Origin of the sequence: Aeromicrobium sp. MLTX1 (assembly GCF_046452335.1) — a bacterium.
GTDB lineage: Bacteria > Actinomycetota > Actinomycetes > Propionibacteriales > Nocardioidaceae > Aeromicrobium.
On record NZ_JBKFDN010000001.1, the window covers coordinates 1,238,062 to 1,292,131 of the forward strand.

At 72.4% G+C, this 54,070-nt stretch carries 57 protein-coding genes, 2 tRNA genes and 1 pseudogene (2 of these 60 running past the window's edge); 35 read left to right on the forward strand and 25 right to left on the reverse strand.

Annotated elements, in window-relative coordinates; genetic code table 11:
* The 7 genes in view from ACK99Q_RS05820 to ACK99Q_RS05850 are tightly spaced (at most 47 nt apart) and all read left to right on the forward strand, a layout consistent with a single transcriptional unit that may run on beyond the window.
* A protein-coding gene (locus ACK99Q_RS05820; protein WP_179422426.1) for an SDR family NAD(P)-dependent oxidoreductase crosses the window boundary here: on the forward strand, position 1 shows a 1-nt sliver of it. It extends 722 nt beyond the left edge of the window; only 1 of the gene's 723 nt is visible here; its start codon lies beyond the left edge, outside the window; only part of the stop codon is in view: it crosses the left edge, with 1 base visible at position 1.
* Between the two features lie 47 nt (positions 2-48).
* On the forward strand, positions 49-1,203 hold the full coding sequence (locus ACK99Q_RS05825) for an NAD(P)/FAD-dependent oxidoreductase (RefSeq protein WP_179422428.1): 1,155 nt from the start codon (positions 49-51) through the stop codon (positions 1,201-1,203).
* Complete coding sequence (locus ACK99Q_RS05830) at positions 1,200-1,898, forward strand: SDR family oxidoreductase (protein ID WP_410185258.1); 699 nt, start codon at positions 1,200-1,202, stop codon at positions 1,896-1,898. The genes ACK99Q_RS05825 and ACK99Q_RS05830 overlap by 4 nt, the downstream gene beginning before the upstream one ends.
* Positions 1,899-1,913: 15 nt before the next feature.
* Entirely contained in the window at positions 1,914-2,264 is a 351-nt protein-coding gene (locus ACK99Q_RS05835) for a cupin domain-containing protein (RefSeq protein ID WP_179422432.1), read from the forward strand.
* A complete protein-coding gene (locus tag ACK99Q_RS05840) occupies positions 2,261-3,076 on the forward strand; it encodes a hypothetical protein (RefSeq protein ID WP_410185259.1) in 816 nt (271 codons plus the stop codon). Before ACK99Q_RS05835 ends, ACK99Q_RS05840 begins: the two co-directional genes overlap by 4 nt.
* 10 nt (positions 3,077-3,086) lie before the next feature.
* Complete coding sequence (locus ACK99Q_RS05845; RefSeq protein ID WP_410185260.1) at positions 3,087-3,821, forward strand: aspartate/glutamate racemase family protein; 735 nt, start codon at positions 3,087-3,089, stop codon at positions 3,819-3,821.
* A 35-nt stretch (positions 3,822-3,856) separates the two neighbouring features.
* Complete coding sequence (locus ACK99Q_RS05850) at positions 3,857-4,846, forward strand: MDR family oxidoreductase (RefSeq protein WP_410185261.1); 990 nt, start codon at positions 3,857-3,859, stop codon at positions 4,844-4,846.
* 6 nt (positions 4,847-4,852) lie between these two features.
* Here the strand turns inward: ACK99Q_RS05850 and ACK99Q_RS05855 are convergent, their stop codons facing one another.
* From ACK99Q_RS05855 to ACK99Q_RS05865, 3 genes are all read right to left on the reverse strand, one after another.
* Entirely contained in the window at positions 4,853-5,323 is a 471-nt protein-coding gene (locus tag ACK99Q_RS05855; RefSeq protein WP_410185262.1) for a nitroreductase/quinone reductase family protein, read from the reverse strand.
* Positions 5,324-5,355: 32 nt separating this feature from the next.
* Complete coding sequence (locus ACK99Q_RS05860) at positions 5,356-5,964, reverse strand: hypothetical protein (protein ID WP_410185263.1); 609 nt, start codon at positions 5,962-5,964, stop codon at positions 5,356-5,358.
* A gap of 35 nt (positions 5,965-5,999) precedes the next feature.
* A tRNA-Glu gene (locus ACK99Q_RS05865) sits at positions 6,000-6,072 on the reverse strand.
* Between the two features lie 136 nt (positions 6,073-6,208).
* Between ACK99Q_RS05865 and ACK99Q_RS05870 the strand changes: the two genes are divergently transcribed.
* Genes ACK99Q_RS05870 through ACK99Q_RS05890 form a run of 5 tightly spaced genes read left to right on the forward strand, consistent with a single transcriptional unit; the run spans position 6,209 to position 10,657 of the window.
* On the forward strand, positions 6,209-6,559 hold the full coding sequence (locus tag ACK99Q_RS05870; protein ID WP_410185264.1) for a metallopeptidase family protein: 351 nt from the start codon (positions 6,209-6,211) through the stop codon (positions 6,557-6,559).
* Entirely contained in the window at positions 6,552-7,217 is a 666-nt protein-coding gene (locus tag ACK99Q_RS05875; protein ID WP_410185265.1) for a pirin family protein, read from the forward strand. The genes ACK99Q_RS05870 and ACK99Q_RS05875 overlap by 8 nt, the downstream gene beginning before the upstream one ends.
* Positions 7,218-7,227: 10 nt before the next feature.
* Positions 7,228-8,586: an FAD-dependent oxidoreductase gene (locus ACK99Q_RS05880; protein ID WP_410185266.1), complete on the forward strand. Its 1,359-nt coding sequence runs from the start codon at positions 7,228-7,230 to the stop codon at positions 8,584-8,586.
* Positions 8,583-9,869: a class I SAM-dependent methyltransferase gene (locus tag ACK99Q_RS05885; RefSeq protein WP_410185267.1), complete on the forward strand. Its 1,287-nt coding sequence runs from the start codon at positions 8,583-8,585 to the stop codon at positions 9,867-9,869. Before ACK99Q_RS05880 ends, ACK99Q_RS05885 begins: the two co-directional genes overlap by 4 nt.
* Entirely contained in the window at positions 9,869-10,657 is a 789-nt protein-coding gene (locus tag ACK99Q_RS05890) for an exodeoxyribonuclease III (protein ID WP_410185268.1), read from the forward strand. Before ACK99Q_RS05885 ends, ACK99Q_RS05890 begins: the two co-directional genes overlap by 1 nt.
* A 1-nt stretch (position 10,658) precedes the next feature.
* Here the strand turns inward: ACK99Q_RS05890 and ACK99Q_RS05895 are convergent, their stop codons facing one another.
* Genes ACK99Q_RS05895 through ACK99Q_RS05925 form a run of 7 tightly spaced genes read right to left on the reverse strand, consistent with a single transcriptional unit; the run spans position 10,659 to position 17,164 of the window.
* Positions 10,659-11,057, reverse strand: a complete 399-nt coding sequence (locus ACK99Q_RS05895; RefSeq protein WP_410185269.1) for a hypothetical protein — start codon at positions 11,055-11,057, stop codon at positions 10,659-10,661.
* Between the two features lie 41 nt (positions 11,058-11,098).
* Positions 11,099-11,428 carry a monovalent cation/H(+) antiporter subunit G gene (mnhG, locus tag ACK99Q_RS05900; protein ID WP_410185270.1) on the reverse strand — a complete coding sequence of 110 codons (330 nt, stop codon included), beginning with the start codon at positions 11,426-11,428 and terminating at the stop codon, positions 11,099-11,101.
* A complete protein-coding gene (locus tag ACK99Q_RS05905; protein ID WP_179422462.1) occupies positions 11,425-11,694 on the reverse strand; it encodes a monovalent cation/H+ antiporter complex subunit F in 270 nt (89 codons plus the stop codon). The genes mnhG and ACK99Q_RS05905 overlap by 4 nt, the downstream gene beginning before the upstream one ends.
* Positions 11,691-12,248, reverse strand: a complete 558-nt coding sequence (locus ACK99Q_RS05910) for a Na+/H+ antiporter subunit E (protein ID WP_410185271.1) — start codon at positions 12,246-12,248, stop codon at positions 11,691-11,693. Before ACK99Q_RS05910 ends, ACK99Q_RS05905 begins: the two co-directional genes overlap by 4 nt.
* Positions 12,241-13,854, reverse strand: a complete 1,614-nt coding sequence (locus ACK99Q_RS05915; RefSeq protein WP_410185272.1) for a Na+/H+ antiporter subunit D — start codon at positions 13,852-13,854, stop codon at positions 12,241-12,243. The genes ACK99Q_RS05910 and ACK99Q_RS05915 overlap by 8 nt, the downstream gene beginning before the upstream one ends.
* Complete coding sequence (locus ACK99Q_RS05920) at positions 13,851-14,309, reverse strand: Na(+)/H(+) antiporter subunit C (protein WP_410185273.1); 459 nt, start codon at positions 14,307-14,309, stop codon at positions 13,851-13,853. The genes ACK99Q_RS05915 and ACK99Q_RS05920 overlap by 4 nt, the downstream gene beginning before the upstream one ends.
* Entirely contained in the window at positions 14,306-17,164 is a 2,859-nt protein-coding gene (locus ACK99Q_RS05925; protein ID WP_410185274.1) for a Na+/H+ antiporter subunit A, read from the reverse strand. The genes ACK99Q_RS05920 and ACK99Q_RS05925 overlap by 4 nt, the downstream gene beginning before the upstream one ends.
* A 67-nt stretch (positions 17,165-17,231) precedes the next feature.
* On the opposite strand from ACK99Q_RS05925, the gene ACK99Q_RS05930 reads away from it, so the two are divergent.
* A complete protein-coding gene (locus ACK99Q_RS05930) occupies positions 17,232-17,858 on the forward strand; it encodes a hypothetical protein (RefSeq protein WP_410185275.1) in 627 nt (208 codons plus the stop codon).
* Entirely contained in the window at positions 17,851-18,615 is a 765-nt protein-coding gene (locus ACK99Q_RS05935) for an exonuclease domain-containing protein (protein ID WP_410185276.1), read from the forward strand. The genes ACK99Q_RS05930 and ACK99Q_RS05935 overlap by 8 nt, the downstream gene beginning before the upstream one ends.
* Before the next feature lies 1 nt (position 18,616).
* Here the strand turns inward: ACK99Q_RS05935 and pgm are convergent, their stop codons facing one another.
* The 3 genes from pgm to ACK99Q_RS05950 form a co-directional block, all read right to left on the reverse strand.
* Positions 18,617-20,254, reverse strand: coding sequence for a phosphoglucomutase (alpha-D-glucose-1,6-bisphosphate-dependent) (gene pgm / locus ACK99Q_RS05940; protein ID WP_410185277.1), 1,638 nt, complete (start codon positions 20,252-20,254; stop codon positions 18,617-18,619).
* Between the two features lie 102 nt (positions 20,255-20,356).
* Positions 20,357-21,187: an alpha/beta fold hydrolase gene (locus ACK99Q_RS05945; protein ID WP_410185278.1), complete on the reverse strand. Its 831-nt coding sequence runs from the start codon at positions 21,185-21,187 to the stop codon at positions 20,357-20,359.
* Positions 21,184-21,891 carry a lysoplasmalogenase gene (locus ACK99Q_RS05950; RefSeq protein WP_410185279.1) on the reverse strand — a complete coding sequence of 236 codons (708 nt, stop codon included), beginning with the start codon at positions 21,889-21,891 and terminating at the stop codon, positions 21,184-21,186. The genes ACK99Q_RS05945 and ACK99Q_RS05950 overlap by 4 nt, the downstream gene beginning before the upstream one ends.
* A 40-nt stretch (positions 21,892-21,931) precedes the next feature.
* On the opposite strand from ACK99Q_RS05950, the gene ACK99Q_RS05955 reads away from it, so the two are divergent.
* Positions 21,932-22,339, forward strand: a complete 408-nt coding sequence (locus tag ACK99Q_RS05955) for a pyridoxamine 5'-phosphate oxidase family protein (RefSeq protein WP_410185280.1) — start codon at positions 21,932-21,934, stop codon at positions 22,337-22,339.
* A gap of 1 nt (position 22,340) precedes the next feature.
* Here the strand turns inward: ACK99Q_RS05955 and ACK99Q_RS05960 are convergent, their stop codons facing one another.
* The 6 genes from ACK99Q_RS05960 to ACK99Q_RS05985 form a co-directional block, all read right to left on the reverse strand.
* Positions 22,341-23,597, reverse strand: coding sequence for a DUF1501 domain-containing protein (locus tag ACK99Q_RS05960; RefSeq protein WP_410185281.1), 1,257 nt, complete (start codon positions 23,595-23,597; stop codon positions 22,341-22,343).
* Positions 23,594-25,054, reverse strand: coding sequence for a DUF1800 domain-containing protein (locus ACK99Q_RS05965; RefSeq protein ID WP_410185282.1), 1,461 nt, complete (start codon positions 25,052-25,054; stop codon positions 23,594-23,596). The genes ACK99Q_RS05960 and ACK99Q_RS05965 overlap by 4 nt, the downstream gene beginning before the upstream one ends.
* A complete protein-coding gene (locus ACK99Q_RS05970) occupies positions 25,054-25,998 on the reverse strand; it encodes a hypothetical protein (protein WP_410185283.1) in 945 nt (314 codons plus the stop codon). Before ACK99Q_RS05970 ends, ACK99Q_RS05965 begins: the two co-directional genes overlap by 1 nt.
* 100 nt (positions 25,999-26,098) lie before the next feature.
* On the reverse strand, positions 26,099-26,917 hold the full coding sequence (locus ACK99Q_RS05975; RefSeq protein WP_410185284.1) for a DivIVA domain-containing protein: 819 nt from the start codon (positions 26,915-26,917) through the stop codon (positions 26,099-26,101).
* Positions 26,918-26,986: 69 nt separating this feature from the next.
* Positions 26,987-27,844, reverse strand: a complete 858-nt coding sequence (locus ACK99Q_RS05980) for a hypothetical protein (protein WP_410185285.1) — start codon at positions 27,842-27,844, stop codon at positions 26,987-26,989.
* Positions 27,841-29,262 carry a hypothetical protein gene (locus ACK99Q_RS05985; protein ID WP_410185286.1) on the reverse strand — a complete coding sequence of 474 codons (1,422 nt, stop codon included), beginning with the start codon at positions 29,260-29,262 and terminating at the stop codon, positions 27,841-27,843. Before ACK99Q_RS05985 ends, ACK99Q_RS05980 begins: the two co-directional genes overlap by 4 nt.
* Positions 29,263-29,433: 171 nt before the next feature.
* On the opposite strand from ACK99Q_RS05985, the gene ACK99Q_RS05990 reads away from it, so the two are divergent.
* The 6 genes from ACK99Q_RS05990 (at position 29,434) to ACK99Q_RS06015 (ending at position 36,163) form a co-directional block, all read left to right on the forward strand.
* Complete coding sequence (locus ACK99Q_RS05990) at positions 29,434-30,606, forward strand: efflux RND transporter periplasmic adaptor subunit (RefSeq protein WP_410185287.1); 1,173 nt, start codon at positions 29,434-29,436, stop codon at positions 30,604-30,606.
* On the forward strand, positions 30,603-31,295 hold the full coding sequence (locus ACK99Q_RS05995) for an ABC transporter ATP-binding protein (protein ID WP_410185288.1): 693 nt from the start codon (positions 30,603-30,605) through the stop codon (positions 31,293-31,295). The genes ACK99Q_RS05990 and ACK99Q_RS05995 overlap by 4 nt, the downstream gene beginning before the upstream one ends.
* Entirely contained in the window at positions 31,292-32,515 is a 1,224-nt protein-coding gene (locus tag ACK99Q_RS06000; RefSeq protein ID WP_410185289.1) for an ABC transporter permease, read from the forward strand. The genes ACK99Q_RS05995 and ACK99Q_RS06000 overlap by 4 nt, the downstream gene beginning before the upstream one ends.
* 23 nt (positions 32,516-32,538) lie before the next feature.
* Positions 32,539-33,363, forward strand: coding sequence for a DUF5666 domain-containing protein (locus tag ACK99Q_RS06005; protein WP_410185290.1), 825 nt, complete (start codon positions 32,539-32,541; stop codon positions 33,361-33,363).
* Entirely contained in the window at positions 33,360-35,045 is a 1,686-nt protein-coding gene (locus ACK99Q_RS06010) for an efflux RND transporter periplasmic adaptor subunit (protein ID WP_410185291.1), read from the forward strand. The genes ACK99Q_RS06005 and ACK99Q_RS06010 overlap by 4 nt, the downstream gene beginning before the upstream one ends.
* A gap of 86 nt (positions 35,046-35,131) precedes the next feature.
* Complete coding sequence (locus tag ACK99Q_RS06015; protein WP_410185292.1) at positions 35,132-36,163, forward strand: NADP-dependent oxidoreductase; 1,032 nt, start codon at positions 35,132-35,134, stop codon at positions 36,161-36,163.
* Positions 36,164-36,297: 134 nt separating this feature from the next.
* On the opposite strand, the gene ACK99Q_RS06020 is transcribed toward ACK99Q_RS06015, so the two are convergent.
* Both ACK99Q_RS06020 and ACK99Q_RS06025 read right to left on the reverse strand, forming a co-directional pair.
* Positions 36,298-36,370 (reverse strand) — tRNA-Lys (locus ACK99Q_RS06020).
* A gap of 49 nt (positions 36,371-36,419) precedes the next feature.
* Positions 36,420-37,892 carry a polysaccharide pyruvyl transferase family protein gene (locus tag ACK99Q_RS06025; RefSeq protein ID WP_410185293.1) on the reverse strand — a complete coding sequence of 491 codons (1,473 nt, stop codon included), beginning with the start codon at positions 37,890-37,892 and terminating at the stop codon, positions 36,420-36,422.
* 74 nt (positions 37,893-37,966) lie between these two features.
* Here ACK99Q_RS06025 and ACK99Q_RS06030 point away from each other — a divergent pair, with 74 nt between their 5' ends.
* The 4 genes from ACK99Q_RS06030 to ACK99Q_RS06045 are packed head-to-tail and all read left to right on the forward strand — an operon-like array spanning position 37,967 to position 40,986.
* Complete coding sequence (locus ACK99Q_RS06030) at positions 37,967-38,950, forward strand: Rossmann-like and DUF2520 domain-containing protein (RefSeq protein ID WP_410185294.1); 984 nt, start codon at positions 37,967-37,969, stop codon at positions 38,948-38,950.
* Positions 38,950-39,792, forward strand: a complete 843-nt coding sequence (gene panC / locus ACK99Q_RS06035) for a pantoate--beta-alanine ligase (RefSeq protein ID WP_410185295.1) — start codon at positions 38,950-38,952, stop codon at positions 39,790-39,792. The genes ACK99Q_RS06030 and panC overlap by 1 nt, the downstream gene beginning before the upstream one ends.
* Before the next feature lie 4 nt (positions 39,793-39,796).
* A complete protein-coding gene (gene panD / locus ACK99Q_RS06040; protein WP_179422512.1) occupies positions 39,797-40,213 on the forward strand; it encodes an aspartate 1-decarboxylase in 417 nt (138 codons plus the stop codon).
* Entirely contained in the window at positions 40,210-40,986 is a 777-nt protein-coding gene (locus ACK99Q_RS06045) for a type III pantothenate kinase (RefSeq protein WP_410185296.1), read from the forward strand. Before panD ends, ACK99Q_RS06045 begins: the two co-directional genes overlap by 4 nt.
* A gap of 89 nt (positions 40,987-41,075) precedes the next feature.
* Here the strand turns inward: ACK99Q_RS06045 and ACK99Q_RS06050 are convergent, their stop codons facing one another.
* Complete coding sequence (locus ACK99Q_RS06050; RefSeq protein ID WP_410185297.1) at positions 41,076-41,798, reverse strand: glycerophosphodiester phosphodiesterase; 723 nt, start codon at positions 41,796-41,798, stop codon at positions 41,076-41,078.
* Between the two features lie 118 nt (positions 41,799-41,916).
* On the opposite strand from ACK99Q_RS06050, the gene ACK99Q_RS06055 reads away from it, so the two are divergent.
* Complete coding sequence (locus tag ACK99Q_RS06055) at positions 41,917-42,498, forward strand: 1-acyl-sn-glycerol-3-phosphate acyltransferase (RefSeq protein ID WP_269303881.1); 582 nt, start codon at positions 41,917-41,919, stop codon at positions 42,496-42,498.
* A gap of 87 nt (positions 42,499-42,585) precedes the next feature.
* A complete protein-coding gene (gene lysS, locus ACK99Q_RS06060; protein ID WP_410186066.1) occupies positions 42,586-44,043 on the forward strand; it encodes a lysine--tRNA ligase in 1,458 nt (485 codons plus the stop codon).
* On the opposite strand, the gene ACK99Q_RS06065 is transcribed toward lysS, so the two are convergent.
* Entirely contained in the window at positions 44,044-45,390 is a 1,347-nt protein-coding gene (locus ACK99Q_RS06065) for a dipeptidase (protein ID WP_410185298.1), read from the reverse strand.
* A gap of 123 nt (positions 45,391-45,513) precedes the next feature.
* On the opposite strand from ACK99Q_RS06065, the gene ACK99Q_RS06070 reads away from it, so the two are divergent.
* The 5 genes from ACK99Q_RS06070 (at position 45,514) to ACK99Q_RS06090 (ending at position 51,646) form a co-directional block, all read left to right on the forward strand.
* Complete coding sequence (locus tag ACK99Q_RS06070; RefSeq protein ID WP_410185299.1) at positions 45,514-46,539, forward strand: heme-binding protein; 1,026 nt, start codon at positions 45,514-45,516, stop codon at positions 46,537-46,539.
* 77 nt (positions 46,540-46,616) lie between these two features.
* Positions 46,617-47,216, forward strand: a complete 600-nt coding sequence (locus ACK99Q_RS06075; protein ID WP_410185300.1) for a hypothetical protein — start codon at positions 46,617-46,619, stop codon at positions 47,214-47,216.
* The gene (locus ACK99Q_RS06080; RefSeq protein ID WP_410185301.1) at positions 47,213-47,965 is read left to right on the forward strand and encodes a hypothetical protein; all 753 of its coding nucleotides are present in this window, start codon (positions 47,213-47,215) and stop codon (positions 47,963-47,965) included. Before ACK99Q_RS06075 ends, ACK99Q_RS06080 begins: the two co-directional genes overlap by 4 nt.
* 24 nt (positions 47,966-47,989) lie before the next feature.
* Complete coding sequence (locus ACK99Q_RS06085) at positions 47,990-48,982, forward strand: HEAT repeat domain-containing protein (RefSeq protein WP_410185302.1); 993 nt, start codon at positions 47,990-47,992, stop codon at positions 48,980-48,982.
* 159 nt (positions 48,983-49,141) lie between these two features.
* Complete coding sequence (locus tag ACK99Q_RS06090; protein ID WP_410185303.1) at positions 49,142-51,646, forward strand: ATP-dependent Clp protease ATP-binding subunit; 2,505 nt, start codon at positions 49,142-49,144, stop codon at positions 51,644-51,646.
* A gap of 148 nt (positions 51,647-51,794) precedes the next feature.
* Here the strand turns inward: ACK99Q_RS06090 and ACK99Q_RS06095 are convergent, their stop codons facing one another.
* Positions 51,795-52,055: a hypothetical protein gene (locus ACK99Q_RS06095; protein WP_410186087.1), complete on the reverse strand. Its 261-nt coding sequence runs from the start codon at positions 52,053-52,055 to the stop codon at positions 51,795-51,797.
* Between ACK99Q_RS06095 and ACK99Q_RS06100 the strand changes: the two genes are divergently transcribed.
* Both ACK99Q_RS06100 and ACK99Q_RS06105 read left to right on the forward strand, forming a co-directional pair.
* On the forward strand, positions 51,961-52,239 hold the full coding sequence (locus ACK99Q_RS06100; RefSeq protein ID WP_410186067.1) for a GrpB family protein: 279 nt from the start codon (positions 51,961-51,963) through the stop codon (positions 52,237-52,239). The genes ACK99Q_RS06095 and ACK99Q_RS06100 overlap by 95 nt on opposite strands.
* A pseudogene (locus tag ACK99Q_RS06105) lies at positions 52,142-52,393 on the forward strand (GrpB family protein); the annotation flags it as partial. The gene ACK99Q_RS06100 and the pseudogene ACK99Q_RS06105, both read left to right, overlap by 98 nt.
* 146 nt (positions 52,394-52,539) lie before the next feature.
* Here ACK99Q_RS06105 and ACK99Q_RS06110 read toward each other — a convergent pair.
* A complete protein-coding gene (locus ACK99Q_RS06110) occupies positions 52,540-53,427 on the reverse strand; it encodes an A/G-specific adenine glycosylase (protein ID WP_410185304.1) in 888 nt (295 codons plus the stop codon).
* A 46-nt stretch (positions 53,428-53,473) separates the two neighbouring features.
* Here ACK99Q_RS06110 and ACK99Q_RS06115 point away from each other — a divergent pair, with 46 nt between their 5' ends.
* Positions 53,474-54,070, forward strand: the 5' portion of a protein-coding gene (locus ACK99Q_RS06115) for a hypothetical protein (RefSeq protein ID WP_410185305.1). It continues 141 nt past the right edge of the window; the window shows 597 of its 738 coding nt (coding positions 1-597); its start codon is at positions 53,474-53,476; its stop codon lies beyond the right edge, outside the window.

Sequence of the window (54,070 nt, forward strand, 5' to 3'; positions counted from 1 at the left end):
ATCCCGTCACACCCTGAACATCACCCACATCTTCGAAAGGACCCTTCAATGGGACAGACACCCGGCAACGACGCGACCAAGGTCGGCACCGCCATCATCGGCGGCGGCATCGTCGGTGTCACGCTCGCCTTCTACCTGGCCGAGCTCGGTGAGAAGGACATCGTCGTGCTCGAGGGTCGCGAGCTGGCCAGCGGATGCACGGGCGGGTCGCTCGGTGGCGTGCGCCAGCAGTTCAGCACGGCGACGGAGATCGAGCTGGCCATCCGTGGCCGCCGGTTCTGGCAGACGTTCGAGGACGTCTTCGATCAGCCGTGCCAGTACCACCAGGACGGCTACCTCATGCTGACCGGCCGCGAGGAGCTCTTCGCGAAGCTCGCCGAGGCGGCCAAGACGCAGGCGACGCACGGCGCGCCGAACGTCGAGATGCTCACCGCGCGGGACCTCAAGGAGGTCGTGCCGTGGCTCGGCACCGACGGCCTCGTCGGCGGCTGCTGGACCCCCGAGGACGGCCGCGTCAACCCGACCGACGGCGTCTACGGCGTGGCCGCGGCCGCGCGCCGGCTCGGCGTGAAGATCCGCGAGCGCTTCGAGGTCGCCGACCTCACGCAGGTCGAGGGCGGCTGGCTCATCGCCGGGCCCGAGCCCGTCGTGGCGGAGCGCGTCGTCGTGGCCAGCGGCCTGGGGTCGCCCAAGCTCCTGGCGAAGTTCGGCCTCGACATGGACATCTTCCCGATGTGGGTGCACTACGGCTTCACGACGCCCGTCCTGGGCGACCAGCGCCTGCCGCTGACGATCGACCTCGAGACCGGCTGGTGCGTGGAGCGCGAGCAGGACGGCGCCATGGTGACGATCCTGAGCTCCACCCTGCCGGAGCGCTACGGCGTCAGCGACATGCTGGCCGAGTTCGCCGAGGCGTCCGAGACGCGCGCCCCGATCTTCGCCGAGGTCGGCATCCGCAGCACGATCAGCGCGGCCGCCGACGCGACCGGCGGCGACGGCCACCCGTTCATCGGCGAGGTCGAGTCGGGCCTGTGGACCATCACGGGCTTCGACGGCCACGGGACGATGATGGGCCCCGCCGCGTCGCAGCTGCTGGCCAAGCTCATGCTCGGCATGCCCGACCCGGTGCTGGACGTGAAGGCGTTCGACCCGCACCGCACGGCGACCGAGAACCTCGAGTGGCTGCGGGCGGCGCGCAAGTGAGCCGTCCGGTCGCGATCGTCACCGCGGCGAGCAGCGGGATCGGCGCGGGCATCGCGCGCACGCTGGCGTCGTCGTACGACCTCGTGCTGTTCGCGCGCTCCGAGGCCGTCGTCGAGCTCGCGAACGAGCTCGGCGCCGTCGCCGTGCGCGGATCGCTGACGGACGCGGCCGACCGCGAGCGGCTCGTGGCCACGACGATCGAGCGGTTCGGCCGCATCGACGCGGTGGCGGTGAACTCGGGCCACCCGCCGAAGGGCGACCTGCTGGAGCTGACCGACGAGGACTGGAGCACCGGGTTCGACCTGCTCTTCACGAGCGTGGTCGACCTGGCGCGGCTGGTGACCCCGCACATGCAGGCCGCGGGTCGCGGCGCCTGGGTCGTCGTCACCAGCTACGCGTCCCTCGTGCCCGAACAGGTCATGCCGGTCTCGAGCGTCGTCCGCGCGGCGGTGCAGAGCTGGGTGAAGCTCTACGCCACGCGGGTCGCGGCCGACGGCATCCGCGCCAACTGCGTCCTGCCGGGCTTCGTGCAGACCCACCCGATCGACCGGGAGCGCCTGGCCACGATCCCGCAGCGTCGCTACGCCCAGCCCGGCGAGATCGGCACGGTCGTGCGCTTCCTGCTCTCGGACGAGGCGTCGTTCGTCACCGGCCAGAACCATGTCGTCGACGGCGGCATGATCCCCCTTCCCTGAACCCGAGGAGCCTCCATGTCCCACCCCGTCCGCCTGGCGCCCTTCAACGCCGACTTCACCGCCCAGAACGGGCCGATCGACATCGAGCGCCGTTCGATGCCGAACGGCCTGTCCGAGCTGTCCGCCGGCATCGTGCGGTTCCCCGACGGAGGCCGCTCCGAGCCGTGGACCCTGCCGTACGAGGAGGCGTTCTACGTCATCGACGGCGAGCTCTCGCTGCACGTCGGCGACGAGACGATCGTGGTGCCGGCCGGCGAGGTCGTGACGCTCGAGAAGGGCTGCACGGTCGAGTACGAGGGCACGCCCGGGACGAACGCGTTCTTCTGCCTCGTGCCGGCCAACTGGCTGGAGACGATGGAGTCGTGATCGCGCTGACGGGCGCGTCGGGCAAGACCGGGCGCGACCTCGCGGCCCTGCTCGCGGAGCGCGGGATCGCGCACGTGCGGCTCTCGAGCCGCCCGGGCTGCGGCGACCGGGTCTTCGACTGGACCGACCGCGCCACGTGGGGTGCGGCCCTCGAGGGCGTCGACTGTCTGTACCTGGTCAAGCCGCCCCACGGCACGGGCATGGCCGAGCTCGTCGCCGACCTGCTCGCGTCCGCGCCCGCGATCCGGCGCGTCGTCCTCCTCTCGGAGATGGGGCGGGGCGACAAGCCGGACGAGGACCCGGACCGCGCGGTCGAGCGCGTCCTGGAGCGGTGGGACGGCGAGTGGACGCTGCTGCGACCGAGCTGGTTCTTCCAGAACTTCTCGGCCGGCGGCGGCTTCCGCGCCGGCGTCGTCGACGGCACGATCGCGCTGCCCACCGGGGACGCGCCCGTGTCGTGGCTCGACACGCGCGACATCGCCGAGGCGGCGCTCGTGGCCCTTACCGAGGACGGCCACTGCTGCCGCGGCTACACGCTCACGGGTCCGGAGTCCTTCGGCGTGCCCGAGCTGGCCCGCCGGATCGGTGTGGTCACGGGACGCATCGTGGAGGCGGCCGACCCGCTGCGCGTCGAGGAGCTCGCGACGACCTACGACGACGGCACGGAGCGCGGCTCCTACTACGCCGAGCTGCTGGTCGACGTGCGTGAGGGACGGTACGCCGACGTCACGACGGACCTCGAGGACCTGATCGGACGGGCGCCCCGCACGTTCGACGACTTCGTGCGCGAGCACGCCGACGACTGGAAGTGAGAGGACGACGATGACGGTCTACGAAGCGCGCAAGGGCCAGGTGTCCTACGGCTACACGATCGGGATGCTGAGCGCCGAGTGGCACATCGCGTTCCCGCCCGGAGACATCGGCAACGCTTCGACGTTCGACTTCCCGATCCGCTACCTCGGCATCGAGGGGATGGACGGCTCGGCCGTCCTCAACGGCGCCGACCCGGACTCCACGGGCCGCGTCGTCGAGGCCGCGCTGCAACTGCAGGACGAGGGCGTCCGCGCGATCACGAGCAACTGCGGCTTCATGGCGGCGTACCAGCCCGCCGTCGCCGAGGCGCTGGACATCCCGGTGTTCCTGTCGAGCCTGCAGCAGCTGCCGATGCTGACGACGATGCTGGGCTCGCACCGCCAGCTCGCGCTCGTCACCGCGAACGGCGCGAACATGACGCCCACCCTGCTCGAGGCGGCGGGCTTCACCGACCTCGACCGGCTGCACGTCGTGGGCATGGAGGAGTACGAGCACTTCGTCGACGCGATCTTCCGCGAGACCGGCACGCTCGACACCGAGATCATGGAGCGCGACGTCGTCGACGCGGCCGTGCGCGCCACCCGTGAGGCGCCGATCGGCGGCATCTTCCTGGAGTGCAGCGACCTGCCGCCGTACACCTCCGCCGTGCATCGCGCGACGGGCCTGCCAGTGTGGGACTGGACCCAGTTCATCCGGTACGTCCACGCCGCGGTCGCCCCGCGGCCGTACACCGGCACCTTCTGACCATCGATTCGACCGCAACGTCCGAGGAGACACCCATGACCGAGACCACCTTCAAGGCCTACCGGGTCGACGCGCCCAAGCAGCCCGCCGAGCTGGTGACCTCGACCCGCGACGAGCTGACCGGCGGCGACCTGCTCGTCCGCGTCACGCACTCGTCGCTCAACTACAAGGACGGCCTCGCGATCCTGGGCAAGCCCGGCGTCGTGCGCTCGTTCCCGATGACCTGCGGCATCGACCTGGCCGGCGAGGTCGTCGAGGGCGGCGGGGACTTCGCCGAGGGCGACCAGGTCGTCCTCACCGGCGCGGAGCTGTCGGAGACCAAGCCCGGCGGCTACTCGCAGTACCAGCGGATCGAGTCGGACTCGGTCGTCGCCACCCCCGCCGGCCTCGGCCCGTGGGGCGCCATGGCCGTCGGCACCGGCGGCCTGACGGCCATGCTGTGCGTGCTGCGCCTCGAGGCCGCGGGCGTGACGCCCGAGGACGGCCCGGTCCTGGTGACCGGCGCGACCGGCGGCGTCGGCAGCTTCGCCGTGTCGACCCTCGCGCGCCTGGGCTACGAGGTCCACGCCGCGACGGGCAAGGACAGCGAGCACCAGTACCTCACGGACCTGGGTGCCTCCGAGATCATCGCGCGCGACGAGCTCTCGGGCGACCCCCGGCCGCTCGCGAAGGAGCGGTGGGCCGCCGCGGTCGACAGCGTCGGTGGCACCACGCTGGCCAACGTGCTCTCGCAGATCCGCTACGGCGGCGCGGTGGCCGCGTGCGGACTCGCCGGCGGCCACGGCCTGCCCGCCACCGTGATGCCGTTCATCCTGCGCAACGTCGCCCTGCTCGGCGTCGACAGCGTGCACGCCCCGCTGGAGGCGCGGAAGCAGGCGTGGTCGCGCCTCGACGAGCTGTTCTCCGAGGAGGACCTGCGCGCCGTGGCCGTCGACGCGGCCTTCACCGACCTGCCGTCGCTCGCCGAGAAGATCCTCTCGGGCGGGATCCGCGGGCGCGTCGTCATCGACGTCGCCGGCGCCTGACGCGCGTCAGCCGGCCGCGGGACGCTCGGTCAGCCGGATGACCGGGATCTCGCGGTCGGTCTTGTCGCCGTAGCCGGCGAAGTTCGGGGCCGAGGCGACGATCGCCGCGAGCGCCGCCTCGCGCTCCTGACCGTGCAGCTGCTCGGCCGTCACCGCGATCCGGCGGTCGCCGATCTCGATCGTCGCGTCGTCCGGGTGCGCCGCGAGGTTGTGGTACCAGGCGGGGTTCTTCGCGGCGCCGTTCGCCGACGCGACGACGAGCCACGTGCCGTCGTCGCCGGGGAACCACGCGAGCGGTGTCTCGCGCCGCTGGCCGCTCTTCGCGCCGGTGGTGGTGAGCGCGAGGATCCGCATGCGCCCGAGCGTCGCGGTCTCGGAGCGGCGGGCCCGGCGGACCATGAACCGGTTGACCAGACGCATCAGGGGATTGCTCGTGCTCCGGCGTCCCCGGGTGCCGGTCGGTGTCTCGAAGCTCATGCCGTCCTCCTGCGTCGGGCCGTGCCTCGAACCTAGCGCGCGGAGTCGGCGCGGGGCAGGACCGCGGCGCGGTCGGCGGGCGTGCGCAGCCAGGTCCAGTAGATCCAGATGCCGATCGCCGAGCCGGCCGAGTTCAGCATCATGTCGGCCATCGTGTCGGCGTAGCCGCGCGAGTGGTGCGTGGCCTGCAGCTGGTCGGACGTCCACTCGCCGATCTCCCACAGCGAGCCGATGCCGAGCCACGACAGCCACAGCGCGACCAGCAGCAGCGCTGCGGACTCGGCGCGGTACTTGTGCAGCAGCAGCCGGGCGATGCCCATCGTGCTCACGAGCGAGAACGTGAAGTGCGCGAAGTCGTCGTACCACCAGATGCGGTCGTAGAAGTTCAGTCCCCAGCCCAGGACGGCACCCAGGATCACGACGGTGAGCCCCACCATGACCACCGGGTCGCGCAGGGTCTGCCACAACGCGATGCACCCCATGACGCTCGCGGCCATCGTGAGTCGGGTGAAGTGGTCGCTCGCGGTGAGGCCGACGACCGCGGCGCTGAGCATGGTCGCGATCGTGAAGACGAGCGCGGCCCAGTGCAGGCGGGGCGTCTCCTCCGCGTCGGCGGTGGACGGCAAGGTTCTCTGGGGCATGTGCAGCAGTTCGGCTCGGGGACGATGGCGTCGAGTACCCCCTACGGGATTCGAACCCGCGCTACCGCCTTGAAAGGGCGGCGTCCTAGGCCGCTAGACGAAGGGGGCCGGACAACCCGTCCAGCATAGGGCAACCCGCGACCTCCCCCCGAAGCGGTGGCAGTGACGTTCGCGGGCTCGATTCGCCGGAGTGGCCCCGCGAACGTCACTGCCAGCGCTTCGGGGAGCCGCCTAGACTCGGGGCGTGATCGACGTCGACCCGGACCGGTTCGAGGAGCTGGTGACCGCGGCCCTCGCCGACGTGCCCGCCGAGCTCGCCGACCGGCTCGACAACGTGGTGCTGTTCATCGAGGACGACGCGCCGCCGGACGACCCCCACCTGCTCGGCCTCTACGACGGCATCCCGCTCACCGAGCGCGACTCCACGTACGCCGGCGTCGTGCCCGACCGCATCTTCGTCTACCGCAATCCCACGCTCGCGATCTGCGAGACCGAGGAGGAGGTCGTCGAGGAGGTCCGCATCACCGTGGTCCACGAGATCGCCCACTTCTTCGGCATCGACGACGAGCGCCTGCACGAGCTCGGCTATGCCTGACCGCGTCGTCCGCCGGTCCGCCGACCGCTACCGCACCGTCGCCGAGGGCACCGAGACCCTCCACTCGTTCTCGTACGGGCGGCACTACGACCCCGACAACGTCGCCTTCGGGCCGATCGTGGCGATCAACGAAGAGCGTCTCGCGCCGGGCGCCGGCTACGACGACCACCGTCACGAGGACGCCGACATCGTCACGTGGGTGCTCGACGGCGTGCTCGCCCACGAGGACTCCACGGGTCAGCGCGGCGAGGTCGCGCCCGGTCTCGCCCAGCGACTCAGCGCGGGCTCCGGCGTCACCCACGCCGAGCGCAACGCCAGCGCCACCGAGCCGCTCCGGTTCGTCCAGATGATGCTGCGCAGCCGGAACTGGGACGCGCCCGAGTACGCGCAGGTCACGGTGCCCGACGGACCCGGCCTGCACGACACGGTCCCCGTCCACGCCGACGCCCGGCTGCTGGTCGCACGACCGGCGGAGGCGCCGCTGGAGGTCGTCGCCGAGGCCGGCGCCCTGCTGCACGTCACACGCGGCCCCGCCTCCGTCGACGGCACCGTCCTCGACGCCGGCGACGAGCTGCGCGTCGACGGTGTGGCCACGCTCACGATCACCGGAGAGAATGCCGAGGTCTTGGTCTGGCTGCCGGACCATCCTCGGGGATAGCCTGCGGAGTATGCAGGGTTGGACGCAGCACGAGCACGCCGTCGACACCCTCCTCGCCTCGTGGCGGGCGATCCCCGAGGGACGCCCCGTCCGGCTGGCGAAGAAGACCTCCAACCTGTTCCGCCCCCGCGGCCGCGCCGACGGCCCCGGCCTCGACGTGTCGGGACTCGACGGGGTCATCGAGATCGATCCCGTCAGCCACACCGCCGACGTCCAGGGCATGTGCACCTACGAGCGACTCGTGGAGGAGACGCTGGCGCACGGCCTGGTCCCCACCGTGGTGCCGCAGCTGCGCACCATCACGCTCGGCGGCGCGGTCACCGGCCTGGGCATCGAGTCCACCTCGCTGCGCCTGGGCCTGCCGCACGAGGCCGTGCTGGAGATGGACGTCCTGACGGGCTCAGGCGAGATCGTCACCGCCACCCCCGACAACGAGCACGCCGAGCTCTTCGCGGCGTTCCCGAACTCCTACGGCAGCCTCGGCTACGCCGTGCGCCTGCGCGTGCGGCTCGAGCCCGCGCCCGCGCAGGCGCACCTGCGCCACGTGCGCTTCGGCTCGGCCGTCGACGCGGCCAAGGCCATCGCCGAGATCGCCGAGACCGGACGCTGGGACGGGGTCGAGGTCGACGCCGTCGACGGCACCGCCTTCACCCCCGGCGAGGTCTTCCTGAGTCTCGCGCGGTTCGCCGACACCGACCTGCCCACCAGCGACTACACAGGCCAGCAGGTCTACTACCGCTCGATCCAGCGGCGCCGCGAGGACGTGCTGACGCTCGAGGACTACCTGTGGCGCTGGGACACCGACTGGTTCTGGTGCTCGGCCGCGTTCGGGGCGCAGCACCCGCTGGCGCGTCGGGTCTGGCCGCGCCGGTGGCGCCGCAGCGACGTCTACCACCGGCTCGTCGCGCTCGACTCCACCGTCGGCGTCAGCCGCGTGCTCGACCGCCTCAAGCACGTCCCGGGCCGCGAGCGCGTCATCCAGGACATCGAGGTCCCGCTCGAGCGGCTCGACGACTTCCTCGCCTGGTTCGACCGCGAGGTCGGCATGCGACCGGTCTGGCTGTGCCCGCTGCGCACCACACGCGCCTGGCCCACGTACCCGCTCGTGCCCGGCGAGGTCTACGTGAACGTCGGCTTCTGGGGCACCGTCGTCGTGCCCGAGGACTCCGAGCCCGGCGCGGTGAACCGCCGGATCGAGGCCGAGGTGCACCGGCTCGGCGGCCACAAGTCGCTCTACTCCGAGGCCTTCTACGACCGCGAGACCTTCGACTCCCTCTACGACACCGCGGGACTCGACCGGCTGCGAGACCGGTACGACCCGCAGGCTCGACTCCACTCTCTCTACGACAAGGCGGTGAGGAACTCATGAGCATCGCATCCGAGACGCGACTGACGATCGCGGAGGCCTTCGAACGGCTCCTGCGCGACGGCATGCCCATCCGGTTCGAGGCGTTCGACGGCAGCTCGCTGGGACCCGAGGACTCCCTCCTGCGCCTGCGGCTGGTCAACGAGCGCGGCCTGGCCTACCTCATGACCGCCCCGGGCGACCTCGGCTTCGCCCGTGCCTACGTGTCGGGCGACCTCGAGGTCGAGGGCGTCCACCCCGGCGACCCGTACGAGATCATGAAGGCGCTCATGAGCCGCCTGAAGTTCCGGGTCCCGAGCGCCGCCGAGATGCTGCAGATCGTCCGCAGCCTCGGCTTCGGCAACCTCCGTCCGCCCACGCCGCCGGCCGAGGAGCACCTGCCGAAGTGGCGGCGCGCCCTGGAGGGCCTGCGGCACAGCAAGGGCCGCGACGCCGAGGCGATCCACCACCACTACGACGTCTCGAACCGGTTCTACGAGCTCGTCCTCGGCCCGTCGATGACCTACACGTGCGCCGTCTACCCGAAGGCCGACGCGAGCCTGGAGGAGGCGCAGGCCGAGAAGTACGACCTCATCTGCCGCAAGCTCGACCTCAAGCCCGGCGACCGGCTGCTCGACCTCGGCTGCGGCTGGGGCGGGATGGTCCGCCACGCCGCGCAGCACTACGGCGTGCAGGCGCTCGGCGTCACGCTGTCGCGCGAGCAGGCCCAGTGGGCGCAGCAGGCCATCGAGCGCGAGGGCCTGTCCGGCCTCGCGGAGGTGCGCTTCAGCGACTACCGCGACGTCCCCGAGACCGACTTCGACGCGATCAGCTCGATCGGCCTCACCGAGCACATCGGCGTGCGCAACTACGCCGACTACTTCGCGTTCGCGCGCGGCAAGGTCAAGGTCGACGGCCGGATGCTCAACCACTGCATCACCCGCCGCGACAACACGGGCCGCGCCACGGCCGGCCAGTTCATCGACCGCTACGTGTTCCCCGACGGCGAGCTCACCGGCTCGGGCACGATCGTCCGCGCGATGCAGGACGAGGGCTTCGAGGTCCGCCACGTGGAGAACCTGCGCGACCACTACGCGCTCACCCTCGCCGCCTGGTGCCAGAACCTGGTCGACCACTGGGACGAGGCGCTCGACGAGGTCACGCTGGGCCGGGCCAAGGTGTGGGGGCTCTACATGGCAGGATCGCGATTGGCCTTCGAGAGGAACGAGATCCAGTTGACCCACGTGCTCGGCGTGAACACCCCCGCTGACGGACAGTCCTCCTACCCCCTGCGAGTCGACTTCTGATGCGCATCGCGACGTGGAACGTCAACTCGATCCGCAGCCGCATCGACCGCGTCGTCGGCTGGCTCGACCGGCACGACGTCGACGTCCTGGCGATCCAGGAGACCAAGTGCCGTGAGGACCAGTTCCCCGGCCTGGAGCTGTCGGCGCTGGGCTACGAGTACGCGCACGTCGGCGTCAACCAGTGGAACGGCGTCGCGATCATCTCGCGCGTCGGCCTCGAGGACGTCGAGCGCTCGTTCGGCGTCGACCAGCCGCAGTACGAGGACCTCCTCGAGCCGCGCGCCATCGGCGCCACGTGCGGCGGCGTGCGGATGTGGAGCCTCTACGTCCCGAACGGCCGCGAGCTCGACCACGCCCACTACGCCTACAAGCTCGAGTGGCTGGCGCGGCTGCGCGACGCGGGCCAGGAGTGGCTCGCCAAGGACCCCGAGGCGCAGATCGCGCTGACGGGCGACTGGAACATCGCGCCGCAGGACGACGACGTGTGGGACATGGCGGTCTTCGCGGGTCGCACCCACGTCTCCGAGCCCGAGCGCGCGGCGTTCTCGGCCGTGGTCGACGCCGGCTTCACCGACGTCGTCCGCCCGCACACCCCCGGCCCGGGCGTCTACACGTACTGGGACTACACGCAGCTGAGCTTCCCGAAGAAGAAGGGCATGCGGATCGACTTCGTGCTCGGCTCGCCGGCACTCGCGCAGCGGGTGGAGGGCGCGTTCATCGACCGCGAGGAGCGCAAGGGCAAGGGCGCCAGCGACCACGCGCCCGTCGTGGTCGACCTCGCCGACTGAGTCAGGCGCCGCGGCGCTCGCGCGCGTTCTCCACGCCGGCCTTCACCAGAAGGAACGGCAGCAGGAACGACGCGAGCGCGGCCGCGAGCCACACGATCACGGCGGCGATCAGCCACGTGGCCAGGCCCGAGATCGTCAGCGCGTCGCCGAACAGGCTCGCCACCCACAGCGCCACCAGCGTGGAGACGATGCCGACGCCCCCGAGGAACGCCTCAGCGTTGCGCTTCACGACGACGAGGATGAACGGCGCGAGGATCGCCTGGGCCAGCGCGAAGATCACCACGGTGAGGACGAAGCCGGAGGCGGTGACCTCGAGGTCGTCCAGCACGGCGTTGGCCACGAGCAGGCCGATGGCGGCGGAGACCAGGTTGATGGCCGCGCGGATGAGCAATCGGATCATGCCCGCACTCTAGGGGGCGCGGGCCGTGCTGCCCAGAGGAGTCAGTCGCCCTCGTCGACCACGAGCTTGTCGCGGTCGACCTGGTCGGCGCGGAACGCGGCACGCCCGACCATGTGCGCGGAGACCGGCGCGGTCAGCAGCTGGAACAGCGCCACGACGATCACCAGGGTCAGGTCGCTCAGGCTCTCGATCCGCAGGGCGAGCCCGGCCAGGATCAGCAGCAGGCCGAAGGTCTGTGGCTTCGTGGCGGCGTGCATCCGGGTGAGCACGTCGGGGAAGCGCACGACGCCGATGGCGGCGACGAACGCGAACGCGGCCCCGAGCACCAGGCAGGTACCCGAGAGGACGTCGACGAGCAGCCCCCAGCTCACTGGCCACCTCCCGCGGACTGCGCGGCGTACCGCGCGATGCTGACCGAGCCGAGGAAGGCCACGAGGGCCAGCGCGACGAGGATCGGCAGCGTGGTGTTGTGACGGCCGATCGCGGCCTCCACGCCGATGGCGCCCACGCAGGCCGCCACGAAGACGTCGGCCGCGACGGTGCGGTCGAGCATGGTCGGGCCGCGCACGATGCGTACGAGGCACAGCAGGCCGGTGAGGCCGAGCAGCACGGCACAGACGATTCCCACGACGGTCATGCGGCGTCCTCCCGGAGTCGTCGGTCGCTCTCGGCGATCTCGGCGTCGGTGCCGATGGCCTTGAGCAGGCGGTGCTCCTGCATCCGCGCCTTGCGGCGGGCCTCGGCGATGCGCTCGGGCGTGCCGGCGTCGAGCACGTGCAGCCACAGGCGGCGGCCCTCGGAGTCGAGCTCGATCAGCAGCGACCCCGGGACCAGCGAGATGAGCTCGCCGGTGAGGGTCTGGCGCAGCTCGGAGCCGCTCACCAGGTCGATCTCCAGCACCGCGCTGGGCGGCGGGGACTTCGGGCGCACGGCCAGCCACGCGACGCCGAAGCTGGCGACCGTGAGGTCGGCCAGGAAGCGCGACAGCAGCACGATCGTGGACCAGGGCCGGATCTTCGCCTCGACCGACACCCGCGGGAACGGGAACACCAGCACGATGACGGCGCTCACGAGGAGACCACCGACGAGGTTGATCGGGGTGACCTCACCCCACAGCAGCAGCCAGACGAGCGTCAGCCACGCGATGACGGGCAGGTGCCACAGGTGCAGGCCTCGGGAGCGGTCAGCCATCGCCGAGCACCGCCTCGATGTAGGGGGTGCGCTCGTGGAGCTCGTCCGCCGCACGCTCGGCGATCGAGAACAGCGGCGCGGCGAAGACGGTGAGCGCGACCGTGACGAGACCGAGCGCGATCGTGGGCACCGCCATCCGGGCGGGCAGTCGCTCGCCCTCGGTGTCGGTCTTCCACGTGGTCTCGCGCTGCGTGGCGGTGGAGACGCCGCTGCGGCCGTGCAGCGAGCCACCCTGGACGTGCGGGTCGAACGGCACGGGCGTGTCGTCCTCCGGGTCGCCGGCGGGCTGCCAGAAGGCGCGGTTCCAGATCTTCGCGACCGCGTAGAGGGTCAGCAGGCTGGTGATCACCGAGGCGGCCACGGCGACGAGGGCGAGCCAGTCGGACTCGTCGACGCCGGCCTCGAGCAGCGCCAGCTTGCCCAGGAAGCCAGAGAACGGCGGGATGCCGGCCAGGTTCATCGCCGGGACGAAGAACATCACGGCCAGGACCGGCGCCAGGCGGGCGAGGCCGCCGAGCCGGTCGAGGTTGGTCGTGCCCGATCTGTACTCGACCAGGCCGGCCACGAGGAACAGCGTGGTCTGCACGGTGATGTGGTGGATGATGTAGAAGATCGCGCCGGCGACGCCGAGCTCGGTGCCCAGCGCGATCCCGAAGAGCATGAAGCCGATGTGGCTCACCAGCGTGAACGACAGGACACGTTTGATGTCCGACTGCGCGACGGCGCCCAGGATGCCGACCACCATCGTGAGGATGGACGCCCACAGCAGCAGGGTGCGGAGCTCGTGCGTGGGGAACAGCAGCGTCTGGGTGCGCAGCATCGCGTAGACGCCGACCTTGGTCAGCAAGCCGGCGAACACGGCCGTGACCGGCGCGGGCGCGGTGGGGTAGGAGTCGGGCAGCCACGCCGACAGCGGGAACACCGCCGCCTTCACCGCGAAGGTCAGCAGCAGCATGAGCTGGAGCATCGTGGCCGTGGAGTCGGGCAGCTCCTGCAGGCGCAGCGCCAGCTGCGCGAAGTTCACGGTGCCGGTGGCGGCGTAGACCGACGCGATGGCGATGAGGAACAGCGCCGACGACGCCAGGCTGACGATGATGTAGATCGTGCCCGACCGCACGCGGGCCTCGGTGCCGCCGAGCGTGATCAGCACGTACGACGAGGCGAGCAGGATCTCGAAGCCGACGAAGAGGTTGAAGAGGTCGGCCGAGAGGAAGGCGTTGGAGACGCCCGCGCTCAGCACCAGGAACGTGGGGTAGAAGACCGACAGCGGCGAGTCGCGGCCGTACTCGACGATGCCCTGGCCGATCGAGTACAGCAGCACGCACAGCGTGACGAGCGTGGAGATCAGCAGCAGCAGCGAGCTGAGCCGGTCGGCCACGAGGCTGATGCCGATCTCGGCCGGCCAGCCGCCGACGTTGAAGGACTGGGGTCCGTGCTGGTCGGCGCGGACCAGCAGCACGCACGCCGACGCCACGACGGCCAGCAGCGTGATGATGCTGATGATGCGCTGGGGGGCGGCGAAGCGCCCGAACGCCAGGCACAGGCCGGCGCCCAGCAGCGGCAGGATCACCGGTGCCAGGACGAGCTGGTCGAGCAGGTCGTTCATCGGGGCACCTCGTCGCCGGGCTCGAGGGTGGCGTCGCCCGCGTAGCCCTCGTCGGGCAGCTCGCTGTCGGCCTCGTCGAAGGTGGCCGAGACCTGGTCGGTCTCGGCGCGGCGGCGGATCAGGTCGTCCTCGAGGTCGTCCTGGACGTCGTCGGTGCCGGTGAGCTGCCAGGCGCGGTACGCCAGCGCGAGCCCGAAGGCGGTGGTGCCGAGGGTGATGACGATGGCGGTCAGCGCCATGGCCTGCGGCAGGGGATCGGCCATCGGGTCGCCCGACAGGCCGAGGATGGGCGCGGCGCCGGCGGGGCCGGAGACCACGAGGAACATGACGTTGAGGCCGTTGCCGATGAGCACGAAGCCCACGAGGATGCGGGTCAGGCTGCGCTCGAGCACGAGCGTCGTGCCGCAGGCGACCATGACGCCGACGACGATGATCAGGATCAGGTTCGCGCTCATCGCGGCACCTCGCTCGTGGCGACCGTGGCCGCGTCGTTCTCGTCGTCGATCTGGGCGTCGATGCCGCTGCCGAGGCTGCGCAGCACGTCGAGCGACAGGCCGACCACCACGAGGTAGACGCCGATGTCGAAGAACACCGAGGTCACCAGGTGCAGCTCGCCGAGCACCGGGATCGGGATGTCGACGATCGCGCTCTGGAGGACGCCACCGCCCAGCAGCGTGGGCAGCAGGCCCGAGAGGGCCGCGGTGGCCAGGCCGAGGCCCAGCACGAAGCCGGCGTCGACGGGCGCGGCGTTGTCGAGCTCCTCGCGGCCGCCGGCGAGGTAGCGGATCATCAGGGCCAGGCCCGCGATGAGGCCGCCGGCGAAGCCGCCGCCGGGGGAGTTGTGGCCCGAGATCATGAGGTAGATCGAGAACAGGATCACCGTGTGGAAGATCAGGCGGGTGATGATCTCGAACACGATCGAGCGGCGCTGGTCGTGCAGGTTCGCCGCCAGCCAGGCGTTGGAGTCGACGGTGACGATGCGCTTCGGGCGGATCTGGCGCATCGAGCGGTCGGTCAGCAGGAAGATGAGGCTCGCGATGCCGGTGGCCGCGACGACCAGGACGCTGAGCTCGCCGATCGTGTCCCACGCGCGGATGTCCACGAGAGCGACGTTGACGATGTTCTTGCCGCCGCCGTACTCGTAGGCCGGCTCGGCCCAGCCGGCCGAGATCGGCGTGGACTGGCGCGCGTTGGTGGCCATGAACGCGAAGCCGGCCACCGTGATGCCGGTGGCGGTGCCCAGGCCGACGCGCCACCAGCGGGCCACGTTGAAGGGGCGGTCGCTGAAGAACGGGGGGAGGCGCCGCAGCACGAGCACGAACGTGACCAGCAGGAACGTCTCGACGAGCACCTGGGTGAGGGCGAGGTCGGGGGCGCCGTGCGCGACGAAGAGGATCGCGGTGCCGTAGCCGGTGACGCCGAGCAGCAGCACGGCGCGCAGGCGGCGGCGCGAGCGCACCGTGAGGATGGCCGCGGCGACCATGACGATGCCCACGACGATCTGCAGCGGGTTGTCCGAGACGCGCACGTCGGGCGTCTCCCAGGCGCGCCACAGGGCGATGCCCGGGACGATGACGAGGGTCACCAGGATGATGCCGAGGTAGACCGGTAGCGAGCCTCGCTGGGTGCGACCGGTGACCTCGACGGCCAGGCGGTCGATCCCGCGCATGACGCCCTGGTAGGCGCGCTCGGCGTCGGGGAACGGCACCCGGTCGACGATCGCGTGCTGGGCCGCGGCGACGGGCCGCCGCCACACGAACAGCGCGACGCCCGCGGCGATGGCCAGGACCGAGAGCCACAGCGCCGGGGTGAGGCCGTGCCAGAGCGTGAGGACGGACTCGTGGGCGCCCTCGGGGAACTGGTCGGAGTAGGTCGCCAGGCGCGGCGTCAGGAACGGCCCCGCGAGGCCGGCGACCAGGCTGAGCGTGGCCAGCGTGGCGGGCACGATCGTGAACCAGATCGAGAAGTCGCGCGGGGTGCACGGCTCGACGCCGGGCTTGTCGGCGAAGGTGCCCCACACGAAGCGCGCGCTGTAGGCGACCGTGAGGATCGAGCCGAGCACGATGCCGACGAGGGCGGCCGGGCCCCAGCCCGGGTGGCCGAGGTCCTCGCCGAGGTCGACGAACGCGGCGAGCGCGGCCTCCTTGGCGGTGAAGCCGAACAGCACGGGCAGGCCGGCCATCGAGGCGGTGGCGAGGACGGTGGTGGCGAACAGCAGGGGGCGCGCCCGGCGCATGCCCGAGAGCTCGCGGAGGTCGCGGGTGCCGACGGAGCGGTCGATGATGCCCACCACGAGGAACAGCGCCGACTTGAACAGGCCGTGCGCGCAGAGCAGGGCGAGCCCGGCGAACGCCGCCGAGCGGGTGCCGGCGCCGACGACGGCCATGAGGAAGCCCAGTTGGCTGACCGTGCCGTAGGCGAGCAGCAGCTTGACGTCGTACTGGCGCAGCGCGCGCAGGCCGCCGAGGAGCATCGTGGCGATGCCGAAGCCGATGAGCACCGGCCGCCAGCCGGGTGTCTCGGCGAACACGGGGGCGAGCAGGGCGACGAGGTAGATGCCGGCCTTCACCATCGCCGCGGCGTGCAGGTAGGCGCTGACCGGGGTGGGCGCGGCCATCGCGCCGGGGAGCCAGAAGTGGAACGGCAGCAGCGCCGACTTCGACAGGGCGCCGACCAGGACGAGGGCGATCGCGGCCGTGACGGCGGGTCCGGCGGCGGGCGGGTCGGCCAGGATCGCGCTGATCCGCGGGGTGCCGCTCAGCAGGTGCAGGCCGATGAGGCCGACGAGCATCGCCAGGCCGCCGAACGTGGTGACGATGAGGGCGTTCAGTGCGGCGCGACGGTTGGCGCGGCGCTCGGGGTTGTGGCCGATGAGCAGGAACGACAGGACCGTCGTGAGCTCCCAGAACACGTAGAGCACGTAGACGTTGTCGGCCAGGACCAGGCCGAGCATCGCGCCGGCGAAGCCGGTGAGGACGCCGGAGAAGCGCCAGATCTCGGAGTCCTTGGGGCGGAAGTACCAGGCGCAGTAGACCAGGACGAGCGCGCCGACGCCCGTGACGAGCAGCGCCACGATGCCGCTGAGCGCGTTGACGCCGAAGTCGAGGTCGAGCCCGATCTGCGGGATCCAGGCCCAGTGCTCGTACGTGGCCTCGCCGTCGGTGGTGGCCCGGCTGACGGGACCCAGGAGCCACACGAACGACGCCGCCGGGACCAGCGCGAGCACCAGGAAGGCCTTGCGATCCAGCATGCGGACGAGCGCAGGGGAGGACGCTGCAACGAGAAAGTGCAGCGCGACGAGGAAGACCATGGGCTCGGGTCAACCCTACCGGGTGGCCCTCTGTGAAGTGTCCGGCAGGAGTGTCAGAATGGGCGCCATGGCCGACCCCGCGAACTCCCGTTCCGCAGGTCTGTCATCGGATGGTCCCGGGTCTCGGACCGGGGCAGAGATCTGGGTGCGGCGCATCGTGGTGGTGCTCGTGCTCGTGGTGGTCGCCCTCGTCGTCTACGGTCTGCTGGCCGCGGCACTGCCGCGCTGGTGGGCCCAGCGCGTGGGCGGTCAGGTCGACGGACGCATGACCGTCGGCATCTTCTGGGGTCTGTTCTACGGCTTCGTCTTCAGCTTCCTCCCGGTGCTCGTCGTGTGGCAGGTGCGACGCCCGTTCCTGAAGTGGCCGTGGAAGATCGGGGTGGCCCTCGTGGCGGTCGCGCTGGCCGCGCCCAACTGGCTGACGCTGTCGATCAGCCTGGGCGACAACAGCGCGTCGGACGCGGGCTGGATCACCCTGGTGAACGAGGCTCCCGGATTCCAGTGGGCGACGCTGTTCGGAGCCATCGCGGGCGTGCTCGCGTCCTTGGCCCTGGTCAGCACACTGGCCTCGGCTCGGCGGCGCAAGTCCAAGGTCTCCGAGCTCGAAGGTCGGTTGAGGGAACGGGACGCGGACACGCGGGCGGGGACGGACGAGTCGAACGATGAGCACCGAGAGGAACCGCCCCATGCCTGAAGCGTCCGCCCGCCCCACGTCTGAGCCGGATCGTCCCGGCCCGGGACGGCGCGCCAAGAACGTCCTGCCCCCGCGCGAGGACCCGAACGCCTGGTACCGCCAGCCGCTCGCCTCGCTCGACTTCGAGACCACCGGCATCGATCCGCGCGCCGACCGGATCCTGAGCTTCGCCGCGCTGTCCGACGTGGGCGGCGACCTCATGGGCATGGTCAACCCCGGGGTGCCGATTCCCGAGTCCTCGGCCGACATCCACGGCATCACCGCCTCCGACCTGGCGCGCGCGCCGATGTCGGCGCAGGCGCTGCGGCCGGTGCTCGCGTGGGTCCACGACCTCGTGCAGCGCCGCATCGGCCTCGTCGTCTACAACGCCTCGTTCGACCTCACGCTGCTGCGCGCCGAGGCCGAGCGCCACGGCCTCGACCAGCCCGACTGGGACCGTCTCCTCGTGGTCGACCCGTTCGTCATCGACTGGGGCGTCGACCGCGACCGCGACGGCCAGCGCCGGCTGTCCGACGTCGCCGCGCACTACGGCGTCCGGCTCGACAAGGCGCACGACGCGGCCCACGACGCCCGCGCGGCGCGCGAGATCGCGATCACGATGGGCACGGCCTACCCCGAGGTCGTCGGCTCCAGCCTCACGATGCTCATGGCGCAGCAGCGCTACTGGATCGCGGCGCGGACGATGGACTGGAACAAGCGCGCCCACGAGCTGGGTCGCGGGCTGACGATCCCCGGCCTCGACTGGCCCTTCGCCTGACTCAGTCCACTCCCAGCGCCGCGTCGACCACCGACTTCGCCGCGGCCTGCACCTCGGCCAGGTGGTCGGGTCCGCGGAACGACTCGGCGTAGATCTTGTAGACGTCCTCGGTGCCCGAGGGGCGGGCCGCGAACCACGCCGACTCCGTCGTCACCTTGAGTCCGCCGATCGCGGCGCCGTTGCCCGGCGCCTCGGTCAGCACCGCGGTGATGGGCTCGCCCGCGAGCTCGGTCGCGGTCACGTCGTCCGCGCTCAGGCTGCCCAGGCGCGCCTTCTGCTGGCGGTCGGCGGGCGCGTCCACGCGGGCGTAGGCCGGGTCGCCGTGACGCTCCACCAGCTCGGCGTAGAGCTGGCTGGGGGACTTCTGCGTGGTGGCGATGATCTCCGAGGCCAGCAGCGCGGCGATGATGCCGTCCTTGTCCGTGGTCCACACGCCGCCGTCGCGGCGCAGGAACGACGCGCCGGCCGACTCCTCGCCACCGAAGCCGAACGAGCCGTCGATCAGGCCGGGGACGAACCACTTGAAGCCCACGGGGACCTCGACGAGCGGGCGGCCCACCTGCTCGGCCACGCGGTCGATCATCGAGGACGACACGAGCGTCTTGCCGATCCGGGCGCCGGCCGGCCAGTCCGGCCGTTCGCCACCGAAGAGGTGGGCGATCGCCACGGCGAGGAAGTGGTTGGGGTTCATCAGGCCGGCGTCGGGCGTGACGATGCCGTGGCGGTCGGAGTCGGCGTCGTTGCCGGTGGCCACGTCGAAGCGGTCGCGCTGCTCGATGAGCGAGGCCATCGCGTGCGGCGACGAGCAGTCCATCCGGATCTTGGTGTCCCAGTCGAGCGTCATGAACCGGAACGTGCCGTCGACGACGGGGTTGACGACGGTGAGGTCGAGGCCGTGCCGGTCGGCGATCTCGGACCAGTACGCCACGCTGGCGCCACCGAGCGGATCGGCGCCGATGCGCACCCCGGCGGCCGCGATGGCCTCGACGTCGATCACCTGGGGCAGGTCGTCGACGTAGGTGCCGAGGAAGTCGTAGGGACGGCAGGCGGCGCGCGCCCGCGTGAACGGGACGCGGCGGACACCGCCGAGGCCGGCCGCGATGAGCTCGTTGGCGCGGTCGGCGATGGCCGAGGTGGCATCGCTGCCGGCGGGGCCGCCGTGGGGCGGGTTGTACTTGAAGCCGCCGTCCGCGGGCGGGTTGTGCGACGGGGTCACGACGATGCCGTCGGCCAGGCCGGTGGTGCGGCCGCGGTTGGCGCGCAGGATCGCGTGCGAGACGGCGGGCGTCGGGGTGTAGCCGTCGCGCGCGTCCACGAGGACCTCGACGTCGTTGCCGACCAGCACCTCGAGCGCCGTCGCCCACGCGGGCTCGGACAGCGCGTGCGTGTCGCGGCCGATGAACAGCGGGCCGGTGATGCCCTCCTGGGACCGGTAGTCGCAGATCGCCTGCGTCGTCGCGGCGATGTGGTCCTCGTTGAACGCGGTGTCGAGGCTCGAGCCGCGGTGCCCGCTGGTGCCGAAGGCGACCCGCTGCTCCACGACGCCGGGGTCGGGCCGCAGCGTGTAGTAGGCGGTCACGAGATGGGCCAGGTCGACGAGGTCCTCCGCCGCGGCCGGTTGTCCTGCGCGCTCCGTCATGCGCCCATCATGCCGTTTCCGGCGCTGACAGTTTCCCCGGTTAAGCGGGGAAACTGTCACTTCACGAGGTTTGCAAACCTCGTTCAGTGACAGAAAACCCACTTAACCGGGGAAACTGCGGACCCGGTCGAGGATCTCGGAGGCGAGCAGGTCGGGGTGCGTGTCGGGGAGCCAGTGGCCGCTGTCGACCTCGACGAAGCGGTAGTCGCCGGTGACGTGGTCGCCGCAGCGCTCGGCGCCGTAGCGGCCGATGGCGAGGTCGGTGGCGCCCCAGACGAATGTCGTCGGCACCGTCACCGAGGGCGTCGCCGAGAGTGCGGGCGTCATCGCGCGGTACCAGTTCAGCGTCGCCGTGAGGGCACCCGGCTCGGACAGCTTCTCGACGTAGCCGGCCTCGTCCTCGGGCGGCACGTCGCCGCCGTACATCGCGCGCAGCCGCGCCCCGTCGTCCTCCAGCAGGACCGTCTCGGCCTTGCCCGGCCGGCGCAGCAGGCCGATGTAGGCGCCGCGCTGCTGCTGGTCGGGGTCGCCGGCCAGCGCCTCGTTGTAGGCGGCCAGGTGCGGCACCGAGACCGCGGTGAGCGTCAGCACGTGGGCGGCGTGACGCGTGGCCACGACCCACGAGACGGCCGCGCCCCAGTCGTGACCGACGAGGTGGAAACGGTCGTGCCCGAGCGCCGCCGCGATCGCGACGACGTCGTCGGCCAGCACGTCGGCGCGGTAGCTCTCGACGCCCTCGGGTCGCGCGGTGGGGCTGTAGCCGCGCTGGTCGGGCACGATGACGCGCAGCCCCTCGGCGGCGAGGCGCTCGGCGACTCCACGCCACGAGCGACGGTCCTGCGGCCAGCCGTGCAGCAGCACGACGGGCGTGCCGTCCTCGGGTCCGAACAGGTCGACGTCGAAGGCCAGGCCCGAGGCCTCGACGGTGCTCACGCCGCCCCCGTCGGCAGCTTCGGCCAGCAGTCCGTGGGCCGCGTCGCATCGAACCCCGCGGTGGCGGCCCGGCTGCGGGCCTCCTTCTGCACGATCGCGGTGGTGAGGAAGAACAGTGCCAGCGCGTAGGTCAGCATGACGACGAAGTTACCGAACGCCGACTCCTCGGGCACCCGGTCGGCGATGCGCGCCGCGATGAGACCGTCGCTGAACAGGAACAGCAGGGCGCCGATCCCGGCCCGCAGGTCGACCGCCAGGGCGGTGGCCGCGGTCGAGGACAGCAGCAGCGCGTAGACCACCACGGGCACCCGCAGCTCGGCGTCGAGCCCGGGCCAGACCCACACCAGCAGCACCACGGCGGCGACCAGCAGGGCCAGCGGGATCCACACCCGGCGGCGGAGCACGTCGAGCGCGCCGCGGCGGACGAAGAACGTCACGAAGCACACGTGCGCCGCCGCGAACGACGCCATCCCGGCGATGAAGAGGCCGTCGATCTCGAGGAACAGGTCGCCGCCGAGGCAGAAGACGAGCGCGAGCGCGAGGATCCGGGGGCCCTTCTGCTCGATCACCCACCCGACGAGCAAGGGGGCGAGGAGGCACTTGGAGATGCTCTCCCACGGCTGGGCTTCGGCGAGCACGAGCGCCAGGTGCACCACGACGGCGAGGCCGAACGCGGCGAGCCAGGGGCTGCGGAGCGAGTTCATGGCCACACCGTAACGCTGGTCACGCGTGCACAATGGACACATGAGCACCGGATCGATCCAGGAGTTGGACCAGGACGAGTGCCGCGAGCTGCTGAAGGTCGGTCGGTTCGCGCGGATCGCGTTCGACACCGGCGACCAGCTGGAGCTGCTGCCCGTCAACTACGCCTACGACGACGGCATCATCCTGATCCGCACGAGCGAGACCTCGGGACTGTCCACGATCGTCGACCGCCGCTTCGTCCTCGAGGCGGACCACCACGACGACACGTACCAGACCGGCTGGAGCGTCGTGGTGCGCGGCAGCGCGGCACGGGCGACGAAGGCGCAGCTCGAGGAGTTCGGCACCCGGCTGCCGAACTCGTGGGTCAGCGCCGAGGGCTCGCCCGTCCACATCGCGATCACGATCGACGACGTCCGCGGGCGCCGCGTGCGCCAGTTCCCGGGCTGACTCAATACGGCGACATGAACCCGAGGGTCGTGCGCGTGAGGCCCGGGAACACCGTGCCGACGCCCACCTCGGGGAAGCGCGCGGCGAGGATCTCGGCCAGCACGCTGCGGTAGTCGGTGGTGACGGCGAGGTCGCCGTCGACCCGGCGGTCCGTGGCGAGCGTCGGCCAGTTCGCGTAGTAGCCGCCCCGGACTCCGGCGCCGAACGCGAACACGGCGTTGCCGTAGCCGTGGTCGAGACCCGCCGCGCCGTTCTGGCCGAGCCGGCGCCCGAACTCGCTGAGCGTCACGATCGTCACGCGCGACGCGTCGGGGCCGAGGTCGGTGAGGAACGCCGCGATCGACTTCGACATCTGCTCGATCTGCCGGCTGATCCGCCACGAGATGTCGACGTGGTGGTCCCAGCCGCCGAAGTCCACCGCGATCGCGCGCACGCCGACGCCCGCGCGGATGAGCGCGGCCGAGCTCGCCAGGGCGCGCGCGAGCTCGTTGTGCTCGGGGTAGACCGCGCCGTGCTGCGGGCCCTTCTTCTCCTCGGCGGCGATCGTGCCGGTGCGCCGGTCGAGGGCGAGCGCCTCCTGGCCGGCCTTGCCGATGACCGTGCCCGCGTCGCGGTACATCGTCGACAGGACCGAGCGGACGCGCGGGCCGAGGCCCGCGTGGTCGGCCCACGGCGCCGAGAGCGAGGAGAAGTCCGAGGTCGCGAACGACGGCTCGGGCCCGATGAGCGAGGTCGGCATGACGGTCGAGCCCACCTGGATGCCGTCGAACACGTCGTTCGAGGTGAAGCAGCCGATGACGCGGTTGAGCCAGCCGATCCGCTCCGACGACCCGGGGTCGGCGTCCTCGACCAGCTCCATGGCCTCGAAGTGCGAGCGGTTCGGGGTCGGCAGGCCGACGGCGTGGATCGCGGCCATTCGCCCGCTGTCCCACAGCGACTCGAGCGGCCTGAACGACGGGTGCAGGCCGAACGTGTCGTCGGGCCTGAGCAGCTCGGCCTTCTTCACGGCGATGTTCGGGCGCGCGGCGTAGTAGGCCGACTCGGCGTGCGGCACCATCATCGACATCCCGTCGGCGCCGCCGCGCAGCGACAGCACGACGAGGATGTTGCCGTTCGTGGCGCCGTAGGCGGTGGACGTCAGGACGTCGCCGAACATCTTCGTGGAGACGCCCGCCATGCCGATCAGGCCCGCCGACCTCAGCAGGTTGCGCCGGGTGACGCCGTAGTCGGCGCAGGACGCGTCGTGTCCGTCGGTCATCGCAGCATCGCCTCCGGTGCGTTGAGGATCGCCGTCCGGATCAGCGTCAGCATCCAGGCGAGGTAGTCGGTCTCGCGCTCCCAGGACTTCGAGAAGACGTGGGACGCGGGCTTGTCGATCAGCGTGGCGGCCCCGGCGACGGTCTCGGACGTGGCCCGGCGGCCGGTCATCATGACGGACTGGTGGTGCACGAGGTCGGCCAGCGGCAGCGGCCACACCGGCGGGATGAGGTCGCGCACGAGCGGCCGGGTGGCCTGCTTGAGCGTGCCGTTCGTGCTGGCCATCCAGGTGTGGACGGTCCACGTCCGCAGCATGCGCGCGGGGGACAGGTAGGTGTCGGACTGCTCGGGGAAGCCGTCGGGCCGCGGCCACGAGAACAGCGCCTGACCGGTCCAGCTGCACTGCCAGCTGAACGAGTCGACGTGGCTGCCCGAGCCCGCGCCGGTGGGCACGATGTCGCACGCGCGCTGGGTGGCGAGCACGTCCTCCACGGGCGTGCGCGCCTTGCGGAAGGCCGAGGCGCGGAACGCGTCGTGGCGCACGAGCGTGCGCAGGCACGCCCTGATGTCCGAGCCGGAGTCGAGGTAGGTGGCGCGGACCGCGTCGACCACGCTCTGCGGCGGGTCGTCGCTGACGAACCGCACGCACAGCCGGCGGGCGATGCGCGTCGCCGTCTCGGGCCGCATCGCGAGCCAGTCGAGGTAGGCGTCCAGCTGGGGCCGTCCGTCCGCCGCGGCGTTCTCGAACCGCTGGCCCAGCACCGACACGGCCCCGACGTGGTGGCGAGCCGGGTCGTAGCCGGCGGCGTAGTCCTTGCCGACCGCGACGGTGAAGCCGGTGAGCAGGCGGGCCGAGTCCTTCACGTCGTCCTCGGTGTACCCGGCCGTGCGGCCCACGGTGTAGAGCTCGAGCAGCTCGCGCCCGAGGTTCTCGTTGATCTGCGCCTTGGTGTTGCGGTGGTTCGACAGGTAGCCCGACATCGACGGATGGGTCACGGCCGCCCGCAGCAGCGCGCGATAGGTGCCGAGCGCGTGCGGACGGATCGCGTGCGTGTCGTAGTGCATCCGCCAGGGGAAGCTCGAGTCCTCGCCGGCCGGGATGTGCAGCAGGTTCGACCAGAAGTCGACCATCACCTCGTGCACCTGCCACGTCGACACCACGCGGCGGGACAGCGAGTACCGGACGAGGTCGTTGCCGTACTGCCAGCCGCCGTAGGCACCGCTGCGCGCGTTCTCCCATGCGGTGGCGGGGGAGTCGCGCAGGTGCGGGAACCAGGCCAGCGTCGCGTCCGCGGTCGCATCCTTGCCGGGCGACAGCTGCGCCTCGAACCAGGCGTCGACGGACCCGAACCGCAGGACGTCGGCCTCGAGGCGGCCGTTGTGGCCGTAGGTGAACCGGCGGACGAGGTGCTGCGCGTACTCGGTCAGGCGCGGCTGCGTGCCGGGCAGGGCGGCCATCAGCAGGCCCCCGACGACGTGGTGGCGGCGGTGTCCGACGAGACGAGGACGGTGAGCCAGCGCGTCCCGCCGGCCGTGGTCGAGGCGATCCCGTACTCGAAGCCGCTGGCGTCGTGGCAGGCCGAGAGCAGGCGGCCGGTCTCGCCGTAGGGCGAGGACAGCCAGGCGTCGACCGTGGTGCGGACGGCGTCGGCGGCGCTCCCGCTGCCGACGGCGCGGGTGACGGCCGAGACGGTCCGTCCGGGGCAGTCCTTCGCCGGCAGGCTGCGCCCGGCGGCACGGTGCTCCGCGGAGCCCGGATCGGCGGCGCGGCCCAGGCTCGCCATCCACGCGGCATGACGTCGCGCGTACGTCGTGAGGCAGGCCTCCGCGCCGCGATCGGTGGCGGCCGTGACGGCGGGACGCGCGTAGGTGCCGCGGGCCTCGCGCACGGCGGCGAGCAGCGTCTTCTCCTCGGCCGTCAGGGTGGCGGGCCGGGACGGCACGGTGCGCTGCACGGCGCGCACGGCGACCTTGACCTTGCCCGAGCGGGCGAGGCGGTGCGTGTGCGCGGAGCCTCCGCTCCTGTGCCTGACGCGCGGCGCGATCGCGCGGTAGGTGAACGTGCCGGTCCCGGGCTTCAGGCGGACGGAGGCGCTCCCGCGCACCGTGCGCTTCGCGATCGTGCGCCAGGCCTTGCGGGTCGAGTCGTAGCGCTGCAGGTGCACGGGCCGCGGGTGCTTCGTGGAGGTCTTCAGGCGGAACGTCACGACCTGGCCGCGCTCGAGGCTGCGGGGCGTGGCGCCGAGACTCAGCGCGGGCCTCTTCGCCGCCGGCTGGAGCGTCGTCTCGGCGGGCCGCTCGACCGCCGTGCGCTCCTGCGCCACCACGAGCGCGCCCCCGGCGAGGGCCGTCACGACGACCGCGACGGCCGTCGCGGCTCCGATGTGACGAATGTGGCGCATGGGGAAGATGATGACTGACCGCGCGCCGAAAGAACAGTCCGTCGGCGCAACGAGAACGGCCCGCCCCAACAGGGGCGGGCCGTGACGTGCTCGGTGCGGGTCAGCCGCGCTCGGAGGAGGCCTCGAAGAGGGAGCCCTGCTCCTCCTGCGGAGCCTCGCCCGTGAGGTTCGCCAGTGCACGGCGGACGTTCGTCAGCTGGGCGTTGATGCTCTCGCGGCGGCGCTCGATCTCGGCGACCTCGCGCTCGGACTCGACGCGGACGCGCTCGGCCTCGGCCTTCGCGTCCTCGACGATCGCGGCGGCCTTGCGGTGCGCCTCGTCGGCACGCTCGCGGTCGAGACGAGCGGCCTCGGCCTGCTCGGCCTCGGCCTTCGCGCGACGGGCGGCGAGGTCCTGCTCGAACTCGGCGACCGACCGCTGGTGCTCGGCGGTGATGCGGTCGAGCTCGGCCTGGGCGGCCTCGGTGACCTTGGCGGCCTCGTCGAGCGCCTGCTTGCGCACGCGGTCGGCCTCGAGATCGGCCTCGCGCCGGGTGGCCTCGGCGTACTCGTCGGCCTCTCGACGGGTCGCCCCGGCGTACTCGTCGGCCTCGCGGCGCGTGCTGACGTCGTAGGCGTCGGCCTCCTTGCGCAGCTTGCGGACCGCGTCGTTCGCGTCGGTGCGCTGGGTCTCGACCTCCTTGGCGGTGGCCTTGCGCAGCGCGGCGGCCTCCTCCTCCGCGAGGCTCAGGATCTGGCCCACGCGGTCGCCGAGGTGCCGGAAGTTCGGCTCGGTGACCGCGGCCAGCCGGTCCTCGCCCTCGGCGATCTGCTCGCGAAGGGCCTTCGCGTGCTCCTTGAGCGTGGCGATGTGCGCGTCGACCTCGCTGGGGTCGTAGCCGCGCATGACGGTGCGGAAGGACGAGTTCGGGCTGCTCATGGTGGGTCCATTGTCTCAGAGGGGACAAGCACCCCGCAGGTCCTCAACGCACGGGACGGGTGTCCCGTGTCACGCGGTGGTGTCGTCCCGGGGCGTGGCCGGCGACCCGGTGAGGGTGCTCAGCATCTGGCGCAGGTTCGCCAGCTGGTCGTTGATGCTGTCGCGTCGTTGCATCGCGGCGGCAACTTCCCGTTCGGACTCGGCCCGGATGCGGTCGGCCGTGGACTTGGCGTCGTGGACCAGGCCGTTCGCGCGGGCCTGGGCCTCCTCGAGGATGCGGCGGGCGTCGCGCTCGGCGTCGGCACGCTCGGCCTCGGCGGCCGCGTGCTGCTCCTGCAGGCGGCGCTCCAGCTCGTCGAGGCGCGAGCGGTGCTCGGCCTCGGACTCGGCGAACTGCTGCTCCGCGGCCTCGCGGCGCGAAGCCATCGCGACCTCGAAGTCGGCGTTGGCGGCGGCGGCCTTCGCGCGCTGGCGCTCGACCAGCGTCTCGGCCTCGTGCCGTCGGGTGGCCACCTCGCGCTCGGCGCTCTCGAGCAGGTCGGCGGCGGTGCTTCGGGCGTCCTCGACCGTGCGGGTCGCCTCGGCCTCGGCGTCGCCGCGGGTGGTGTCGGCGTGGACCTGGGCGTGCTCGCGCAGGCGGGCGATCTCCTCGTCGGCGGACTGACGCGCCTCGGCGACCTCGGTGGCGGCGGACTCGCGCAGCGCCGCGGCCTCCTCGCGGGCCAGGGCCAGGATCTGCACGACGCGCTCGCCGAGGTGCTCGAAGGACGCGGGCTCGGTCGGCCTGGGCTCCTCGTCGACCGGCCGGGCCTCGGGAACGGCGCGCAGGCGCTCGATCTCGTCCTCGAGTTCGGTGACGCGGGACTGGACCTGGACGGGGTCGAACCCGCGCAGGACGATGCGGAAGTCGGCGGTGGACTCGGTCATGCGGGTGGCTGCTCCTCGTTGCCGGAGTGGTCGGTGTCATGGCCCGAGAGCACCGTGATGACGTCGGAGAGTCGTGCGAGCTCGTCGGCGGCTCGGTCGCGCGCGGCCAGCAGGTCGTCGGCCTCGCCGCGGGCCTGCTCGAGCAGCGTGCGGGCCTCGTGGCGGGCCTGCGCCACGCGCTCGTGGGCCTCGGCGAGCAGGGCCGTGGCCTCGTCGCGGCGGGCCTTGCTCTCGCGCAGCGCGTCGCGCTGGGTGGTGAGCACCTCGTCGCTCACGCGCGAGCGCAGCAGGCGGGCGGCGGACTCGGCCTCGGCGAGGCGGCGGGAGGCGCGCTCCTCGGTGGCGTCGGCCAGCGCCTCGGCCTGGGCGCGCAGCCGGCTGGCCTCCTGGCCGGCCTCGACGAGGATGCGCTCGGCGCGGACCTGGGCGTCGGAGAGGACGTCGTCGGCGGCGGAGGCGAGGTCGGCGGCGGCTTCCTCGGCCTGCGCGATGTCGTCGGCCAGACGGGCGCGGACGCGCGCAGCGATGCCGCCGGCGACGATGCGGGTGCGGCGCAGGACGGACGCGGCGTCGCGGTGACCCTGCTGACGCATCCGCTCGGACTCGAGGTGGCCGTTGCCCAGCAGCAGGTCGATCGTGGCGCGGGTCTCGTCGAGCTCGGCGCGGGCGGCGGAGATCGTGCGCTCGGACTCGGCGCGCGCGTGCTCGACGCGGCTGTCGGCGTCCTGGCGGGCGTGGGCCAGCAGGCGCTCGGCCTCGACCTTGGCGCGGTCGGCCTCGTCGATGGCGGACTCGACCACCATCTCGGCGTTGCGGGTGGCGGCCTGCGAGATCTCGAGGGTGTGCTGGTCGGCCTCGGCGACGATGCGCTCGACGTACTCCTCGGCCTCGGTGGTGCGTCGCTCGCTGTCGGCCCGGGCCGTGGACAGGAGCGCGGCGGCTCGGGCCTCGGCGTCGCGGACGAGCCGGTCGGCCTTCTCGTGCGCCTCGGACAGCAGGCGGCCGGCCTCGCCGGCGGCCTCGGTGAGCATGACCTCGGTGCGCTCGTGGGCGTCGGCGAACGTGGCCTCGGCATCGCGCTCGGCGACCTCGCGGCGCTGCTCGGCGTCGCGCACCAGGACGGTGGCCTGCTCGCTGGCGTCGGCGACGATCGTGGCGGCGTCCTCGGACGCCCGGTCGAGCTGCTCGGTGACGTTGACGAGGTGGGCGTCGGCCGTGTCGCGCACCTGGCGCGCGTCGTCGTAGAGGAGCCGGGCCTCGGCCTCGAGCCGGCGGGCCTCGGTGGTGATGCGCTCGGCCTCGGCGGCGGCGGACGCCTCGAGCTCGGCGGCCACCTCCTGGGCATGACGCAGCAGGTCGGCGACACCGCGGGCGTGGGCGGTGGCCGACCCGGATCCCTGGGTGTGATCAGCCGACATGGTCCGACCAGTGTTCCACGGCCCCCCACCACGGATCGAGGGGTGAGACGCGCCTTTTCGGCCGGTGAGACGCGAGTCACCCGGCGCCCCACAGCCCGTTCACAGGCACGCCGCAGGACGGCCCCAGCAGGGACCACCACGGTGGTGCCCACACCGACCCGGAGGGACTGCATGAGAACGCTCGCGAGCTTGCTCGGAACCCGTCGACGGCGCCTCGCCGCCGCGGCCGTCGCCGTCCTGGTGGCCTCGGCCGCCTGGTACGTCGGACGCTCCGACGCCGAGGAGGCCACCGCCACCACGACCACGGCGGAGGCGACCACGACGACGCTCGAGGACACGGTCACCGGCAGCGGCACGCTCGCGGCCCGTCGCTCGTCGACGCTGGCGTTCGACTCCTCCGGCACCGTCACGAAGGTGCGGGTCGAGGCGGGCGACACCGTCCGCAAGGGCGAGGTGCTCGCGACGATCGACACGTCCGCGCTGGAGGCCTCGCTCGCGTCGGCCGAGGCCCAGCTGACGGCCGCGGAGACGACCGCGGCGAGCGACGGCGACGAGACCTCGGCCCAGCAGGCGGCGAACACCGCCAAGGTGGAGAGCGCACGGGCCGACGTGGCCGCGGCCGAGGACGCGCTGGAGGCGGCGACGCTCACCGCGCCGTTCGCCGGCACCGTCGCCTCGGTCGGCTACGAGAAGGGCGACCGCGTCGGCGGCTCGAGCGGCTCGAGCGGCTCGGGTGGATCCGGCGGCGCCACGGGTGCCTCGACCACGGACAGCACGGGGATCACGGTCATCACGCCGCGGCGATTCGTCCTGACCGCGAGCGTCTCCGCTGCCGACGTGGAGCGGATCGAGGCCGGGCTGCAGGCCCAGGTGACGCCCACGGGTGCCACCGAGCCGGTCTTCGGCACGGTGCAGTCGGTGGGCCGGGTCGCCGAGGTGGGCACGGACGGCACCGCCACCTTCCCGGTGACGATCGCGCTGACCGGCGAGCAGGAGGACCTCTACGCCGGCACGAGCGCCGACGTCTCGATCATCGTGGAGTCGCGCGCCGACGTGCTCACGGTGCCGACGGCGGCGATCACCACCGAGGACGGGCAGGCCTACGTCACGAAGGTGACCGACGGGAAGGCCGAGCGGACGGCCGTCGAGATCGGCGACACCGCCGGCATGAGCACCGAGATCGTGAAGGGCCTCGAGGAGGGCGACACGGTCCGGTACGAGCAGGCCGTCCGTCGCGCGGGTGGCGGCGCCGGCCGCGGCGGCGAGCAGGGCGGGTTCCCCGCCGGTGGCGGCATGCCGCCCGGCGGTGCGATGCCGGGCCAGCTGCCCGGGGGCAACGGATGAGCGCGCTGATCTCCCTGCGGGACGTGCGCAAGGTCTACACGACCGGGGCGCTCGAGGTCGCCGCCCTCGACGGTGTGACGCTCGACATCGAGCAGGGCGAGTACGTCGCGATCGTCGGGCCGTCCGGCTCGGGCAAGTCCACGCTGATGAACATCCTCGGCTGCCTCGACGTGCCGACCCACGGCACCTACGCGCTCGCCGACGAGGACGTCTCGACGCTCGACGAGGTGCGGCTGGCCGACGTGCGCAACCGCCTCATCGGCTTCGTCTTCCAGCAGTTCAACCTGCTGCCGAGCCTGCCGGCGTGGCGCAACGTCGAGCTGCCGCTGGTCTACGCCGGGGTCGACCGCGACGAGCGCCGCGAGCGCTCGGTCGCCGCCCTGGAGCGGGTGGGGCTCGGCGATCGGGCCGACCACCGCCCGGGCGAGCTCTCGGGCGGCCAGCAGCAGCGCGTCGCCGTCGCCCGCGCCCTGGTCACCGACCCGGCGATGGTGCTGGCGGACGAGCCCACCGGCAACCTCGACTCGCGCTCGACCGCCGACGTGCTGGCGCTGTTCGACGAGCTCTCCTCGATGGGCCGCACGATCGTGCTGATCACGCACGAGCACGACGTCGCCGAGCGCGCCGACCGTCAGGTCGTCGTGCGCGACGGGCGCGTCGTCCAGGCCTCGGAATGGAGCCTGGCATGAACTGGGCCGAGACCTTCCGCACCGGCCTCGAGGCCGTCCGGGCGCACGCGCTGCGCTCGGCCCTGACGATGCTCGGGATCATCATCGGCGTCTCGTCGGTGATCCTCACCGTGGGCCTCGGGCAGGGCGCCCAGGACGAGGTCGCCGAGCAGATCGACGCGCTCGGCAGCAACCTGCTCGTCGTCTCGCCGGGCAACTCGACCAGCGGCGGCCAGCGCGGCGGCTTCGGGTCGGCGACGACGCTGACCCTCGCCGACGCGGTCGCGATCGCCGACCAGGACGCGGTGCCCGACGTCGAGGCGGTCGCGCCCACCACCTCGGCCTCCGTCTCCCTCGTGAACGGCACGACGAACTGGACGACGTCGATGGTCGGGACGACCCCGCCGTGGCAGCAGGTCCGCAACCGCGAGGTCGAGTCCGGTCGGTTCTTCACGGCCGCCGAGGCCGAGTCCGGCGCGAAGGTCATGGTGCTGGGCGCCGACACCGCGGCCGAGCTGTTCGCGATCGGCTCGCCGGTGGGGCAGTCGGTGACGGTCGACGGGACCGCGTTCACCGTGATCGGCGTGCTGGCGCCGTCGGGCTCGTCGTCGGAGACCTCGCAGGACGACACGGCCGTCGTGCCGCTGTCCGCGGCCGCCGCCGCGACCGGCTCGACGGGGACGACCCTCTCCTCGATCTACGTGCAGGCGGCCTCCTCCGACGGGCTATCGGCCGCCTACCAGGAGATCGAGGCCCTGCTGACCAACCGGCACGACATCACCGGCACCGACGACGCGGACTTCACCGTCACGAGCCAGGCGTCGCTGCTGGAGACCGCGAACTCGACGAACCGCACCCTCACGGTGCTGCTCGGTGGGGTCGCCGCGATCTCGCTGCTGGTCGGCGGCATCGGCGTCATGAACATCATGCTCGTCTCGGTCACCGAGCGGATCCGCGAGATCGGCCTGCGCAAGGCCCTCGGCGCGACCCCCTCGGTGATCGGGCGCCAGTTCCTCGTCGAGGCGTCGATCCTCGGGCTGGCCGGCGGACTCGTCGGTGTGGCCCTGGGCGTCGCCGGCGCGTGGGCCCTGCCGCCCCTCATCGACCAGCCCGTGTCCGTCTCCGCCCTCGCGACCCTGCTCGCGCTGGCGACCTCCCTGGCCCTCGGGCTCGGCTTCGGGGTCTACCCCGCGAGCCGCGCCGCCCGGCTCACGCCGATCGAGGCCCTCCGCAGCGAATGAACCCCCTCACGACAGGAGTCACCATGAAGCGCATCCTGACCCTCTCCGCGACCGCCCTGGTCCTCGCGGTCTCCCTCTCCGGCTGCGGGGAGGAGGACGTCGACCAGGACCCGGCCTCGGCGCAGTCGTCCCAGCAGCCGGGATCGGGCCGCCCCGGCGGAGGCCAGCCCGGCTCGGGCAAGGTCGCCGCCGTCGACGGCTCGACCGCGCAGGTGCAGGGCTCCTCGAGCCAGACCGCCGTCACGTGGACGTCCTCCACGACGTTCACGCAGCAGGTCGCGGGCTCGCTGGACGACGTCACGGCCGGCTCGTGCGTCGTCGTGTCGGGCGAGGGCGACGACACCGTCACCGCCGCGTCCGTGCGGATCACCGAGGCCGAGGGCGACGACTGCTCGGGCGGCTTCGGCGGACCCGGCGGCGAGCGTCCGGACCGCGGCGACATGCCGCAGGACCGTCCGTCGGACGCGCCGACCGACCGTCCGTCCGACGCGCCCCGGGGCATGGGTGGGGGCATGGGCGGCGGCCTCGCGGCCGGTCGCGTCACGGCCGTCACCGACAGCGGCTTCACGGTCGCCTCGACGCGTCCGGGCTCGGACGAGACCAGCTCGGTGACGGTCGCCGTCACCGACGACACGACCTACGCGACCACGGAGAAGGCCGACGCCGAGGACGTGAAGGTCGGCGTGTGCGTCCAGACGCGCGGTGAGTCCGACTCGAAGGGTGCCGTCACCGCGACCTCGATCGCGATCAGTCCCGCCGCCGACGGCGAGTGCGTCACGCGCGGCCCGGGCGGCCGGGGCGGCGCCCCGGAGGACGAGGACCAGCAGGACGAGGCGGCGGCCGCGTGATCCAGGTCAGCCGGCGGGTCGGCGTCTCGGCCGTCGCCGCGGCGACGGTGCTGGGCGTCGGCCTGTTCGCCGCCTCCTCGGACGCGGGCGAGGACCGGTACCGCACCGCCACCGCCGCGAAGGGGGACGTCGAGCAGACCGTGACGTACGACGGGACGATCGCCGCCTCGAACCGCTCCGACCTCGCGTTCGCGACGAGCGGGACCGTGAGGAAGGTGCGGGCGTCCGTGGGCGACGAGGTCGAGGCCGGCGATGTGCTGGCCACGCTCGACGCCACGGACCTTCGCGCGAGCGTCATCGCGGCGCGGGCCGACCTCGCCGACGCCGAGGCCTACCTCGACGACGTCGAGGACGGGCAGATCGACACCGTCTCGCGGGCGTCCGGCGGATCCGGCGCGACGCCGTCGTCCGCCTCGACGTCCGGCACCGTCACCAGTGCGCTGTTCACCGGGACGGCCACGATGACGGTCGCCGCGTCCGACGACTCGCTCGCGACGCGGCTTGCCGAGCTCAAGGAGCAGCAGGAGGCGGTCAAGACGGCGCAGAGCGACGCCACCGCGGCCATCGCCGCGGCGAAGACGGCCCTGGCGGCGCAGCAGGACGCGTGTGCCGAGGAGGAGGCCACGGAGGACGCGGACGCCGCCGGGCTCACGCAGGAGTGTCGCGACGCGCTCCGGGCCGTGCAGGACGCCCAGGACGTCGTGGCGCAGGAGCAGGACGAGCAGCAGGCCGCCCTCGTCGAGCTCGGTGCGACCCTCGACGAGGCGGTCGCCCAGCTGGCCGAGGACGCCGAGTCCGAACCGGAGGACGAGCCCGAGCAGCAGACGCCGGACCGGGACTCCGGAAAGCAGGAGCAGACCCCGACCCAGCCGGAGAAGTCGCAGCCCGAGCGGCAGGCCGCTCCTGAGTCGAAGAGCGGCTCGGCGGCGCCCTCCGGCGGCTCCTCGGGGACCACGGCGACGGCCGCCGATCTCGCGTCCGCGCAGGCCGACGTCGACACCGCCGAGGCGGCGCTCGCGTCGGCCGAGGCCGACCTCGCGGCCGCGTCGCTGACCGCGCCGTTCGACGGCACGGTCCTCGCGGCGGACGTCGCGGCCGGCTCGGAGGTCTCGACGAGCGACCGGGCCTTCGTGCTCGTGGGCGACGGCGACGCCACCGCGACGCTCAGCGTGCCGGTCGACGACCTCGGTGCGCTCGAGGTCGGCCAGGCCGCCACCGTGACCACCGCGACAGGAGCGTCGCTCGGCGCCGAGGTCTCGGCGATCGCGCTGCAGCCCGATGCCTCGGACGAGCAGTCGTCGACGACCTATGGCGTGACCGTACGGATCGACGACGAGACGTCGGCGCCGGAGGGCTCGGCCGTGTCCGTGGCGGTGGTGACCGGCACGGCGGCGGACGTCGTCACCGTGCCGAGCTCGGCGGTGACGCGCCGGACGGCGACCCAGGGCACCGCCCTCGTGCTGTCCGACGGCGAGGTCGAGCGGCGCCAGGTGACGCTCGGAGCGCTCGGCAGCACCGTCGTCGCCGTCACCGACGGGATCAGCGCGGGGGAGCACGTGGTGGTCGCCGACCTCGAGGCCGCGCTGCCCAGCAGCGACTCCGCTGACACCCGCTCGCTCACCGGCGGCGGCCGGGGCGGCCCGCCGTCCGGCTTCCCCTCCGGCGGTCGCCCTCCCGGGTGAGGCCTTCCGGCGGTCCATACGATGGCGGGAGCCGGGCGTCGCGCATCGGGCGCGCCCGGACCACCGCCGCGACGCGGCGACCGACCGTGAGGACGAGCATGACCACCACGACCCGCGAGATCCACCTCGCCCAGCGCCCCACCGGACTGCCGGGACCCGAGACCTACCGCTTCGTCGAGCGCGAGCTGCGCGACCTGCGCGAGGGCGACGTGCTGGTGGAGAACATCGTGCTGACGGTCGACCCGTACATGCGCCCGCGGATGAACGACGTGAAGTCGTACGTGCCGCCGTTCAAGCTCGACCACGCGCTCGACGGCGGTGCCGTGGGCGTCGTCGTGGAGTCGCGCTCCGAGAGCCTGCCCGTCGGCACGGTCGTCCGTCACGGCCTCGGCTGGCGCGAGCACGCGGTGCTGGCCGACCAGTACGCGACGAAGCTCGACCTCAACGGCCTGCCGACCTCGTACTTCCTCGGCGTGCTGGGCATGCCCGGCCACACGGCCTACGCGGGCCTGTTCGACGTCGCCGCGTTCCAGCCCGGCGACTCGGTGTTCGTCTCGGCGGCCGCGGGCGCCGTGGGCAGCCTCGTCGGCCAGTTCGCGCGCCTCGCCGGCGCCGAGCGCGTGGTCGGCAGCGCCGGATCGGCCGAGAAGGTCGCGCTGCTGACCGACGAGCTGAAGTTCGACGCCGCCATCAACTACCGCGACGGCGACGTCATGGGCCAGGTCGGCGCGGCGTTCCCCGACGGCTTCGAGGTCTACTTCGACAACGTGGGCGGCGACCACCTCGAGGCGGCGCTCGAGCACATCAACGAGCGCGGCCGGATGGCGCTGTGCGGATCGATCTCGGGCTACAACGACCCGAAGGCCAGCGGCCCGCGCAACATGTTCAAGGCCGTGGGCAAGCGCCTCACGCTGCGCGGCTTCATCGTGAGCGACCACGAGTCCCTGCGCCCCGAGTTCGAGCAGAAGGTCGGCCAGTGGCTCCGCGACGGGGACCTGACCTACAACGAGACCACGTGGAACGGGCTCGACGCGATGCCCGAGGCCTTCGCCGGCCTGCTCACCGGAGCCAACACCGGCAAGGCGATCGTCCGCCTCCGCGAGGACCCCACCGCCTGACCGCACCGCCCCGCCGCTCGCCCCCCCTGAAGCGCGAGTGGCGCAATTCCGCCCGCCACTCGCCGAGTGGCGGGCGGTTCTGCGCCACTCGGGGACCCGGTGTGCGCCACTCGGCGCCGACGGAAGGGGAAGGGTAGGCCCCGTGGGACTCGAACCCACAACCCGCGGATTAAAAGTCCGCTGCTCTGCCAATTGAGCTAGAGGCCCGCGCCGAGGCGCAGGGTCCAGTCTGCCAGCCGGGTCGCCCCGGCCCCGCTCAGCCGCGAAAGAGCGCGCGCAGCCTGCGCGCGAGACGCACGAGCAGGCCGCCGGGCGTGACGCGCTCGAGGCGGTCGATCCGTGCGGTCAGCTCGTCGATCCGCTGCTGCTGGCGCTTCGCGCGCTCGTCGCGCTGGTCGGCCAGGCGGGCGTGGCGCGAGCCCGCGCCCTGGTAGGCCGGCGTGTCGAAGGGGTAGTCGTACCGCTTCGGGTGCCGCGTCATGTCGATGACCATGGCGTGCCGGAGCCAGTCGAGCCGCGCCGCGACCTCGCCGAGGTCGGGGCGCGCGAGCGTGTGCACGGCCGGCGGGAACGAGGCCGCCTCGAGCCGGTAGTCGAACTGCGAGGCGTCGCGACCCGGCTGCCAGCGGTGCTCGAGGCCGTTTCGCTCGAGGAACGCGGCGTAGCGGTCGAAGCGCTCGGGCAGGGCCTCGTGGAACGGCGCGAGGTCGGTGGCCTCGAGGAGGTCCTCGACGCGGACCGGCTCGTCGAAGCGCGGCTGCAGCCGGTGCGGCATCCGGTGGTACTCGGCCAGCTCGAGCGTGCGCGAGTCGTGCGCCAGCATGAGCGCCGGCGTGCCCGCCAGCAGCGCGGCCACGTTGCCGTGGAAGCGCGTGCCGTAGACGAAGTCCTGCTGGGCGAGGAAGTCGTACCAGGACCACGTGTCGACGAAGAGCCGCATCCGGTCCTGCTGGTACAGCGGGTGGCGCAGGTGCGCGGGCACGAGCGGGTCGGTGACGTGCGGGTGCGGGACGCCCCACAGCAGCAGCCGCAGGTCGTGCTGGTCCTGGCCGACGTAGGTCAGGTTCGGGTGTCGCGCGCCCTGCTCGGTGGCGAAGGCGCCGATGCCGGGCACCTCGGGGGTCAGGTTGAGGCCGAGCGCGGCGTCCTCGGCGAGCGAGGCCGGCACGTCGCGCACCTTCAGGTCGGGTCCGTGCAGGAACAGCGAGGGGCAGCCGATGACGTCGATCGAGTCGCCCGGGAAGCCGAGGTCGACGAGGAAGTCACGCGTGAACTCGCCGCGGACGCCGATCGAGGCGGAGCGCTCGAGGACCGCCGCGACGAACCGCCGGGTCACGTCGCGCACGTCGGCGAGGGCGTCGAACGAGCGGTCGGCGGGGGCCTGCGCGCCGATGCCGATGACGGTCACGGGGATCGTCAGCTGCTCGACCAGGGCCGCGAGGTTGTCGAGCTTGTCCGCGAAGTCGGCGCGGAACGAGTTCGCCATCGGCACGACGAAGTGGTCGAACTCGTCGTTCATGCGCGCGGCGTCGTCGGCCGTGGCCGCACGGCGCTCGCTCAGGGTGGAGTTCGCGACCAGCTCGTGCGGCGCCACGTCGAGCGCCTTCCACACGGAGTGCTGGAACAGGAAGTTCCCGCTGTTGGAGTTGAAGACGTCCTGCGTCAGGGTCGTCTCGGGTACGACCGCCGTGAACGGGTCCTTGCCCGCACGGATGAGGATCCGAGCCATGGCGCCAGTGTGGCAGAGCGACCCGCTCCTTCGGGGACGGACGATGAGGCCTTTCGCCCCGCTCCGGTACCCGCATGCCTCATCGTGCGTCCCACTGTGATCGTGGTCACCTCAGTGCACAGGACGGGGATCCGCGACGTAGACTGACGGCGTCACTTTGTCTGGTACCCGCTTCGGGACTGGAACGAAAGGCAAGATCCATGTCGCACCCTCGCGTGGGTGTGGTCGGCGCCGGCCGTGTCGGTTCCGTCCTCGCCGGCCGGCTCCAGCGAGCCGGCCACCACCTCGTCGGCGTCAGCGGACGCTCCGACGCCTCGCGTCTCCGCGTGCAGACCCTGCTCGGCGGCGTCCCCGTGCTCGAGCCCGCCGAGGTCGTGCGCCGCGCCGAGATCGTCGTCCTGGCCGTGCCCGACGACGCCCTCGCCGGCGTCGTGGCCGAACTCGCGCCGCACGTCGGCCCCGGCCGCCTGATCGCCCACACCAGCGGCCGTCACGGCCTCGCCGTCCTCGAGCCGCTCGCGCGCGCCGGTGCCCGCACCCTCGCGATGCACCCCGCCATGACCTTCACCGGCACCGAGGTCGACCTCGACCGCGGCTGCGTCTTCGGCGTGACCGCCACGCCGGCCGACCGCGACGCCGCCGAGACCCTCGTCGCCGAGCTGAACGGCTCGGTCATGTGGGTCGACGAGGCCGACCGCGCGACCTACCACGCCTCGCTCGCCCACGGCGCGAACCACCTCACCACGATCGTCACGCAGGCCATGGACCTGCTGCGCCAGATCGGCGCCGAGGACCCGGCCGCCGTGCTGCGCCCGCTGCTCGAGGCCGCGCTCGACAACACGCTGGCCTACGGCGACGCCGCCCTCACCGGTCCCGTCGCCCGGGGCGACGTCGACACCGTCCGCGCCCACGTCGCCCAGCTGGCCGACCCGTCGGTGCGCCGCACCTACGCCGCCCTCGCCACCGCCACGGCCGACCGCGCCGAGTCCACCGGCCGCATCGACACCGACACGGCCGACGCCGTCCGCACGGCTGTCATCCGCGAGAAGGTCCGCTGATGCCCACCGTCGTCCGCACCGCGGCCGAGCTGCGCGCCGCCACGTCCGGCACCGTCGCCCTCGTCCCCACGATGGGCGCCCTGCACGACGGCCACGTGAGCCTCATGCGGCACGCGCGGCCGCTCGCCGACACGCTCGTCGTCTCGATCTTCGTCAACCCCACGCAGTTCGCGCCGGGGGAGGACCTCGACGCCTACCCGCGCACGTTCGACGCCGACCTCGAGCACTGCGAGGCCGCCGGGGTCGACGTCGTCTTCGCGCCCACGGTGGACGAGATGTACCCGCACGGCCTCGACGGCGCGATCACGGTCGATCCGGGCCCGCTCGGCTCGATCCTCGAGGGCGCCGAGCGCCCCACGCACTTCCGTGGCGTGCTCACCGTCGTCTCGAAGCTGTTCGGCCTCGTGCGTCCCGACGTCGCCGTGTTCGGCGAGAAGGACTACCAGCAGCTGACGCTGATCCGGCTCATGGCGCGCGAGCTGTGCCTGGGCGTCGAGGTGGTCGGCTGCCCCACGGTCCGCGAGTCCGACGGGCTCGCGATGAGCTCGCGCAACCGCTACCTGACCGCGTCCGAGCGCGAGCGTGCCGCCGCGATCTCGGCCGCCCTCCGCGCCGGCGTCGACGCCGGACCCGACGGCCCCGAGGCCGTCCTCCATGCCGCCGGGAAGGTGCTGGCCGACGCCGGCATCGACCCGGACTATCTCGTGCTCACCAGCCCCGACCTCGGACCGGCCCAGCCCGGCCGGGAGTCGCGCCTGCTGGTGGCCGCCCGGGTGGGCCGACCGCGCCTGCTCGACAACTGCGCCGTCCCTCTCGGGGACGTCGCGAAGAGAGGGAAGTGACCCGATGCTGCGCACCATGATGAAGTCCAAGATCCACCGCGCCACCGTGACGCAGGCCGACCTGCACTACGTCGGCTCGGTCACCGTCGACGAGGACCTGCTCGACGCGTCCGACATCCTGCCGGGCGAGCTCGTGCACATCGTCGACGTCACCAACGGCGCCCGCCTGGAGACCTACACGATCGCCGGCCCCCGCGGCTCGGGCGTCATCGGCATCAACGGCGCCGCCGCGCACCTCGTGCACCCCGGCGACATCGTCATCCTGATCGCCTACGCGCAGGTCGAGGACGCCGAGGCCCGCGAGCTGCAGCCGAGCGTCGTGTTCGTCGACGCCGACAACTCGATCGTCACGCTGGGCCACGACGCCGCCGACGTCCCGGCCGACTCGGGCCTCAAGCGCGGAGACCTGGTCACCGTATGACCTTGTTGGCGATCGACGCGGGCAACGCCGACACGAGCATCGGCCTGTTCGACGGCGACGAGCTGATCGCCGACTTCGTCGTCGCCTCCGACGAGCGACGCACGTCCGACGAGTGGTTCCTCGTGGTGGAGGGCTTCCTGCGCCGCGCGAACCTGCCCGAGGTGGACGAGATCGCCATGTGCTGCACCGTCCCGGCGCTGCTGGTGGCGCTGCGGCGCACCTACCTGCGCTACTACGGCGACGTGCCGGCGTGGGTGGTCGGCCCGGGCGTGAAGACCGGCGTGCCGATCCACACCGACAACCCGCGCGAGGTTGGCACCGACCGCATCGTCAACGCCCTCGCGGCCAAGGAGCTGTACGGCGGTCCGGCGATCGTCGTCGACCTCACGGGCACGGCCACGGTGATCGACGCGATCGACGCGCAGGGTCGCTACCTGGGCGGCTCGATCGCTCCGGGCGTCGAGGTCTCGCTCGACGCGATCGTGCGCCGCAGCGCCCAGCTGCGCAGCGTCGAGATCACGACGCCGCGCGACGTCATCGGCAAGAACACGGTCGAGGCGCTGCAGTCGGGCATCGTGTTCGGCTTCGCGGGCCTCATCGACGCGATCGTCGAGCGGATGATCGACTCGCTCGGCGAGGAGCCCGAGGACGTCTCGGTCATCGCCACCGGCAGCCACGCCGCGGTCGTGCTCACCGAGTGCGAGACGATCACCGCCCGCGACCCGAAGCTCACCCTCCAGGGCCTCCGCCTCGTGGCCGCCAAGAACCGCTGACCGCCCCGGGCCGAGATGTGCTCCTTTTTCGACCTGTGAGGGCCTCTCAAACGTCGAAAAAGGAGCAGATCTCGTGACGGGCGGGCGGGTCAGACGAGCGCCGGGCGGGCGGCGGAGACGTCGTTCGTGGTGACCGAGTCGACGCCGAGGTCGCCGAGGCGCTCGACCTGCTGCGGGTCGTCCACGGTCCACGCCGTCAGGGTGCCGCCGGACTGGTGCACGCGCTCCACGAGCGCGCGGTCGACGCGCCGGTGGCTGACGTGGAACTCGTCGAAGCGCTCGAGGTCCTCACGGGTCGGCCGGCTCCGGGTCACCAGGCCCACGGCATGGTGCACGGGCAGCGCGGCCTCGCAGATGGCGCGGTCGAAGCTCATCAGGGTGGCGCGGCTGTGGCTGCCGAGCTCGTCGAGCACGGCGCGCACGTAGGAGCGCGGATCCACCGGAGCGGGCTTCAGCTCGACGACCAGGCGCGCGTCGGTGCCGCGCAGCGCGTGCACGACGTCGCGCAGCGTGGGCACGGGCGTCCCGGCGAAGGTCGGGGACTTCCAGCTGCCGGCGTCGAGCGCGGCCAGCTCGGCCAGGGTGAAGCGCTGGACCGACAGGCCCACCTTGGCGGTGCGCACGTGGCGCAGGTTCGTGGTGCGCAGCGGCGAGCGGTCGTGCATCAGCACGATCGAGCCGTCGGCCGTGGGCTGCACGTCGATCTCGAGGGCGTCGGCCCCCAGGCGCACGGCTTCGCGCAGTGCGGGGATGGTGTTCTCGGGGTGCGTCGCGCTCTGCCCCCGGTGGGCGGTGATCCGCGGTGCTGTCATGGCTCCACGCTGCCTGCCACACCTGACCGCGAGGTGAACGCAGCCTGTGGATCGGCCGAACTTCCGCCGACGCGCGTCCGGGACCGCGGCCGGTGCCCTGCCGCGCTAGCCTCCGGGGATGAGGATCTTGCGCCTGGTCGCCGACGTGTACTGGTTCTTCAGCCGGTGGACCTTCCGGTCGGAGCCCGCCCCGCAGCACTCGGGCATCCTGCTCGCCGCGCCCCACACCTCGAACTGGGACTTCGTCCTCATGCTGGGTGTCGCCTGGCGCGCCGGCTTCCGCCCGAAGTTCCTGGGCAAGAAGGAGCTGTTCCGCGGCCCGGCCGGCCCGATCATGCGCGCGCTCGGCGGCGTGGCGGTCGACCGCAAGAACCCGGCCGGACTCGTCGACGACCTCGTGAAGCAGGCGAGGTCGGGCGAGACCTTCCAGCTGGTGATCACGCCCGAGGGCACCCGCGGCAACGTGCCGCGCTGGAAGTCGGGCTTCTACCGGCTGGCCCGCGAGGCCGACCTGCCGGTGACGCTCGCGTACTGCGACCGCACCACGATGACGACCGGCATCGGGCCGACGATCCACCTCACGGGCGACGTGAAGGCCGACATGGACGTCATGCGCGCCTTCTTCGCCGACAAGGCCGGCGTGCGTCCCGAGCGCCGTGTCGAGCCGTACCTGGCCGAGGAGGGCCGCGCGGCCGAGTGACCGTGTCGGCGCGCCCGCGGCCGCCGACTAGACTCGTGCCTCGTGACCGAGACGCCTGAACTTCCCGAGGACGACCTGCCCGAGCAGATGCGGGTGCGCCGGGAGAAGCGCCAGCGCCTGCTGGACTCCGGCGTCGATCCGTACCCCCTGCTCGTCGAGCGCACCCACGCGATCCGCGAGGTCGTCGAGGCGAACGACCCCGAGCAGCTCGGCGCCGACGCGCACACCGGCCAGGTCGTGTCGATCGCCGGCCGTGTCATCTTCCTGCGCAACACCGGCAAGCTGTGCTTCGTCCGACTGCGCGAGGGCGACGGCACCGAGATCCAGGCCATGCTGTCGCTGGCCGAGGTGGGCGAGGAGTCGCTCGCCGACTTCAAGGCGCTCGTCGACCTGGGCGACCACCTCGTCGTCACCGGCGAGGTCATCACGAGCCGCCGCGGCGAGCTCTCGGTCATGGCCACCACCTGGCAGATCGCGGCCAAGACGCTGCGCCCCCTGCCGGTCGAGCACAAGCCGCTCTCGGACGAGGCCCGCACCCGCATGCGCTACCTCGACCTGATCGTCCGCGAGGAGGCGCGCCAGAACGTGCGCGTGAAGGCCTCGGTGCTGAAGTCGCTGCGCGCCACGCTCGACCGCCACGGCTACATCGAGGTCGAGACGCCCGTCCTGCAGCACACCAACGGCGGCGCCGCGGCCCGCCCGTTCCACACGCACCTCAACGCGTTCGACGAGCCGGTGCTGCTGCGGATCGCCCTTGAGCTGCACCTCAAGCGCGGACTCGTCGGCGGCATCGACAAGGTCTACGAGATCGGCAAGACCTTCCGCAACGAGGGCGTCGACAACACCCACAACCCCGAGTTCATGATGCTCGAGGCGTACGAGGCGTATGGCTCCTACGACACGATGGCCGAGCTGGTCCGCGACCTCGTCGTCGACGCGGCCCGCGCGGTCGGCAAGACGGTGGTCCCGGGCCGCGACGGCACCGAGATCGACCTCGAGGCCCCGTGGCGCCGCGCCACGATCCACGAGCTGGTGGCCGAGGCCACGGGCGCCGCGATCGACGTGCACACGCCGGAGGCGAAGGTCCGCGAGGTCGCGCGCGACCACGGCGTCGCCCTGCAGGACGGCTGGGGCGCGGGCGAGGTCGTGCTCGAGCTCTTCGAGAAGCTCGTCGAGCACACGCTGATCCAGCCGACGTTCGTGTGCGACTACCCCGAGGCCGTGCGCCCGCTGGCGAAGAAGCACCGCACCACGCCGGGCCTGGTCGAGGCGTGGGACCTCATCATCAACGGCGTCGAGCTGGCGCCGGCGTACTCCGAGCTCAACGACCCGGTGATCCAGCGCGAGCGGCTCGAGGAGCAGGCGCGCCTCGCGGCCGCCGGCGACCCCGAGGCGATGGACGTCGACGAGGACTTCCTGCGCGCGCTCGAGTTCGGCATGCCGCCCGCGGGCGGCATCGGCCTGGGCGTCGACCGGCTCGTCATGCTGCTCCAGGGCATCGGCATCCGGGAGGCCATCCTCTTCCCGGTGCAGCGCCGCGAGTAGTCAGTCGCGGGCCAGGTTCCGCAGCAGGAAGGCCTCGGCGAGGACGACGCGCTCGAACTCCGCGAGGTGCAGGCCCTCGTTGGCGCCGTGCGCGCGGGTGTCGGGGTCCTCGACGCCCGTCACCAGCACGCTGGCCTGCGGGAACGTCTCGAGGAACTCGGCGATGAACGGGATCGAGCCGCCGATGCCCATGTCCACGGGCGCGGTGCCGTCCCAGGCCTCGGTGAAGGCGGCGCGGGCCGCGTCGTAGGCGGGACCGGTGGCGTCGATCGAGGTCGCCTCGCCGGTGTCCACCACGGTGAAGCCGAGCTCGGCGCCCCACGGGACGTGCTGCTCGCAGTGACGACGCAGGCGCTCCAGCGCGTTCTCGGCGGTGTCGCCGGGCGCGATCCGCAGCGAGACCTTGGCCCGGGCGGAGGGGACGAGGGTGTTGCTCGCGCCGTCCACGGCGGGCGCGTCGAGACCCGTGATCGACAGGGCGGGCTTCGTCCAGAGGCGCTCCACCACGGCGCCCGTGCCGATCCACTCCACGCCGGGGTTCGCGCCGGACTCGGCGCGCAGCCGCTCCTCGGGGTACTCGACGTCGGCGGCGGGGCCGTGGTGCAGGCCCTCGATCACGAGGTCGCCCGCGTCGTCGTGGAACGACGCGATCAGCCGACTCAGGGTGATCAGGGCGTCGGGCACGAGCCCGCCCCACATGCCCGAGTGCACGGCGTGGGTCAGGGTGCGGACCTCGATGTCCGCGCGGACGAGGCCACGCAGGCTCGTGGTGAGGGCGGGCACGCCGATGTCCCAGTTGGCCGAGTCGGCGATGACGATGACGTCGGCCGCGAGCCGGTCGCGGTGCTGGCGCAGCAGCTCGGGCAGGGTGTCCGAGCCGACCTCCTCCTCGCCCTCGACGAACAGGGTGACGCTCACGGGCAGGTCGCCGCCGAAGACGCGCACCGCACCGAGGTGCGCGGCGATGCCGGCCTTGTCGTCGGCGGCGCCGCGGGCGTAGAGCCGCCCGTCGCGCTCGGTCGGCTCGAACGGCGGCGAGTCCCACTCGGCGTGGTCGTTCTCGGGCTGCACGTCGTGGTGGGCGTAGAGCAGCACGGTGGGCGCGCCGGCGGGGCCGGCCTTGTGCGCGATGACGGCCGGGGCGCCGCCGTCCTCGCGCGCGCTGACGATGTCCACGCTGTCGAAGTCCTCGGCACGCAGCAGCTCCGCGACGGCCTCGGCGCTGCGGCGCACGTCGTCCGCCCGCGCCGGGTCGGCGCTCACCGACGGGATGCGGACGAGGTCCTCGAGGTCCCGGCGGATCCCGGGGAGGAGCTGCTGGACCCTGGCGCGGATGTCGGCACTCATGGACCCAACCTAGGACGCGATCGGGTATCAGGTGCTCCGGGGCGGACCTCGTCAACGACGTCAGTCCGCCGGCACGCGCTCGGGGCGTCGGCGGCGGAGCTCTTCCACACCCGGGGGTCCCCCATGAGAACCAAGACCGAACAGCTGGAGGCCCTGCGGGGCCGCTTCCGCACCGTCGAGCAGGCCGTGCCGGGCGACGAGGACCTCGGTCCGTTCAAGCTCCTGCCCGGCACCTGGTCCAATGAGCCCGACCTCGCCGGCCGCGGCTGGAACATGATCGCGCTGCCCTTCGGCCCGCCGCAGGGCGCGACGTTCCGGCCGCCGTACCGGCTGCTGATGAACCAGTACAACGAGAAGCTGACGTTCAGCCTCGTCGACAAGGCCGTGCCGAACCGCGGCATCGCCCCGGCGGCCGGCGGGCTCACGCCGAACGCCGACCAGCTCCTCGTCGCCCTCGACTACGAGCAGGGCATCAAGCAGATCGTGTCCGAGGACTTCCCGTCGACGAGCCTGACCGGCGCGCCGGACACCGCGATCCACCACGAGCCGGGCCTCTTCCTGAGCATGACCGACCCGCTCGACGAGGACGTCGTGGACATCGCCCGGCTCGCCACGATCCCGCACGGCGACTCGGTGCTGGGCCTGGGCGTCGCGACGGTCTCGGACGGTCCGCCGACGATCCCGGGCATCAACGCGCTGCCGCTCGGCGTCAATCAGGACGTCGACGCCAACCCGTACCTGCAGCCCTACAAGCACTTTCGCGACGCGCCGTTCCGCGGGCTGTTCAACCCCGTGGACTCGACCGCGCTGCTCAAGGCGGCGAACGAGGGCGTCGACATCGTGCGCACCACCCGGCTCGAGTTCGACAGCACCGTCGCCACCGGCGGCATCTCGAACATCCCGTTCATCGTGCGCCAGGCCAACGCCTCGGAGATGAAGTCGACCTTCTGGATCCAGGAGGTCCGCAATGCGGACGGCGGCATCGACCTGCGGCTGCAGTACGCCCAGGTCGTGCAGCTGGACTTCTTCGACCGGTTCGACGGCGGCCCCGGCCGCATCAAGTGGCCGCACGTCAGCATCAACACGCTCGCGAAGGTCGAGGACCCGCCGGCCCCCGGCCCCGGCGGCTACGACGTCATGCCGAGCTGAGCGCGCCCGGCGCCGGGTATCAGTCCCGGCGCCGGGAGCCTCCCCGCCAGCACCCACCTCCCGACAGGACCACCGAGATGACCGACATCCGCTTCGAAGGCGACATCATCCACTTGGAGGGGCTCGTCGTGCGCGCCACGGCGAACGACCTCATCCTCGACGCGGCCGCGCGCCGCCGGACCAACACGCCGTTCCGGCGGGCCCTCGTCCACGACTTCGACGACGGCCTGACTCTCAACTGGGACAACGACTACCCCGGCGGCGTCAGCGTCAACGCATGCAAGCAGATCTCCGGCTTCAACAACCGGGACTGGCTGATCGTGCGCAGCCGTATCCACCAGCAGTTCGGCACCGACCTCATGCTCGACGGCGGCGCGGACCGACGCGGCCGGATCTTCGGCTCGCTGCGGCGCAACCCGTTCCGGCGCGCGCTCGTGCACGGCTTCGGCGACACCCTGGTGCTGAACTGGGACCGCGACTACACCGGCGGCGTGGTCGTCAACGGTCGCGTGACGATGCCCGACGGCGCGGTCGTCGCCGGCCAGGACGTCGCGGCGACGCTGACCTCCCTGCAGGGCCAGGTGACCGCGCTGACCACCGAGCTCACCGCCGCCACGGCCGCGATCGCCGACCTCACGGCCCGCGTCACCGCGCTGGAGTCCGAGGTCACGCCATGAGCGTGCGCTCGGTGCGCCAGGCGATGAGCGCGATGGGCCTCGGCGGCACCGGAGACCTCTCCGTCATGCGCGACGTGCTCGGCTTCTGGCGCGGCACGCCGCCGCCCGACCCGGCCACCGGATCGCCGGTGCAGGTCACGTTGGGCGAGGCGTTCACCGCCTTGGAGCGCAAGCACGTCCACCTCAACCTGATCGAGGTCGGCTTCGACGCCGCATCGGTCACGCTCGCGGAGGCGGACGAGCGCGTGGACTACGCCGTGCACCGGATCCGCCGGATCTACGCCGACGCCTCGCTCGGCCTCGGGCGCGTGCAGTACTTCTGGATCGACGTGCCCGCGGCCGACGGCTACGAGGACATCGGCAGCGAGTCCGAGGCCGACGACCTGTCCGACGACTGGAGCGTCCCGAACGACGGGATCGACATGTTCCTGGTCGCCAACATCAGCGACGACTTCGTCGGCATCTCGCCGGTGCCCGGCGACTGCGGCAAGGGCGGCAAGTCCGACGGCCTCGTCGGCGGCGAGGTCGGCCGCGCGGCGGAGGGCTTCTCGCGCACCGCCGCCCACGAGCTCGGCCACTTCCTCGACCTCTCCCACAACCACGGGGACACCTGCCCGACGGCCACGTCGGCGCGGGAGAACCTCATGGCCCAGACGCGCTGCGCGGTGAGCGCCCGCAGCTCGGTCCTGTTGACCTCGGGCCAGGGCAGCACCGTGCGCGGCCGCTGCCAGACCCGTGCGGGCCAGTGAGCCCCGCTCCCGAAAGGACGCATCATGCCTGACCTCACTCCCTGGGAGCAGCGCGGCGACGACGAGCTCGTCGAGCTGGCCCACCGCTCTCGCGGCGACATCGCGAAGGAGTCGCTGGCCGCCCTGGCCCGCCGAGGCTCCGAGCGCGCCACCCCCGTGGCCGTCGAGCTCCTCACCGCCCACGCCGAGCCGCGCGTGCGGTCGCTCGCGGCCGTCACCCTGGGCCGCCGGCGCGACCCCGAGGTCCCCGAGGCCCTCACCCGGGCACTCGCGGACGCCGATCCCACGGTCGTGCGCCGGGCCGCCCAGTCGCTGGCGCGGGTCGGCGACGAGGCGGCGCTGCCCGACCTCGCACGGTCGCAGCCGCCGCTCGCGACCCCCGCCGGGCGCGCGGTCCTCACCGCGCGGATGCTCATCGGCTACCGCGCCCACTGGCCCGAGGTCCTCGTCCCGGCGACCGCCGAGGTCACCGACTTCGGCCGCCGTCGCGGCGAGGAGATCACGTTCGGCGGACGGGCCAGGGTGTCCCGTGCGACCGTGCTCGAGGCCGTTCGCGCCGAGGTGCCGGCGCTCGGGTTCCGCACGAGCGACCTGCTGACGTTCACCTGCTCGGGCGCCGCCGGCGCCGTGGCCCTGGCAGAGGAGGTCGGCGAGGCCGACCTGTCCGTGCCGCAGATGCTCGGGGTGATGGTGCGCGAGCGCGTGTGCTCCGAGCGGTACTCGCTGGACTGCTACGTCCTCAGCGACGACCGTGACGCCACGGGCGGCACCCGGCCGTGGCTGTGGCTCGTGCGGCCCAGCGGCCGCGTCGTCCACGTGGGCCGGGCCGAGCTCGACGGCGGGCGCGCCCGCTTCGAGGTCACCGGCTCGGTCGCGCCCTACGCCAACCCGGTGAAGGTGGTCGGCGAGCGCTCGCCGTCGGGCGCGCTGAGCATCGAGACCGCCCTCGTGGGCAAGCCGGCCGCCTCGGCGGCCCGTGCGGCGGCACCTCCGGCCCGGGAGTCGCTCATGCGCTGAGACGCCGCGCGAAGGCTGCCGTCGCGGCCCGATTCCGCCGACAGCGAACAGTGGAAGCCCGGCGGGTGCATGACGGTTGAGTTAAGCAACTGGACACGGCGAGGCGGGTCACCCAGACCCGTCTATGCTGAAAAGACCAGTCCAGCAGAGGGGACCGACATGTTCGAAAGATTCACCGACCGGGCCCGACGAGTCGTGGTGCTCGCGCAGGAAGAAGCGCGCATGCTCAGCCACAACTACATCGGCACCGAGCACATCCTGCTGGGCCTCATCCACGAGGGTGAGGGCGTTGCCGCAAAGGCACTGGAAAGCCTTGACATCTCGCTCGAAGCCGTTCGCGGCCAGGTCGAGGACATCATCGGGCAGGGCCAGCAGGCACCCAGCGGGCACATCCCGTTCACTCCGCGCGCCAAGAAGGTGCTCGAGCTGAGCCTGCGCGAGGCGCTGCAGCTGGGCCACACCTACATCGGCACCGAGCACATCCTGCTCGGCCTGATCCGCGAGGGCGAGGGCGTCGCCGCCCAGGTCCTCGTGAAGCTGGGCGCCGATCTCAACCGCGTCCGCCAGCAGGTCATCCAGCTGGTCAGTGGCTTCCAGGGCAAGGAGTCCGAGACCACGGGCGCCGGCACCGAGGCCCCCGCCGCCGCGTCCAGCGCCGTGCTCGACCAGTTCGGCCGCAACCTGACGCAGGCCGCCCGCGAGGGCAAGCTCGACCCGGTCATCGGCCGGGACGACGAGGCCGAGCGCGTCATGCAGACGCTGAGCCGGCGCACCAAGAACAACCCTGTCCTCGTGGGCGAGCCCGGCGTCGGCAAGACCGCCGTCGTCGAGTCGCTGGCGCAGGACATCGTGCGCGGCGACGTGCCCGAGACGCTCAAGGACAAGCAGATCTACACGCTTGACCTCGGTGCCCTCGTGGCCGGCTCGCGCTACCGCGGTGACTTCGAGGAGCGCCTCAAGAAGGTGCTCAAGGAGATCCGCACGCGCGGCGACATCATCCTGTTCATCGACGAGATCCACACCCTCGTGGGTGCGGGTGCCGCCGAGGGCGCGATCGACGCCGCCAGCATCCTCAAGCCGATGCTGGCTCGCGGCGAGCTGCAGACCATCGGCGCCACGACGCTCGACGAGTACCGCAAGCACTTCGAGAAGGACGCGGCCCTCAACCGCCGCTTCCAGCCGGTGCTGGTCAACGAGCCGTCCGTCGTCGACTCCATCGAGATCCTCAAGGGGCTGCGTGATCGCTACGAGGCCCACCACCGGGTCTCGATCACCGACGACGCGCTCGTCGCGGCGGCCACTATGGCCGACCGCTACGTGAGCGACCGGTTCCTGCCGGACAAGGCGATCGACCTGATCGACGAGGCCGGTGCGCGCCTGCGCATCCGTCGCGCCGCCGCGCCGCCGGAGTTCAAGGAGTTCGACGAGCAGATCGCCGACGTCCGCCGCCGCAAGGAGGGCGCGATCGACGCCCAGGACTTCGAGCTCGCCGCCAGCCTGCGCGACGAGGAGAAGAAGCTCATCGCCGCCAAGCACGAGCGTGAGCGCGCCTGGAAGTCCGGCGACCTCGACCAGGTCGCGGTCGTCGACGAGCACCTCATCGCCGAGGTCCTGGCCAAGGCGACCGGCATCCCGGTCGGCCAGCTCAGCGAGGAGGAGTCCAGCCGACTCCTGCACATGGAGGAGGAGCTGCACAAGCGCGTCATCGGTCAGGACGAGGCCATCAAGGCCCTGTCCCGGGCGATCCGCCGCACGCGTGCCGGCCTGAAGGACCCCCGCCGTCCCGGTGGATCGTTCATCTTCGCCGGCCCCTCGGGCGTCGGCAAGACCTGGCTGTCCAAGGCGCTGGCGAACTTCCTCTTCGGCGACGACGAGGCGCTGATCCAGCTCGACATGAGCGAGTTCAGCGAGAAGCACACGGTGTCGCGCCTGTTCGGCTCGCCTCCGGGCTACGTCGGCTACGAGGAGGGCGGCCAGCTCACCGAGAAGGTGCGCCGCAAGCCGTTCAGCGTGGTCCTGTTCGACGAGATCGAGAAGGCCCACCCGGACATCTTCAACTCGCTCCTGCAGATCCTCGAGGAGGGTCACCTCACCGACGGTCAGGGTCGCGTCGTCAACTTCAAGAACGCCGTGATCATCATGACCACCAACCTCGGTGCGCGTGAGATCTCCAAGGGCGTCAACCTGGGCTTCGCCCAGGCCGGCGACGCGGTCGGCACGTACGAGCGGATGAAGGAGCGCGTCTCGACGGAGCTCAAGCAGCACTTCCGTCCCGAGTTCCTCAACCGTGTCGACGAGGTCATCGTGTTCCCGCCGCTGACGCAGGACGAGATCCTGCAGATGGTCGACATGATGGTCGGCTCGCTCGAGGAGCGCCTCGGCGAGAAGGACATCGACATCGAGCTCACCTCCGCGGCCAAGGAGCAGCTCGCCAAGGTCGGGTTCGACCCGGTCCTGGGCGCGCGTCCGCTGCGTCGCACGGTGCAGCGCGAGGTCGAGGACGCCCTGGCCGAGAAGCTCCTCTACGGGGATCTCCACGCCGGTCAGATCGTCCTGGTCGACTACGTGGACGGTGAGTTCACCTTCACCGGCACGTCGAAGGCCGACCTCGAGCTGCCCGAGGTCCCGCCGGCCGTCGAGGCCGGCGCGAGCTCCGACGACTGAGCACCGCCTGAACGAAGGGCCCGGGTCTCCTGACCCGGGCCCTTCGTCGTGCGCGGGGATGGAAGTTTCCCCGGTTAACCGGGGAAACTGTCACTTCGCGAGGTTCGCGAACCTCGCGAAGTGACAGAAAACCTCGTGAAGTGAGCGGCTACGGTCGGAGGGTGGAGCGCGAGAGGCTGTTGGACTTCAGCGAGGCGCCGGCGCCGGCCGGGGCGAGTCCGTGGGTCGAGGGGTTCGGGCCCGGGACCGACCTGACGATCGCCGAGCCGGATCCGCGGTGGGCGGGCGACTTCGAGGCGCTGCGCGCGCTGATCGTGGGCGCGCTCGGTCCGGCCGTGGAGGTCGAGCACGTTGGCTCGACCTCGGTTCCGGGGCTGCCCGCGAAGCCGATCGTGGACGTCGACGTCATCGTCCCCGACCCCGAAGACGAGGCGGCGTACGTGCCTGCGCTCCAGGCCGTCGGTCTGGTGCTCGCGGTACGGGAGCCCTGGTGGCAGGGGGCACCGACTGCTGCGGAGCGCGGACCCCCGGGCCAACGTGCACGTCTTCGGGCCGGAGGCGACCGAGCCGGTCCGGCACCGCGTCTTCCGTGACTGGCTGCGCACGCACCCGGACGACCGCGACCGCTACGCCGCCGCCAAGCGAGCCGCCGCGGCCGGCGGTGGGCACGTCATGGAGTACAACGCCCGCAAGCAGGCCGTGCTGCGCGAGATCCTCGTCCGCGCGATCGAGGCCTCGGTCCCGTAGCCTCGGCCACCGAGTCCACGCCGAGTGGCGCAAACCGGGGTCGCGAGTGGCGCAGAAGTGCCCGCCACTCGCCGAGTGGCGGGCCGTTTTGCGCCACTCGCGGTAGGCAGCGGGCGACGGGCGACGGGCGGAAGGAGGCGGGCGCGTCAGGCGGGGAGGGTGAGGTGGCCGTCGGGGGTGAGGTCGAGGAGACCGTCGTCGAGGAGGGAGTCGAGGCAGCGCTCGCGCTGGGCGCTGTCGGACCACGCCGCGGCGACGAGCTCGGGCGCCACCGGGCCGTCGGCGTCACGGACCACGGCCATCAGGGCGCCGCGGCACTGGCGGTCGGTGCCGTGCCAGGCCTGGCCGCGACGCGGCGGTCCGTCGTGCTCGGGATAGCCGGCCGCGCGCCAGCGGCACAGGTCGGCGACGGGGCAGGCCTCGCAGCGGGGCGAGCGCGCGGTGCACACCAGCGCGCCGAGCTCCATGGTCGCCGCGGCCCAGACGGCCGCTCGTCCCTCGTCGTCGGGCAGCAGCGAGGTCGCGAGGTCGCGCTCGGCCCGCCGCACCGTGGGCGCCGGGTACTGCACCCCCTCGACGACCCGGGCGAACACGCGCCGCACGTTCGTGTCGAGGACGACCGCGCGCCTCCCGTACGCGAAGGAGGCGATCGCGGCCGCCGTGTAGTCGCCGACGCCCGGGAGCGTCAGCAGCTCCTCGTACGTGCTCGGCACCTCGCCGCCGTGCTCCGTGACGATCGCGGTGGCCGCGGCATGCAGACGCAGCGCGCGCCGCGGGTAGCCCAGGCGGCCCCAGGCCCGCACCGCCTCGCCCGACGGCTCGGCCGCGAGATCGGCCGGCGTCGGCCAGCGCTCCATCCAGGCCTCGAACACCGGCAGCACCCGGACGACGGGGGTCTGCTGGAGCATGAGCTCGGAGACCATGACGCGCCACGGTGCCGGGTCGTCGCGCCACGGCAAGGTCCGCCGGTGGGCGCCGAACCAGTCGATGATGCGCTCGTGGAGCTCGCGGGGCGGGGGAGTGGTGGCAGGCATGGCGCGTCGATCCTTTCACGCCGGGACGGACGGATAACGTGGTGCGGTGAGCAACAGGCCGGTCGGACGCGACGTCTTCTGGCGTCGCCGGCTGCTCGTGCTGGCGGCCCTGCTCGCGATCGCCTGGGGCGTCGTGAAGGTCGTCGAGCTGATGGGTGACGACGAGCCGAAGCCGGCGGCCGCCACGCAGCCCACCCCCACCGCGACCACGCCCAGCAGCCCGCCCACCACGGCGCCGCCCGCCGACCAGGTCTCCGTCGCGATCGAGACCGACGCGGCGCTGTGCGAGCCCGACAACGTGCGCATCGTCCCCTCCGTGCCGACGGGCCAGTTCGCGGGCGGTCCGGTCCGGATGGACCTCATGCTGACCGCCCTCGACGGTGCCGCGTGCACCTTCCGGCCCAGCGCGAGCGAGCTGCTCGCCGTGGTCGACACCGAGCGCGCGCCCATCTACGACTCCTCGGTCTGCCGGGCGGCGTTCTTCGACGAGGCCGTGGCGATCCCGGCCGGCTGGAGCACCGTGACCTCGGTCGAGTGGACCGGCCGCGGCTCCGGCGCGGGCTGCGGCACCAGCGAGGGCTTCGCGCCCCCGGGCACCTACACGCTCAAGATCGGCACGTACGGCGGCGAGCCCGGCGAGGTC

Coding starts and splice junctions, on each gene's coding strand:
- ACK99Q_RS05825 (WP_179422428.1), top strand. CDS start 49: ATGGGACAGACACCCGGCAACGACGCGACCAAGGTCGGCACCGCCATC.
- ACK99Q_RS05835 (WP_179422432.1), top strand. CDS start 1,914: ATGTCCCACCCCGTCCGCCTGGCGCCCTTCAACGCCGACTTCACCGCC.
- ACK99Q_RS05845 (WP_410185260.1), top strand. CDS start 3,087: ATGACGGTCTACGAAGCGCGCAAGGGCCAGGTGTCCTACGGCTACACG.
- ACK99Q_RS05850 (WP_410185261.1), top strand. CDS start 3,857: ATGACCGAGACCACCTTCAAGGCCTACCGGGTCGACGCGCCCAAGCAG.
- ACK99Q_RS05855 (WP_410185262.1), bottom strand. CDS start 5,323: ATGAGCTTCGAGACACCGACCGGCACCCGGGGACGCCGGAGCACGAGC.
- ACK99Q_RS05860 (WP_410185263.1), bottom strand. CDS start 5,964: ATGCCCCAGAGAACCTTGCCGTCCACCGCCGACGCGGAGGAGACGCCC.
- ACK99Q_RS05875 (WP_410185265.1), top strand. CDS start 6,552: ATGCCTGACCGCGTCGTCCGCCGGTCCGCCGACCGCTACCGCACCGTC.
- ACK99Q_RS05880 (WP_410185266.1), top strand. CDS start 7,228: ATGCAGGGTTGGACGCAGCACGAGCACGCCGTCGACACCCTCCTCGCC.
- ACK99Q_RS05885 (WP_410185267.1), top strand. CDS start 8,583: ATGAGCATCGCATCCGAGACGCGACTGACGATCGCGGAGGCCTTCGAA.
- ACK99Q_RS05890 (WP_410185268.1), top strand. CDS start 9,869: ATGCGCATCGCGACGTGGAACGTCAACTCGATCCGCAGCCGCATCGAC.
- ACK99Q_RS05895 (WP_410185269.1), bottom strand. CDS start 11,057: ATGATCCGATTGCTCATCCGCGCGGCCATCAACCTGGTCTCCGCCGCC.
- ACK99Q_RS05905 (WP_179422462.1), bottom strand. CDS start 11,694: ATGACCGTCGTGGGAATCGTCTGTGCCGTGCTGCTCGGCCTCACCGGC.
- ACK99Q_RS05910 (WP_410185271.1), bottom strand. CDS start 12,248: ATGGCTGACCGCTCCCGAGGCCTGCACCTGTGGCACCTGCCCGTCATC.
- ACK99Q_RS05915 (WP_410185272.1), bottom strand. CDS start 13,854: ATGAACGACCTGCTCGACCAGCTCGTCCTGGCACCGGTGATCCTGCCG.
- ACK99Q_RS05920 (WP_410185273.1), bottom strand. CDS start 14,309: ATGAGCGCGAACCTGATCCTGATCATCGTCGTCGGCGTCATGGTCGCC.
- ACK99Q_RS05925 (WP_410185274.1), bottom strand. CDS start 17,164: ATGGTCTTCCTCGTCGCGCTGCACTTTCTCGTTGCAGCGTCCTCCCCT.
- ACK99Q_RS05930 (WP_410185275.1), top strand. CDS start 17,232: ATGGCCGACCCCGCGAACTCCCGTTCCGCAGGTCTGTCATCGGATGGT.
- ACK99Q_RS05935 (WP_410185276.1), top strand. CDS start 17,851: ATGCCTGAAGCGTCCGCCCGCCCCACGTCTGAGCCGGATCGTCCCGGC.
- pgm (WP_410185277.1), bottom strand. CDS start 20,254: ATGACGGAGCGCGCAGGACAACCGGCCGCGGCGGAGGACCTCGTCGAC.
- ACK99Q_RS05950 (WP_410185279.1), bottom strand. CDS start 21,891: ATGAACTCGCTCCGCAGCCCCTGGCTCGCCGCGTTCGGCCTCGCCGTC.
- ACK99Q_RS05955 (WP_410185280.1), top strand. CDS start 21,932: ATGAGCACCGGATCGATCCAGGAGTTGGACCAGGACGAGTGCCGCGAG.
- ACK99Q_RS05960 (WP_410185281.1), bottom strand. CDS start 23,597: ATGACCGACGGACACGACGCGTCCTGCGCCGACTACGGCGTCACCCGG.
- ACK99Q_RS05965 (WP_410185282.1), bottom strand. CDS start 25,054: ATGGCCGCCCTGCCCGGCACGCAGCCGCGCCTGACCGAGTACGCGCAG.
- ACK99Q_RS05970 (WP_410185283.1), bottom strand. CDS start 25,998: ATGCGCCACATTCGTCACATCGGAGCCGCGACGGCCGTCGCGGTCGTC.
- ACK99Q_RS05975 (WP_410185284.1), bottom strand. CDS start 26,917: ATGAGCAGCCCGAACTCGTCCTTCCGCACCGTCATGCGCGGCTACGAC.
- ACK99Q_RS05980 (WP_410185285.1), bottom strand. CDS start 27,844: ATGACCGAGTCCACCGCCGACTTCCGCATCGTCCTGCGCGGGTTCGAC.
- ACK99Q_RS05985 (WP_410185286.1), bottom strand. CDS start 29,262: ATGTCGGCTGATCACACCCAGGGATCCGGGTCGGCCACCGCCCACGCC.
- ACK99Q_RS05990 (WP_410185287.1), top strand. CDS start 29,434: ATGAGAACGCTCGCGAGCTTGCTCGGAACCCGTCGACGGCGCCTCGCC.
- ACK99Q_RS05995 (WP_410185288.1), top strand. CDS start 30,603: ATGAGCGCGCTGATCTCCCTGCGGGACGTGCGCAAGGTCTACACGACC.
- ACK99Q_RS06000 (WP_410185289.1), top strand. CDS start 31,292: ATGAACTGGGCCGAGACCTTCCGCACCGGCCTCGAGGCCGTCCGGGCG.
- ACK99Q_RS06005 (WP_410185290.1), top strand. CDS start 32,539: ATGAAGCGCATCCTGACCCTCTCCGCGACCGCCCTGGTCCTCGCGGTC.
- ACK99Q_RS06025 (WP_410185293.1), bottom strand. CDS start 37,892: ATGGCTCGGATCCTCATCCGTGCGGGCAAGGACCCGTTCACGGCGGTC.
- ACK99Q_RS06030 (WP_410185294.1), top strand. CDS start 37,967: ATGCCTCATCGTGCGTCCCACTGTGATCGTGGTCACCTCAGTGCACAG.
- panC (WP_410185295.1), top strand. CDS start 38,950: ATGCCCACCGTCGTCCGCACCGCGGCCGAGCTGCGCGCCGCCACGTCC.
- panD (WP_179422512.1), top strand. CDS start 39,797: ATGCTGCGCACCATGATGAAGTCCAAGATCCACCGCGCCACCGTGACG.
- ACK99Q_RS06045 (WP_410185296.1), top strand. CDS start 40,210: ATGACCTTGTTGGCGATCGACGCGGGCAACGCCGACACGAGCATCGGC.
- ACK99Q_RS06050 (WP_410185297.1), bottom strand. CDS start 41,798: ATGACAGCACCGCGGATCACCGCCCACCGGGGGCAGAGCGCGACGCAC.
- ACK99Q_RS06055 (WP_269303881.1), top strand. CDS start 41,917: ATGAGGATCTTGCGCCTGGTCGCCGACGTGTACTGGTTCTTCAGCCGG.
- lysS (WP_410186066.1), top strand. CDS start 42,586: ATGCGGGTGCGCCGGGAGAAGCGCCAGCGCCTGCTGGACTCCGGCGTC.
- ACK99Q_RS06065 (WP_410185298.1), bottom strand. CDS start 45,390: ATGAGTGCCGACATCCGCGCCAGGGTCCAGCAGCTCCTCCCCGGGATC.
- ACK99Q_RS06070 (WP_410185299.1), top strand. CDS start 45,514: ATGAGAACCAAGACCGAACAGCTGGAGGCCCTGCGGGGCCGCTTCCGC.
- ACK99Q_RS06075 (WP_410185300.1), top strand. CDS start 46,617: ATGACCGACATCCGCTTCGAAGGCGACATCATCCACTTGGAGGGGCTC.
- ACK99Q_RS06080 (WP_410185301.1), top strand. CDS start 47,213: ATGAGCGTGCGCTCGGTGCGCCAGGCGATGAGCGCGATGGGCCTCGGC.
- ACK99Q_RS06085 (WP_410185302.1), top strand. CDS start 47,990: ATGCCTGACCTCACTCCCTGGGAGCAGCGCGGCGACGACGAGCTCGTC.
- ACK99Q_RS06090 (WP_410185303.1), top strand. CDS start 49,142: ATGTTCGAAAGATTCACCGACCGGGCCCGACGAGTCGTGGTGCTCGCG.
- ACK99Q_RS06095 (WP_410186087.1), bottom strand. CDS start 52,055: ATGACGTCGACGTCCACGATCGGCTTCGCGGGCAGCCCCGGAACCGAG.
- ACK99Q_RS06110 (WP_410185304.1), bottom strand. CDS start 53,427: ATGCCTGCCACCACTCCCCCGCCCCGCGAGCTCCACGAGCGCATCATC.